Below are 57,671 nucleotides of genomic sequence, written 5' to 3'. Positions count from 1 at the left end.
TTCCTTAAATAAATGTCGATTATTATGATTAAAAACCACTATTTTATTATTCGCCCCAGCCTGATGAAGTAAATCTTCCCAGGAACCTTCAATCGCAGGCGGAACAGTCATTTTTTCCATATTTAAGCCCCACTCTTCTGCAGCAATAACAGTGCCATGATGTGTCCCAAAGCCAACAATATAGACGTCTTCTTCCTTGTTTTGTTCTCTTATTATTTGCCCGACATTAATTGTGCCTTCTTCTTTCATATCTGTAGCTGTTGCATCGCCTACGTGTGTATTATGTGCCCAAACAATAACCTTTGACTCGTCTCCAAAATAATTGCGAAGTTCATTTATCGTTTCCACCATATGCATATCCCTTATATTCCATGATTCCGAGTCACTTTCTACCATAGTACGATAGTAATGCTCTGCATTTTTTAATACTAAAGCATTTATTTTCATGTTCAATTCATTTTCTTCTTCATCGGCATTATCCATAGCCTGTGTACGGATAGATGTTAATAGTTTGGAAACCTCCTCTACACAGCCTTTAGAATAAAAAGCACTAGAAACGGCATACTTTTCTACGGAACGATTATACGGTTCAAAACAGTTGAATGCCTTTTTCGCAAGAGCTAAATTGGCACCGCGTGGTTCAGTTTCTTTTAAATAATTCATTATTTCTTCTAAAGACTCCCACATACTGTATACATCTATGCCATAAAAACCAATCTTTTGATCAACTTGTTTTTCCTGATTAAACTTCTTTAACCAACCAATTAAATTCGCTATATCTTCATTTGCCCACATCCAAGTTGGCCATCGTTTAAATGCAGATTGTAAAACGTCCCGCACTCCATTCTGTTCCGTATGATAGCCTTTCACATAGCGATTAATCTGTTGACAGGATGGCCAATCCCCTTCAACCGCTATAACGGAAAACCCCTTTTCCTGAATAAGCCTCTTAGTAAGCTCGGCTCGAATGGAATAAAATTCGGAAGTACCATGGCTTGCTTCTCCTAGTAGTACGAATTTTGCATCGTCTACCTCATCTAATATCGTTTCTAAATCATGAGCGGACTGGTAAGGTTTTGCATGCTTTTGAATCGCCTTGAACATCTGTTGACTCATTGTTAAACTCCTTCACCACTTATTTTTTAAGTCAGTTTTTATACTCTGCTCGATACGAGTTTTCGCCAGCATGGACAGACAGCAAAGTATCCGCATATCCTACTAAGCGATTCACCAGCTCTTCACAAATTGCATAAAGAAGAGAATGCACCTCGGGCTTATGAAGTGCTGGGTCATCAAATATGATGGTCGTATTAATGAAAATTTCCCGATTACCCATTAAATCATAATGAACAATTGCTTTTCCCGCCGCTCCACGTGAAACAGGATCCTTATAACTGGGTAAAAATACATACCACTCTTCAGCTGTTGCAGATCGGAAGTTTTTTGAAAAAGACAATCCCTCTATTTCTCGTTTTATTAGTTGTTTTAACTCAGGACTAATCGCTTGAACAATGTTATCACTCACCACTGTTACCCCTTACTTTGTCGTTATTGAATGGCATCTTGTGCATTTAAAAGGTGTTTTAATAGTTCTTGAGCATGGTGTAGGTCCATTCTTTGATGTTCATCTCTAACCATGTCATTTTGTTGGAAATCATTTATTAACTGTTGGGCCTGCATGATGTGTAGGTGTGCCCGTTGAAAATCTTGAGGGTTATCATTACCTTGTGCTTGCACAATTGCTTTTTCCGCGCTTCTCACGGCTTCCATTACACCCTCAAAGGACATATCATTTTCCATTATTTCACCTGCTTCTTGATTATTTTTTTGTTTATCATAAATTTTGTTTAAGGGGATCATGTTATACAGCTAAAAAAAATATACTTTTCGAATTTTTTAGTAGTACAAGTCTTACCTTATGAATAAAAATTTGTAGACAAGTTCTTTTCGTAAGGAGTGTTTTCGTTGAGCGTATTTTTTAGTTATATATTATTAGGACTCTCACTAGCTATTCCAATAGGTCCAGTAAATGCTGCCCAATTAGATAAGGGGATGAAGAATGGTTTCTTCCATTCTTGGTTTGTTGGCCTAGGGGCGGTCACAGCTGATGGGATTTACATGTTAGCTGTTTATTTAGGAATGGTTCACATTGTTGATACGCCATTCATTAAAACATTTTTATGGTTATTTGGGGCCTTTGTTCTTATTTATACAGGTATTGAAAGTATGGCAAGCTCTAGCAAACTAAAGGCAAATGATAAAAGACAGGCGGAGCCTTTGCATAAATCTTTTATTACTGGATTTTTAATGTCTATTTCCAATCCATTAACGATCCTTTTTTGGTTAGGAATTTATGGTTCCGTCCTTGCAAAGACTGTAGCTACAAATAGTACAAACCAACTCATTTTGTACAGTATTGCCATTTTTATAGGTTTACTGACTTGGGACTTGTTTATGGCTACTGCTTCTAGTGGTTTCCGACGTGTATTAAAGGGAAACACACTTACTTTCTTATCTAGATTATCAGGAATATCCTTAATAGGATTTGGAATTTATTTCGGATATGAAGGTTTTAAACTTTTATTAGGATAATCAAGAGAAATTGCCTCTTGATTATCCTTTTTTTGCTTCTTGCTTTTTCCACTTTTTTGACATGATAAAAGTAACGATAACAATTAAACAGACAAACCCTATACTAATAAAGAAACCAGGCCGATTAGATGAACTTATAAGTGTTCCACTAATTCCAGCAAGAACTAAAGTCATCCCTAATACGTATTTAATTTTCCCGAACGCATTTGGACTGTTTAATTTATGTCCCGACGTTAAAATAAAAAGCCAGTTATACAGAAGCATTAACCCTGCTCCAGTAGTGATATATTCATAAATTTTTTCAGGTAATACTAAGGCCATTATGATGGAACCAATTAAAACAATTATTAATAAAACAAGAGAGGCAAAAGGAATCTTAAGTTTTCCTTTTTTAGCAAAAACTTTTGGAGCATCCCCATCCTCTGCTAAGGAACCTAATATAGTTGTAACACCATAAAGTGCAGCAACCATCGTTGAGAAACCAGCTATAATTAACGCGCCATTAAATACGTGCGGCATAATGGAAAGATTATATTCTTCTAGAACAGTAACAAAAGGACTATCATCGGTATTAAATCCGTCCCAAGGAATTAATAGTAATGCTAAGCCTATTGATAAAACATAAATAATGACTAGAACGATAAGCATAATGCTGCCTGCCTTAGGAGCATCCTTAGGATTTTTCAGCTCTGTTGCCATTAAACCCATTACTTCTATTCCGCCAAAAGCATAAAATGCAAAAATTAAAGAAGACCAAAATCCTAAAAATCCCTTAGGGAACCATTCTCCTATACTGTTTGGAACTGCAAGATTCTTCGACGTGTCGATCCAACCAAAAACGAAAGCAGCAGCGATAGCTATAAACATAACAATGGCTGCAATTTTTATTACAGCGAAAATATTTTCCAATTTACTTAACTTTTTCGCTCCAGCTAGCAAAACAACTAAACCAAGGACCCCATATCCTGTTGCGAATATCCACATCGGTATATTTGGAAACCAAAACCTCGTAAATATGGACAAGGCTGTTAACTGACTACCCATAATTAGCATTTCAGAACTCCAATAAACCCATCCGACTGAAAAGCCGGCCCAGTGTCCTAAAGCCTTTTTAGCATATGTACGAAAGGCTCCTTTTTGTGGATCGTTTGCTGTCATCCGCGCAAGGGCATCAAATACTAAATAGGTGGTTAAGCCTGCTAATACAAATCCAATTAGAATAGATGGCCCTCCAAGTTTTATTCCGAAACTAGAGCCGAGGAAAAAGCCTGTCCCAATTGTACAGCCTACTCCAAAAAGGGATAGCTGCCACCATTTCATACTTCCCTTATTATTAGTATTGGTTTTTGATTGACTCATTTATATCCCCCCTTCATCCTTTACATGTTTTACATTCCCCCATAAAACAAATTTCATAAAATATTTATGAAAAAAAATGGCTATTAAACCCGAAAAATTGATAATAGTGCCGAAAAACGTTATAATTTTGATTTTGAGGAGCTTTTTTTATAGAAAAAAATAACACTAAAGGAATTTAGTTATAAATAGCTATTTTAAGTAGCATGTGTTCATTTGTGGAATACTATCTAGTACCAAATTAATGAAGGTGAGGATTTTAATGAATAATGATAATCGTACATACTGCTCAATCGTCATATTTGGGGCAACAGGTGATTTAGCCAACCGAAAATTGTTCCCTTCCATATATAGCCTTTACAAAAAAGGAAAATTGAATGAAAATTTTTCTGTTATTGGTGTTGCAAGACGCGAATTAGATAATGAAGCATTTCGCAATAATGTAAGAACGTCCATTCAAGAGTCCAAAATTGAACTGGTTGATAATGTGGAGACATTTTTGTCCCATTTTCATTACGTATCTTTTGATGTTACCGATAAACAACATTACCAAGATTTAAATATGCTTCTACATGATTTAGAAGGACAATTTAACATTCCTGGTAACAGAATGTTTTATATGGCAATGGCTCCTGAATTTTTTGGTACAATTGCTTCTTACTTAAAATCTGAAGGAGTTACAAATGATCAAGGTTGGAACCGTTTAATTATTGAGAAACCATTCGGTCATGATCTTCCATCCGCTCAAAAATTAAATAATGATATTCGAGAGGCCTTTCAAGAGGATGAAATTTACCGTATTGATCATTACCTTGGAAAAGCAATGGTTCAAAACATTGAGGTCATCCGTTTTGCGAATGCCATTTTCGAACCATTATGGAACAATAGATATATTTCTAATATCCAGATTACCTCTAGTGAATCCCTCGGAGTAGAAGACCGTGGAGGTTACTATGATCAGGCTGGTGCATTAAGAGACATGGTTCAAAACCACATGCTACAAATGGTTTCACTTTTAGCAATGGAACCACCAATTAGTTTAACAACAGAAGAAATCAGAAGTGAAAAAATCAAAGTTTTACGAGCAATTAAACGAATGACAGTTGATGAAGTAGATCAATATTTTGTTCGAGGACAATATGATGAAGGCAATATATATGGAAAGGATGTACCTGCCTACCGCTCAGAAAATAAAGTAGATCCTCAATCTAATACAGAAACATTTGTTGCCGGGAAGCTTTCCATCAATAATTTCCGTTGGGCAGGTGTACCTATTTATATACGTACAGGGAAAAGAATGACGGAAAAATCGACAAAAGTTGTTATTCAGTTTAAAGAATTACCGATGAATTTATACTACAAGTCCGAAGACAATATGCACCCAAATCTTTTGATCATTCATATACAACCCGATGAGGGTATTTCCATTGTTTTAAATGGGAAAAAGCTTAATATTCCAGGGGAGACTACTCCGGTTAAATTAGATTACTGTAACAACTGTTTAGATGAATCAAATAACCCCGAAGCATATGAAAAGCTACTATATGATGCCATTTTAGGGGATTCCACTAATTTTACACATTGGGATGAAGTAGCATTATCATGGCAATTTGTTGATACTATTTATAAAGCATGGGAAAATAATAAAGTAAGTGATTTTCCAAATTACCGGTCTGGAACAATGGGGCCAAAGGTAGCTGATGATCTACTTGCGGAGGATGGTTTCCATTGGTGGCCTATTCTTGATGACAGTGATTATTCAATATAGTGGAAAGGGGATTAAATACCTTGAAGAAAATGTATGATATATCCGTTCCTATTTACGAAGGAATGCCTGTTTACAAAAACAAGCCAGAAAAACAACCACAATTTAGTAAGGTAACAAATGCACACGTCACAGAATCTACGATAAAGATAGATGCACATACCGGAACTCATATAGATGCACCATTACATATGATAAATGATGGTGAGACATTTGAATCCCTTGATTTAAATAGCTTAGTTGGGGAAGCCAAAGTATTTGACCTCACGAAAGTGACAGGCGGAATCACAGCTAAGGATCTAGAAGATTTAGCCATTCAAAAAGGGGATTTTGTTTTATTTAAAACGAAAAATTCCTTTGATGAAGGATTTAATTTTGAATTTATTTATTTGGCTGAAAGTGGAGCCAAATTACTTAGTGATATAGGCGTTCGAGGAGTCGGTATTGATGCGTTAGGAGTGGAGCGTGCACAAGAAGGTCATCCTACTCATAAAACCTTATTTGCTAATAATGTTATTGTTATTGAAGGTCTAACTTTTAAAGACGTGGAAGCAGGAACCTATCATATGGTTGCGGCACCATTAAAACTTATTGGAACAGATGCATCCCCAGCACGAGTATTGTTATTTGATCTGTAAGAACGAAAGCGCAAGCGCCTTGTTCACCCCCGACAGGCATAAGACAAGACCTGCCGTGGCGGTTTTGCCACAGAAGGGATTGACTTATCCCTGTCGGGGGTAGGTGCTGGATCTAGACTTGGCTCCTCCGTGCAGCCAACTTATCCAAAAGTCCACAATTTTATAATTTCCTAAGCAAGAACAAAAGCGCAAGCGCCTTGCTCACCCCCGACAGGCATAAGGCAAGACCTGCCGTGGAGGTTTTTGCCACAGAAGGGATTGACTTATGTCCCGAGGGGGTAGGTGCTGGAGCTAGACTTGGCTCCTCCGTGTAGCCAACTTATCCAAAAGTCCACAATTTTATAATTTCCTAAGCAATGAAAAAACGGGTCAGACAAAAATGTCTGACCCGATTTTTTAATACCACTTCGTATGGAATGTACCTTCTTTATCAACTCGTTGATACGTATGAGCACCGAAATAATCCCGTTGTGCTTGAATTAAGTTGGCAGGCAATGTTTCCGTACGATAGCTGTCGTAGTAAGCAAGAGCAGCAGAAAACGAAGGAACCGGAATACCATGCTGGACAGCAATAGATATTATTTTTCGAAGACCACTCTGGTAGGAGTCCACAATATTTGTAAAATAATCGTCCAATAATAGGTTATCAAGATTTGCGTTCCGATCATATGCATCCTTAATATTTTGTAAGAAAGCGGCACGGATAATACATCCGCCTCTCCAAAGCATCGCAATTGATCCAAAATCCAAATTCCAATCATACTCATCTGATGCTGCTTTTAACTGTGTAAAGCCTTGTGCATAGGAGCATATTTTACTCATAAATAACGCCTGTCTAACCGCTTCAATTAATTCTTCTTTACTTATGTTTATTTCAGGTTTTGTAGTTGGTCCACTAAGGAATTTACTTGCCTGGATTCTCTCTTCTTTTCTAGCTGAAATAAACCTCGCAAAAACTGATTCCGTTATAATTGGCAAGGAAACGCCTAAGTCTAGTGCACTTGTACTTGTCCACTTTCCAGTTCCTTTTTGTCCAGCAGTATCAAGTATGACATCAACGAGTGGCTTTCCAGTTTCTTCATCCTTCTTAGTGAAAATATCTGCTGTTATTTCTATTAAATAACTGTCCAGTTCTCCTTTGTTCCATTCGGCGAACACTTCATGTAATTCTTCCGCACTCAACTCTAAAGTGTGTTTTAAAAAGAAATAAGCTTCACTAATCAACTGCATATCGCCATATTCAATGCCGTTATGAACCATTTTTACATAGTGACCAGCACCATCTGGACCTATGTATGAACAGCAAGCTTCTCCGTTTACTTTTGCGGAAATATCTTTTAACATCCCTTCGACTTTATCAAAAGCATCCTTTTGTCCACCAGGCATAATAGAAGGTCCTTTTAAAGCTCCTTCTTCACCACCCGAAACACCTGCCCCAATAAAGTTGATGCCTCGTTCTGCAAGACGTTTATTTCTCATTCTTGTATCTTCAAAATGTGTATTACCGCCATCAATAATAATATCGTCCTTATCCAAATAAGGGAGTAAAGAATCAATGGCTTTATCTGTAATAGCACCTGCATTAACCATTAACATTATCTTTCTTGGCTTTTCTAGAGATGTGACAAACTCTTCTATGTTGCTTGTCCCAACTAAATTTTTCTCCTTATTTTCCTCTAGTATTTCGTTTATTTTTTCTGCCGAAATGTCATATACGGACACAGAATAACCTTTGCTCTCAAAATTAAGAGCAACACTCTTTCCCATGACTCCAACACCAACAACACCAATATGTTGTTTTGACATGCTGTATCAGTCCTTCCTATGTATTGTACTATTGTTTATTTTATACTATCCTTAAATATAAGTTAAGTAAGACTGTATATTCACGGTAACCATGTTTCATATATAAAAGGAAAGCCTACATATAGACTTTCCTTTTATAAACAATTATCGAATGGATAAATAGGTAGATAAAATTTCTTCGACTCTTTGCTGTTCCCCATTTTCAATCGAAATTTTGTAATGATCACCGTCTAATTCGGCTGAAATATTTGTTACTCCTTGTTTTTCCAAATAGTTTTTAATATCGTCTACATGTTCATTTTGGGTAACTAACGTCTTGTTCCCAACGTATTCATCATTTACATAAACATTATATTGATCATGAGCATTTTTTATCGGATCTTCCTCTTCATTTCGAGCTACAAGACCTTCCATACGATTAATATCTCCCATAAAAGTTAACACCTCCAAATTTATTTTTAGTATGGTTTTAATCCTTCTTTTTTATCACTTAAAAATCGTTTTTGAGAAAGGCTAACCTACGTTCTAAACTTGATTTACCTGTTATATATATAGGTAGAACATTTTACAATATTTTGTTAATCTATAATTATAAAAATCTATCAATAATTAATAAAATTTACACAATATTTCCACAATCTTGAATTATGTGTTAAAATATAGTCCTACTTAGTGTTCTTTACATATTTTTTCTAGTAATTGTTATAACTCTCAAAGATTTTAGTAGTTTACATAATTTCTAAAACCTTTGAGATGTATAAAAATTAAATATATTTAAGGGGGAAACATTTCATGAAAAAAATCATTACTTTAGCATTTATTTCCATGATCGCACTTGTACTTGCTGCATGTGGTGGCGGAGATGCAAAAATTGCAATCGGTCCTGCTGGTAGTGGTACACAAGCTGCAGCTTTATCAATCCTTGAGGGTGCAGGTTTTGAAGAAGGGGATTATGAAGCGTTTGAAGAAGGATTTGGAGATGCAAAAGACAAGCTTCAGGATGGAAACGTTGATGTTTCATTTGGCTTACTAGGATTACCTTCTGGTAGTGTAAACGACCTGGAAGCTGCTACTGGAGACGCTGCACTAGTTAGCCTAACTGATGAAGAGGTTGCTTATGTAGAGGAGAACCTTGGATACTTTGGTTATACAATTCCAGCTGGTTCTTATGATTTCCTAGAAGAGGATATTCAAACTGTAACTGCATATGCTATTCTTGTTGGTAGCACAGATACAATTGATAATGAGTTGGCTTATGAATTAGCGCGTGTTTCTTTAGAATACGCTGAAGAAAATACACATGCTCAATCCGCACATATGACATTGGAAAATGCACTTAGTGGTTTACCTGGTCTTCCTATCCACCCAGGCGCTAAGCAATACTATGAAGAGCAAGGTCTAACAGTTGATGCTGAAGTTGCAGAAGTAAGTGCAACAGCAGATAGCCGTAAAGACGAGTTCGTATTAGGAACTGGTAGCTCTGGTGGTACTTACTATCCATTAGGTGGAGAAATGGCTGGCCTTTGGAGCAAGTATATTGATGGCGTACAAGTTACATCAAAAGAAACTGGAGCTTCTGTAGAGAACTTAGCTAGTATTGGTAAAGGTGAACTAGACCTTGGTATGACAGTTCACGTTCCAGCTCTTAACGCTTTCAAAGGTGAAGGTGAATTTGAAGGTTCTAAAGTTGAAAACTTTGCTTTCATCGGTCACATTTACCCAGAAGTAATGCAAATCATTACTCGTGAAGAGTTTGGAATCAAAACATTAGCAGATCTTAAATAATCTTGGTGAAGTAAATAAAACATTTTACGGGGGCCAGACACAGTGTGTCCGGCTCCTTTTTTCCGATTTAAACGAAGGTGGTGAAGCGCATGACAAAAGATAAAAACAATGGTGTTGTTGATACTGATGCTACTGTTGATGAGGTGAAGGCCTCTGAGGAAGACCTTTTAGAAAAGTATGATAAAGAAAGTAGTTACCGCAAGAGCATTGGTAAATGGAAGTGGGTCGTCTCCTTCATTGGAATTTATTTAACACTGTTCCATTTATACACTGGGTACTTTGGAACTTTTCAATCCCAAATCCAAGGTGCTATTCATGTTGGTACTGCACTAGGTTTAATTTTCTTACTTTATCCAGCGAAAAAGGGATTACATAAAAATGGAATTCCTTGGTATGACGTAGTTTTGGCGTCTTCTTCGCTTTTCATTGGTTACTATAATATTACAATGATTGGTAGCAAACTGAATAATCGTATTATTTTTGACTTCCCAACTTTTGAGGTTGTCTTTTCTATTTTAGGTGTTCTACTTTTATTAGAGGCTACGAGAAGATGTGTTGGCTTACCAATTGTCATAGTAGCTATGGCGGCAATCTTATATGCACTATTTGGCAACCTTATCCCAACTTCCGTATTTTCTCATCCAGGATTCTCTATTAAAGATGTGTTTACTAACTTATGGTATGATACGCAGGGTGTTTTTGGTGTACCAGTTCAAGTATCATCTAAGTTCATATTCCTCTTCTTATTGTTTGGGGTACTTTTAGTCAATTCTGGTATTGGTAAATTCTTTAATGACTTAGCGTTTGCATTTACAGGACGCTTTACTGGTGGTACAGCAAAAGCAGCTGTTACAGCAAGTGCTTTACAAGGAATGGTATCAGGAAGCTCCATTGCGAACACGGTAGCTTCTGGATCGTTTACTATTCCAATGATGAAAAAGGCAAAATTTAAACCTGAATTTGCTGCAGCAGCTGAAGCTTCTGCATCAACAGGTGGACAATTAATGCCTCCCATTATGGGTGCAGCAGCTTTTATCATGATTGAATACACAGGGACAACTTATACAACCATTATGTTGGCTGCACTAATCCCAGCATTATTATATTTTTCTGGTATTTTTATTGGGGCCCACTTCGAAGCCAAAAAACTTGGGATATTCGGGCTTCCTAAAGAAGAACTACCTAGTAAAAGAGAATTATTAAAGACAAAAGGCTACATGCTTTTACCTCTAGTTGCTATTTTAGTAACACTATTTATCGGCTTCACTGCACAAAGAGCAGCTATCCTTGGTATTTTTGTAGCATTTCTTGTAAGTCTAGTTAGTAAAGAAACAAGAATGTCATTCAAAAAAGTTCTGTATGTATTAGAACAAGGGGCTAGAGTGGCGCTACCAGTTATTGCTGCGGTTGCGACTGCCGGAATTATTGTTGGTATCGTCGGTATGACTGGTTTAGGCGGAAAATTTGCAACCGGGATTATTGCTTTATCACAAGGCATTTTACCACTAGCGTTGTTCTTTACGATGATTGCATGTATTATACTCGGAATGGGACTACCAACAACTGCTAACTATGTTGTAACAGCAACCGTTGCCGCACCTGCTCTAATTAATGGATTTGGCTTAGAGGTGCTAGCCGTTCACTTGTTTGTGTTCTATTTCGGTATTATTGCCGATATTACCCCACCTGTTTGTTTAGCGGCCTATGCGGGCGCAGGGATTGCGAGAGCAAATCCATTTAAGACAGGACTTACGGCTGTAAAACTTGCTATAGCAGCCTTTATTATTCCATACATTTTTGTATTCAATCCAGTATTAGTTTTAGCTGGGGATAATGTTACATTCTTGAACGTGACCATAGCCATCATTACAGCTCTAATCGGTATGGTTGGTGTCAGCAGTGCAATGATTGGATATTTCTCTAGAAGAACTATTCTATGGGAAAGGTTAACCCTTTTCGTAGCAGGAATATTGTTAATCTATCCGGACCCATTGTACAGCGCTATTGGTCTTGGGCTAATCGGATTAGTTTGGTTTATCCAGTCTAGACGACCAAAGGATGGACCAAGTAAACCTGGCGGTGAACCAGCACTTGCCTAAAAAAGAGCACCTTCTTTTGAAGGTGCTCTTTTTACGGGATAATCACTACAGCAATTTTTGTCGAACTGTTCAATATGAATTATAATCAATCTAAAGAATAGAAAAGCAGGTGGATAAAATGCAAAACAAATTAATTAAACGATTAATGACTTATGCAAAAGTAGATACGCAATCAAATGCTAACAACGAAACATGCCCATCAACTCCTGGGCAATTAACTTTAGCACACATGTTAGTTGATGAACTGAAGGAAATTGGCATGACAGATGTAACAATCGATGAAAACAGCTATGTGATGGCAACGCTCCCTTCGAATTCGGAAAAAGACGTTCCTACTATTGGATTTTTAGCGCATGTTGATACGGCTACTGATTTTACCGGCAAAAATGTCAGACCACAAATTGTTGAAAAATATGATGGACAGGACATTACTTTAAATGAACGATTAAACATCGTGTTATCTCCTTCTGAATACCCTGAACTAGCCAATTATATAGGACATACGCTAATAACAACTGATGGGACAACGTTACTTGGTGCGGATAACAAAGCAGGAATTGCTGAAATTATGACGGCAATGGAATATTTAATCCAACATCCTGAACTGAAACATGGTAAAGTTCGAGTCGCCTTTACTCCTGATGAAGAAATCGGTAGAGGACCGCATAAATTTGATGTTGAGGCGTTTGACGCTAAGTTCGCTTACACAATTGACGGTGGACCATTAGGGGAATTACAATATGAAAGCTTTAATGCCGCTGCAGCAAAAGTAACTATTAAAGGTAATAATGTTCATCCAGGTACAGCAAAAGGAAAAATGGTCAACTCCGCTAAAATAGGAATGGAGTTACATAGCAAATTGCCTGTAGCGGAAGCACCTGAATATACAGAAGACTACGAAGGCTTTTACCATCTTATATCTTTTCATGGCGATGTGGAAAAAACAGAATTGAACTATATTATTAGAGACCATGATAAAAATAAATTTAACAATAAAAAAGATAAATTGGAAACAATTATTAAAAAATTGCGAGAAACCTATGGACAAGATAACATTTTATTTGAATTGAAAGATCAGTACTATAATATGGGCGAAAAAATAAAACCCGAAAAAGAAATTATCGAAGTAGCGAACGAGGCTATGGTAAATTTAGATATTAAACCGGACATAAAGCCTATTCGTGGGGGAACAGATGGTTCACAACTATCCTTTATGGGATTGCCAACACCAAATATTTTTACTGGTGGCGAAAACTTTCATGGGAAGTATGAATATATTTCTGTAGAAAATATGGAAAAAGCAACGAACGTAATTGTAGAAATTATTAAGTTAATGGAAAGTAAAAAATAACATCCTTTACGAAAAGAGCCACAATAATTAAGCGATGATGTTCAAGCTAACCTAATTTGAACGGCACCTCCAAATTTTTAAACGTTTCAAGATTTGGAGGTGCTTTTCTTTTGGTAATGCAAATGCACTGTGTTCATAGTTAAAAACTGATAAAATAGACGTATAAAATCTTTGTTCCAATAGAATGATAGTAACAAAAGATAAAAAGGACTGTAATGAGATGCTAAATCGCCAATCTATTAAAAACATGTTCCCTGATACCATATACAGGAGAGGACTTAGTTATTACAACCAAGCACGTGTACAGCAATTAACTCATAATGAGCACCAAAATGTTTGGAATGCAAAAGTCATGGGAACACATGTCTATGACGTAGAAGTAGAAATACTAGATAACGAGCTATCATACGTTTGTGACTGTCCTGCCCATGATCAATATGGCTTCTGCAAGCACTCTGTAGCTGTCCTTTTAGAAATGCTTGAAATGTTAGTAGAGGATGCTGATAAAGAACAGCTTGAAAGTCATTTAAGACAAATAGAACAACATGAAAACAAGTATCAGCAGGGTGAAGAATTATTATCCTCTTCGTTTACTTCTGAAATTATTAATTTGTTTTCGAACGAAATTTCTGTTCCGAAAAAAACAAATTCGACTGGCTCATCTTCACTTCTTGGAAAACCATTAAAAGTAGAATTCCATATTAAACATATGCCAAAGCCATGGGATACTTCTTTACTTTCCATTGAAATGAAAATTGGTATAGACAGAGTTTATGTTGTGAAAAAATTAAAGGAATTGCTTGATCATATTGAGCGTCAAGAAGAGTTATATTTTACACAAAAATTTGTTTATGACCCAAATATACATTTCTTTGAACAGGGTGATCTGGAAGTCATTCAACTTTTACTAAACATATATAAGAGTGAAAACTTTTATCACCAGCGAAACAGATGGTTAGCTACCTCATCTAATGATAAAGGTATGACAATCCCTCCATATTTTGCTGACCAATTACTCTCTTTCATACAATATAGAAATTGCTCCTTTGAATATGGGGATAATATGTATCCACAAATAGAATGGAAAGAACAGAAGCTACCATTTAACTTTGAACTAAAAGAAAATAAAGATCACTTTGTTCTTGATTTAGATAACTGGGGTAGTACATCCTATTTAGAAGAGTATGGCTATTTACTTTTGGAGCACCAAATATATAAACTAAATCCAGCACAGGCAGCGATAATAAAAGGCCTTGATCGTGTGATATGGGAAGATTCCAGTCAGTATTTACCTATACAACGGGAGCAACTTGATTCTTTCTTATCCTATGTACTACCCAAATTTAAAAAAGTTGGGGAAATAAAAATTCAAGATAAGATAGCTGAGGAAATTATAGAACCATCCCTTGATGGGAAACTGTATTTGTACATGGATGAGGGACGGTTACTGGCAAATTTAGAGTATCACTATGACGACATCATTATCTATCCATTTCATACCGATACAGTAGAGAATGTAGGGAACTCGAAAGTCTTAGTTCGGGATATCGAGCAAGAACAAGAAATCATGCACCTAATGGAGCATTCCTTCTTTAAATTTAATGGGGAACAGTTATATATAGAAGATGAAGAAGCCATGTTTGATTTTATGTACGAATTTTTACCTCGTTTTGATGAAAAATTAAATGTCTTCATGACAAATCAGGTTAGAAATTTATTATTAGAGGAATCCAAATATCCTTCTATTCAAGTGGAGCTGGATGCTAGGCAAAACTTTTTAGAAGTAAATTTTGATCTAGCCGACATAGATAATGAGGAAGTTAGTAATATATTAAGCTCTATTGTGGAGAAAAAACGATTTTATCGTTTACCTAATGGTGTCTTTGTTCCTTTAGAGGAGCAATCTTTCCACCATATCGGGCAAATGTTGACTGAATTACAACTAAAAACAGATGCCGTACAGGACGGAAGGGTAAAGTTACCGGCATTTCGAAGTCTACAGGTAGAAGAACTATTATCTATACAAGATAGAACGAAATATAACGAAGCCTTTCGAAAATTAATAGATGACATTAAACATCCTGAGCAACAGGAATATCCGTTACCTGAAAATTTACAAGCAGAAATGCGGAGTTACCAAAAGGTCGGATTTCAATGGTTGAAAGCTTTAAACCATTATCGTTTTGGAGGCATTTTAGCTGATGATATGGGGCTAGGTAAAACATTGCAAACAATTGCTTTGTTGTTATCTGATGTTGAAGCTAACAGTAGAACTAATCGTAATCCAGCTATCGTTATTTCACCAGCATCCCTAGTCTATAACTGGAAGAGTGAGTTTAGTAAATTTGCTCCTTCTTTATCCGTTCGAATCATTAGTGGTACAAAAATTGAACGGGAACAGCTTTTACAAGACATATCGGATGTTGACGTCATTATCACTTCCTATCCCTTAGTACGTCAAGATGTAAAATTATATTCATCACTAGAATTTTCGACTTGTATTTTGGATGAAGCCCAAGCAATAAAAAATGATACGACTAAGACAGCCAAAGCAGTAAAATCTATACGTGCCGGTAATCGCTTTGCACTAAGCGGAACACCAATTGAAAATTCACTTGATGAACTTTGGTCTTTATTTGATGCTATTCTGCCTGGTTATTTTCCAAACAAAAAAGGATTCAATAGCATCCCACAAGACCAAATTTCTCGCATGAGTCGTCCTTTTATATTAAGAAGATTAAAAAAGGACGTTTTAAAAGAGCTTCCTGATAAAATAGAAACCGTTCATACTTCCGAACTAACAAAAGAACAAAAACAACTTTATGTAGGCTATTTAGAAAAAATACAAAATGAAGCATCCGAAGCAATTGCAAGTGAAGGTTTCCAAAAAAGCCGTATAAAAATACTTGCTGGGTTAACTCGTTTACGTCAGTTATGCTGTCATCCATCGCTTTTTATTGAAAATTACGAAGGAGAATCCGGAAAACTTAATCAGCTTCTCGATATGATTGATTATGCCATTGCAAATAAACAAAGGATTCTTATCTTTTCACAATTTGCTAGCATGCTAAAAATTATCAATGAAAAACTAGCTTTAGAAGGATACCATTGTTTTTACTTAGATGGACAAACGCCATCTCAAAAAAGAGTAGAAATGGCTGAACGTTTTAATCAAGGTGAAAATGACATTTTTCTCATTTCTTTAAAAGCAGGAGGAACAGGACTGAACTTAACAGGTGCAGACACCGTTATCTTATATGACCTTTGGTGGAATCCAGCCGTAGAAGAACAGGCCGCTGGTAGGGCACATCGAATGGGACAGAAAAAAGTTGTACAAGTGTATCGCCTTATATCGGAAGGAACGATAGAAGAAAAAATCTATTCCCTACAGCAAAAGAAAAGGGAGCTTATTGAAAACATTATACAGCCAGGTGAAACAATGTTTTCAAGTCTTTCTGAAAACGAAATTATGGAGCTACTTAGTGTGTAGAGAATAGATGGAGAAAGGAGATTTTTTATGAAAAAACTTCTATTTATAGAAACAGGTATGGGTATTGATGTTCATGGGCAAAACGTTACAAAAGCAGCTGTAAGAGCTGTTCAAAATGCCATTCATTTTAATTCGATGCCCGGGATTAGAGAAATGTTGCCAGACAATGACTTACAAAACATGTGCGTAAATGTTAAGCTCGCAATGCCAGTAGACAAAGAAGAGCTTGATTATGAAACAGTAAAAAAAGAAATACCATATGGGACAGTGACCATCGACGTGATGGATGGTGGAATGGCTACTACGAGTGGAATCGTCCTAAAAGATAAAGAAGATAAAAACGATTTAATGTATATTGTTGTAGCTTCCGTTGAAGTTGGCTATTAGTTATTTTTAAAAATAGAGCGTGTGAAAATTCACATGCTCTATTTTTTACTTAACAACGACATACATAATATAGAATCCCTAGGGAACGTTAAGTGACAGATTAATTAGTACAAAGGAGGATTTTTTAATGGACAATACACATGATTTTGTAGAAAAGATTCATGATAAGCAGGCAAAGGATAAAGAAAATAAACAGAAACAAGGCAAAGGAAATCCAAGTGAAAAGCTACCATCTCATGCTCATCGCAAAGAGTAACAAGTCCGCCATGATATTCATCATGGCTTTTTTCTTTTGAGTACCTTAAGCTTATCCTATTACAAAACTACATATAGTAAATAATTCCATCTTATAATACAATAGGCTCATAGGGGGAATTATTCTATGTTAAAGCAGTTTAAAGAGATATATATACTCGTTTACTTTTTAGTTTCACTTTTATTTATGGAAGCGCTTTTTCGAGCCTTAACAGCAAAGAGTGTCTTTTCTGAAGGCTTGCTAATTTCTTTTATTTTTGCCACCTCTATTGCAATGACTTTTTACTTTCTATATTCTTTATTTCGTGGAAAAGGACGCTATTTAATCTCTATTATACTCCTCATTGTTGCTGGTCTCGTGTTCTCATCTCAGCTCATATATTTTAATTTTTTCAGAACGTTTTACACATTATATTCTGCAGGAAATGCCACGCAAGTTTTTGAATTTTGGAAAGATATATGGACTATTTTACTTCAGCAATTCTTTTGGATTATCTTATTTTTCTTACCTGCTAGTCTCTTTATCATTTTCGGAAAGAAAATATTATCCTTTACAAAGATAAGCCTATTTGCAAAAGGGATGATAGTTTCATTGATTATTCTAGTTCACCTTATTGGTATTGCAAGTGTACATATTAATGGTAAAGATCAGCATTCGCCTTACGATCTTTATTATAAAAGCAGCTTTCCTATCATGGCTGCAGAGAAACTAGGATTGTTTACCATGATGAGACTGGATCTACAAAGACTTCTTACTGGATGGTCACCTGTACTAGAAGCATCTAATCCTTATCTACCAACAACCAAACCAGTTGAAGTGGATGGAAATGACGGCGACGATACGGATGGCGATTCCGGTGAAAACCCAGATTCAGAGCCAGATCCGAAAGAACCTGAGGCAGAAGTAGTCGAATATAATACGATTAACATAGATTTTGATCAACTTATTGCAAATGAAGATGATGCTGTAATGGAAGATATGCATGAGTATTTTAAAAATGTTCCTCCAACAGCTAAAAATGAATACACCGGTAAATATGAAGGCTATAATCTAGTTTTTATTACCGCTGAAGGTTTTTCACCTTTTGCGGTTCATGAAGATGTTACACCAACCTTACATAAGTTAGTTCACGAAGGGTATTACTTCACCAATTTTTACACACCCCTTTGGGAAGTAAGTACAACAGATGGAGAGTATGTTGCAACACAGGGATTAATTCCAAAAAGCGGTGTTTGGAGCTTTGAAGAATCAGCAAATAATTACCTCCCATTTGTTATGGGAAATCAATTGAAAAAGCTAGGGTATAAAACAAATGCCTACCATAACCATTCCTATGCATATTATCGAAGAGACATATCCCACCCTAACATGGGATATGAATACAAGGGGATAGGAAATGGATTGAACGTTAAACAAATCTGGCCAGCATCCGATTTAGAAATGATGGAAGTCTCCATTCCAGAATATATTAATGAAGAACCGTTCCATGCTTATTACATGACTGTTAGTGGCCATATGCAATATTCTTTTGATGGGAATAACATGGCTAGAAAAAATCAAGAACACGTTCAGGATTTACCATACTCAGAGCAAGCCAAAGCATATATTGCAACTCAAGTAGAACTAGACAAAGCACTTGAGCATTTACTTGATAAACTAGAAGAGGCAGGAGTAGCGGACAAAACACTTATTGCATTAAGCACTGACCATTATCCATATGGATTAGAGGATGAAACAATTAATGAGCTTGCTGGTCATGAAGTGGAACACAATTTTGAACTTTATAAAAATCCATTCATTCTCTATACTAAAAACATGGAACCTTTGACGATTGATAAACCTAGTTCAAGTCTAGATATTATCCCAACCCTTTCTAATCTATTAGGATTAGAATACGATTCAAGACTGTTAATGGGTACTGACATCTTTTCAGATGCAGATCCATTAGTAGTATTTCATAACAAAAGCTTTATTACAGATAAAGGGAAGTACAATTCCATAACAAAGGAATTTACAGCCTTTCCTGGTCAAGTGGTTGACGATAACTATCTTGACTGGATGAATGCCATCGTTAATAGTAAATTTTATTACTCTACTAAGATTTTAGAAACCGATTATTATAGAAAAATATTAGAAGAATAAAAGGAAAGGCAGAACGGATTTTGTTCCGTTCTGCCTTTGTTAGTTCGTGTTCTAATAAAAATCTATTAACCAATTACGCGCAAAATCTATGAGGGGACGTTGTTTCATTAACTTACAAGATGCCTTCCCAACAGTACCTTCTATGACACTATAATTTTTTTCGAAATCTTTACCTAGATCCTCAAAGGGCTCATCATCATATACTATTTCTTCGTACATCTTCCAAACACGTTCATTGTTTTCTAACATGGCAGTTCCTTTTTTCACTTTAACCCTATTCGGGATAGCATGTTCGGCCAAATGTAAAGATGTATTACTATCGTGAGTAACTCCAAGTAATAGAATATGCCCATCAAGCTCATAAATTTTACCTAGAGGTGAGTTGATTCCAAAACCAGCTTCCAACGGTTGTTCAGATAAAATATATGGAGCGTACTTCCCCCAACCTACAAAGGAATAGATGGGATGTGAGCTACGCATAACATGAGGATATGCTCGAAACGTCTCTACAATTTTCCCCATTCCTCTTGTTGGTGTTACTCGTGGATCAAAAGCTGGCATCTCCTCCCTTATTATTGGCCACCATTCCTTTGGTACAGGAGGTTTTTGCCATCCAGATGGGTCTGAGTTATCTGCGGTTTGGCTTGGCATAATAATTGTCCCTTCCTTACCAACGGCATCTATTAATGCTTGTATAACAGCTACTGGACCTCCACAAACCCATCCAAAAGCACTAAGAGAGGAATGCACTATAACTATCATTCCTTTTTCTATCCCCAATTTCTCAAATTCTTCCTGCATACTTGTTCGCGTATTAGGTAATTTCAAATCTTTTGTAACATCTAATTCACTCATATGTCTCCCCATCCTTTTTACTTAGTAAAAATGCGGTGAAGTATATAAAAACTTTAATCATTAACACATACTTCTCTTTTTATTTATCCTATCATACACTCCTTTTATTATTTACACATTCATTAGAAAAACTTGGCTTGTCGCCAAGTCCTTATGGTGAAAGCTTATACTTTAATCCTTTAACAAAGTTAAACTTTCTTAAAGTATAAAAAGAACAGCTTTTCTATTTACTTAAAAAGCTGTTCTTTTGGGGAGTGTTATTAATAAGGTTGTTGTTCTTTTAGCTGTTTAGTTACTTTACGACAGTAACTTTAGTTGAAAAAATACACTGAACCTGTTAAGTGCTTAAATACCGCTTCTGTATAATACTTCGCTTTCCACCTCAGGTCTCCTCGTAGAAAATCCTGCTGAGTGGGCTTTAGACACGTGCTGTCCCGTGGGAGCTTAATTTAAAAAAAGAAACAAAATGATAACCATTGAAACGGTTGTAATTCCTATTCCGATAAGGACATAAACCATATAATGATAAATTTCTTTTAATAGTTTCAACTACTTACTCCTATTCTTATCCTTTATTGGACAATTCTTTTGGCACCTACATAGATGTTTTTCCAGTAGCTCATTTCCATTGATTGAACTCTCACACCCTTGGAAGTAGCTGAAATAAACTTTTTATTTCCTATATAGATTCCAACAAAAGAAACAGTCTTTCCATTCGTTTTATAAAAGACAAGATCTCCATATTTTAAGTTGTTTAGTTTTACACTTTTTCCGACTTTATATTGATCAGCAGAGGTTCTAGGAATCTTTACTTTTACACTCTTGGAAAATACATATTGCGTATACCCAGAAGCGTCAAAGCCCTTAGGTGACGTCCCGCCATATTTGAAAGGGACACCATTTATTTTTTTTGCATAGTTAACTACTACATCCCCTTTTGATACAGAACCTGCATTTGCCTCCATACTAAACAGACCGGAAAAACACACGATAATAACAGTAATAATCATAACCAAAAATGATTTTTTTCTAATAGATTGACTAACCATACAATTACCAACTTTCTATTAATTAGGTTTATTTCTATTTTATTGTAGCTAATCTTACTCTTTCAGAAGTTTCTTAAAGGTTAAAAATAGTTACAGAATCGTTAAAGAAGGGAGAAAAAAAGAAACCTCCTAAAATGAAGATTTCTTTCAACTCAATATGTCAACCATCATCTCTAAAAAGACCCTGGCTCAGATGATATTTTCCATCCGTTATTCGTTTTTTCAAATATGATTTGGACAATCTTGTAGGCTAAACTGTTTCCTAATGGTACGCGAATATAAAACTCTTTCTCTAAACCATTATCCTTACTATATTCTATTGTAGCTCTATCATAGTTAGACATCGAGCCAATATCAGCATTGGGATAAGCTAGCTTCCCCTTAGACTCTATCATATTTACTCGTTTCATAAAAGATTGAATAGAGTCACTAGTGTATAATTCACCCATATATTCGGAAAGTTCTTCATTCGTATCTAAGTCACTGCCCAAATAACGATAATCCATATTATTATAGGTAAATGTATCAATTATCCCGGTAGGCATTTTGCCACCACTCATCACATAATTGTATGTGAGAAAAGCTTCTCTTACAGAACTTAATACCATTTCTTCTTCTACACTCTTATAAGAGGACGTCTGGGTTCCAACCTTCATACTTGTAATCATTTTTTCAATGCTTTCCTGCTCATTTACAAGGTTGTGTTCTCCTCTATTAATGTAATAATTTAAATGGTCCGTTTCCTCGACTAATTCCAAGGATTTACCATCTGATGGAATTTCCTTGTAATCGACTTCAATAGAGAACAATAACTGTTTACTATTATCCTTACTATGAATAAAAGAAACAGTGTAGGAAAAGTCATTACGTATTTGTTCTTCTATTTCTAAATATGGAAGTAAATCACTTGGAATTTCTAGCATGACGTTCGCATTTTTTATATCATAAGGAATCATCGTGCGATTTTCAGCTAACACCTGTTCTTCTATCTTGATCTTTAGATCGGTAAACTCCTCATAAGATGGAATAGTTGTTTTTAATAATAAGCCTCTATTTATTGCCCAAAGAGCAAGTTCTGGCTCTCTCGCATTTAAGTATCCCTCTGCTAAGTAATACCAATAATAACTAGCATCAGGTATCTCCTCTATTCTCTTCTTATAATAATCAGACACCTTAGTAAAGTAGGATGGATAGTTTTCTACATCCTCTATAAAATCGGAGTTCCCCCATTTTAAAACTTGAACATCATACACATCGGCAAAATTTTTATTCCAAATAGCAAGTCGAGGGACTGGTTGTTCTTCCAAATATATAATTTCGATCTCTGAGTAGTTAACCTTACTAATTAAGTTTAATTCATTATTTTCCCATGAACTTACTTCTAACATATTCCCTGCTGAGACTCCTATTTGCCATCCCAATAATACCTCGTTTTTACCATCACCGGTCACATCAACAATATTCGCCCAGCTAATATCATAGCCTGAGCCTTTTTTTGAGTATACTTTTTGCCATTCATTATCCGTCTGCTTTTTCAAAATGAAATATCCCGCTTGGGCTGCATTACTTTTTGCGTGATAAATAACAACTAGTTCATCTATGTTATCCCCATCTATGTCACCAGCAACAACACCTGTAGCCCCTACTGGACCATTTGGTTGTGCTAATTCTGTACCATTTGGCAAGTATTTTTTTGCAAGCAATGTTTTATCTTCATCTACTTCAGTTGTTGCATGAACATACTTAGGTGCTTGAATTAACGTGCTCGGCTCAGGTAAAAGCCCACATCCAGTACTTATCATGGTTAAACTAATTAACAGATTAAAAATAAGGAAGTGTTTTTTCCTCACATTTTCAACCTACTCTCTTCTAAAAATATTTTATAAAGGTAACACAATTTCTACTAAAGTCCCCTTACTTGCTTCACTTGTTATTTTAAAAGTACCTTGATGTGCTTTTATTATTTCTTCGCAAATTGCTAACCCAAGCCCACTCCCAGATCCTGGTGTTTGTCCTTTGTAAAATTTCTCTTTCACAAATGGCAGATCCTTATCTGAAATTCCTATGCCTGTATCCTCTAATTGAATAATCGCATTATTTTCTTCTCTTTTAAGGCGACAGACAATTCTGCCTCCCATCGGTGTAAACTTCAATGCGTTATCGAATATATTTATAAATACTTGTTTTAAGCGATTCTTATCCAATTTACTATGTAGTATGCTTTCATCTAAATCAGCAATTATTTTTACATTTTGTCTCTTCGCTCTTGGTTCCATCTGAAAAATAACTTGTTTTATTAGCAAGTGTAAAACAACCGTGTCATATGTGAAGGATAATTTACCGCTAGTTAAACTAGACAAATCCAATAAATCATTAAGCATTTCGTTCAAACGATCACTTTCATTAGTGATAATTTCAAGTCCTTCTTTAAAAACTTCTTCATCAGTAAGCGTTTGTAAGGTGACTGCCCATCCTTTTACGGAAGTTAAGGGGGTTCTTAAATCATGGCTAATAGATGCTATGAATTCATTTTTTAGCTGTTCATGCCTTTCCACTTCCTTCGTCATAAAGTTTAGTGTGTCGGCCAGCTTTCCTATTTCATCTTCATTTACTTTTTCAATTCTAGTTTGAAAATTACCCGCTGCTATTCTTTCAGCCGCCCTAGTAATAGTGGTTATAGGTTTCGTAATCGAATTTGTTAAAAATAAACTTAGTGCTGCAGCTAAACAAATAACAATTCCTCCTACAATTAGGAGGAGAATAGAATTTTGAATTAATATATCGTTCGTTTGCTTCATACTCGTTGTTAACCTAATGACTCCGTAAGTTGTATTACCAGATTTTAAAGGGTAGGAAACAGACAGGAGTTTCTCATCCATTTTTTTACTAGTTAAAAAGCCATTTTTTCCATTTACCGCTAATTTCACGTCATTCAAAGAAAGAATATTTTTTTGATTACTAGAGTAGTTTTCCGCCAGTATATTCCCTTTTGTATCAATAAGTTGTACTTGTGCGTTTACGGTAAAATTATACTGAGATAGTAACTGTTCAGCTTTATTTTCTAATTCTCCTTCAATTAAATCCCGCTCATAAAAGGAAGAGAAAATAGCACCCTGATCCCTTAAAGTCTGTTTTACTCCACCTGTATAATAGACCATTAATGCAGAAATAATGACCGCTTCAAAAACGGCAACAGAGAATATAATTAACAATAAATAACTCCAAACAATTCTTCTCTTAATTCCTTTTTTCATGTTGCTCACTCTCCCTGAAAACAGTAACCATAACCCCAAACTGTCTTCAGAAAGGTAGGCTGTGATGGGTCATCTTCTATTTTTTCTCTTAGTCTACGAATGTGAACATCTACTGTTTTAGGATCACCAAAGTAGTTTAATCCCCAAATTTCATCTAGCAGCTCATCTCTCGTAATAGGTTCATTTACTTTTTCAAAAAAGAACTTCATTAAATAAAATTCTCTAGCTGTTAATTTGAGTAATTGCTTATTTTTAAATACCCGCTGCGTCTTCATTTGAAGTACAAAAGGACCTATATTTATTTCGTTACTTTTTGACATATCGGGTTCAGGATTAGTTCGTCTTAAAACGGACCGGATACGTGCCACCAATTCTAGAGGATTAAAAGGTTTAACAATATAGTCATCGGCTCCTAACTCTAGCCCCATAATTTTTTCCATATCTTGACCTTTAGCGGAGACTATAATAATGGGCAAATTAGGATAATCTACTCTAATCCTCGAACAAATTTCAAAACCGTCCATATCTGGCAGCATTAAATCCAGAACTACTAATGAAGGTGTATTTTCTTTAATAATCTGTAAAGCTTCTCTACCATCTCCCGCTTCAAGTACTTCAAAATTAGATCGTACCAAATTAAAAATTACGAGTTTACGTATCGGTTCCTCATCTTCTACTACTAATATTTTTCCTTCATCCATTTCCTTCAACCTCACGATTTAAAATTTCACATCTACTTTCAATATTACACATTCATACTATTTATGGAATAAAAAGTTAATCTTGACTGTTTCATCTAGTAGAAAGATTAAACCAAAACCGATCGATTCTTAAGCTGGTAGCATGTAATTGGCCCCTATTAAGGACTCGCCTGCTTTTTCTTTTTCCATATAACATTTTAAAATCTTTAGTGCTCGATGCTGGGTTGTTTTTACCTTACTTTCTGTCCATCCTAAGCACTTTGACGCTTCTGCTATGGGAAGCTCATTTAAATAACGAAGAATAATTACTTTTCTTTGATCGACTGTGCAATAATCCAAACATCGATATATCCAGCAAAGTTCTTCTTTTTGAATGGTCAGTTCCTCGGGTTGAGGCTGGTAATCCCTTAATTCATTTTCAAAATAATAATAGTCGTATTGATAATTTTTCCGTTTGCCTTGTTTTCTAAAGTGATCAATTACTATATTTCTCGCAATCGTAAATAACCACGTTTTTTCATTATTTACTTTTTGGCAATCATCTTGAGCTTTAAGCACTCGCAAAAAGACATCTTGTACTAAATCCTCCGCTTGTTCCTTGTTTACTCCCATATACATTAAAAACTTAAAAAGGTCTTTGTTGTACTGTTTATATAAATCGTCTATAGATCTTTCCATTTTGCTCGCTCCATTTATTTTTTTATTTTCATCAAAAATGATAAGGATTCATTTGTTCATTCATAGCGTCTAGCTCATAATCTTCTTTATCCAAATAAGATAATAAGTTTGGTAAATAGTCTATAGTAGTTTTTTTATCGTGGAGTAAGATAACAACTGGTTTTTCAATAGATGAAAATGATTTCAATTCATGTATGACCTTTTGCACATATTCTCCTTTTTTGTATTTCCAGTCTTCACTATCAATCGTCCAATCCCATACTATAAATCCATTTAATACACACTCGTCTAATTGAGAGGATGTTAAATGAGGAGAAGAACCATAAGGCGTTCTTATTAAATTACTACTTATCCCCGTAATACTTTTAAGCGTAACTTGTGTCTGTTTCATTTCAGAAATTACACTATTTTTTGATTCATAGAATTTCTGTTTATTATGGGAAACTCCATGTAGACCAGGCACATGTCCATCTCTAATTATTGCTTTCGTTGCATCTGGGTACTTTCTCATGTTAGGCTCCAGCATAAAAAATGTAGCTTTTGCCTGATAGCTTTTTAACACTTCCAGTAATTCATCGGTGTTATTTGATGGCCCGTCATCAAATGTAATATAAACGGTTTTTTGCTTATAGCTTTTATTGTTAACCTTGTTTTCAACAGGAATTTCTTTATCTAATTTTTTCTTTACGGATTGTTTAGCTTCATAATTAATCTTTTTAAGTTCTCTAATTTCTTGATCTAGTTGAAAATATTCTTTCTGTAACTCAACTTCATTAAAAACACTATCTTCTGTTATCATAGCTTTTGTTTTGGAAACTAGAATAATATTGAAAATAAATAGAAGTGTTGCTAAACAAAAAAATATGAAAAAAGCTTTGATTATTATCTCATCATGTTTACGTACCATCACGAAATCCCTTTCCTCTTTATGTTAGTAAAATCATAAACCTTTCTAGCAAGAAAAGGGTTATAAAAAAGTAACAGTTTTTATGATACTCCGTAACCTTTTTGTAACTTTATGATTAAAATAAAAAAACCTCACCTAAAGTTACATTAGGTAAGGATTTAAAGGTAATTACATTTTATTGACGATTTATTCACTACCTTCTACTCGATAAACGCTTTTAATTTTTTCAATAGCAGCTAAACCTTCCAACTCTTTCAAAACACCTTCTACACTTTTTTTAGAAGAGTTATGCGTTACCATTATTAATTCTGCTTTATTTTCGGAATGGTGTGGCTTTTGAATAACTTGCTCTATACTTACATGATGAGTAGCAAGACTTTTTGTAATTTGTGCTAAAACACCACTTTCATCATTTACAATAAGTCGAACAAAATATTTAGACCATATTTCTTCTTCCGTTTTTAATTTTTTTTCTTTATATGGTGCAACCATGCCTCTTCCATTTACACCTAACTTCATATTTTTTACTACCGTAACAAGATCGGAAACAACTGCATTTGCTGTAGGTAACTCACCCGCACCTGGACCATAAAACATCGTTTCACCAACCGCTTCTCCATAAACATAAACAGCGTTAAACACACCATTAACCGATGCAAGTGGATGCGTTTTTTCAATCATTGTTGGTTGGACACTAACCTCTATTAACTCATCGTCTTGTTTAGCAATCCCTATTAGTTTTATCGTATAGCCTAATCGATCACCATATTTCATATCATCTAACGATACATCGGTAATCCCTTGGCAATTTACTTCCTCCAGGTTCATTCCGACATGAAAGCCAAGGGTACTTAAAATAGACATTTTTCTAGCTGCATCTAAGCCCCCAACATCAGCCGCCGGATCAGCTTCCGCATAACCTAATTCTTGCGCTTCCTTTAATGCTTTCTCGTATGACTGACCTTCCTGGCTCATTTTAGTCAAAATATAATTAGAAGTCCCATTTACAATGCCCATCATTTTAGTAATGCGGTCAGAGGAAAAGCCTTCAACAAGTGCCCTTAGGATTGGGATTCCTCCTGCAACACTAGCTTCATAAAATAAGTCACAGCCTTTACCAGCAGCTTTTTGAAGTAACTCTGCCCCATGAACAGCCATCAAGTCTTTATTTGCTGTTATAACATGCTTTCCATGTTCTAATGCCTCTAATACATATTCCTTCGTTTGATCAATTCCACCCATAACCTCTACAATGACATCAATTTTAGGATCTTGTAAAAGACTATATGGGTCATCTGTTAAAAGATCAGAATCCACATCAAAATTTCTTCTTTTCGATGGATCTTGAACTAATATTTTCACTACTTCTATTTGTACACCTGTTTGATGGAGCAAGTCTGCTTGATGCCCCTCAATTAAGCGTAACACCCCTGTTCCAACCGTCCCCATACCCATTAGACCTACTTTTACCTTTTTGTCTAACAAAACCTTCACCCTTTCCTCTAACCAACACACAACACAACGCGTGTCTTTTATCCGTGTACCTTTGTATTTGTATAGAGGACATTATAATGTGTTAGAGACAATAATTCAATGATATTAACTAAAAAAGTTCAAATTGATTGAACTTTACGTTTCTTAGCTGAAAGCATTAATGATATGTTTATTGGATAAAAAAACACAAACGCCCTAGTTTAGGAGGTTGTGTTTTTGTGATTAAATCAAGCTATAGTTATAACATGCCACTGCTTCCACTTGCTTAAAACCTTCTTGAATATATAGTGATTTCGCTCGTTCGTTATCTGCATTTACACAAAGAATCGTCCTTTTAAAGTCCTTTTCATTAGCGATGTGCAAAGAGGCCCTTAATAATATTCTTCCTAAACCTTTACCTTGATACTCAGGAATAACAGCAACTGGGCCAATATTCATAATAGGCTCACCTTCAAATTCGTCTTTACTTCCCTTTACCACTCCGACCGGTTGTTGATTATGATAAAGGATAAGTAAACCACCTTCTAAATACTCATCGTCCTTTGTCATCTCCGTAACCATGTCAGGTGTAATTGGTGTTTCACTTCCTTTAAGGGTTGCAAAGCTTGCATTTCTCACTTCACACCACGCTTGTTCATCTTTACCAGGTTGGAAAGTTTTTATTTCGTAATCTATCGGCAAGTGATACGCGGGTACTTCTAACTCATCTCTAACAAGAAGGAAAGAATAGCGCTCAATTTGAAAATCTAAAGCTTCTATGGAGTGTTTTAACTCTTTATTTTCCTCTGGTACAAAAACAAAGATATTTTCGAGTCCATCAACATGTCCTAAAATACTCTCCATTAGTATTTGGTAGATTTCTTTGTTTTCTGTTTCGGAATGAAATATTCTAAAACGACCTTTTTTCCCGCTTCTGTTGTACGCATCAATAATGAGGGAAACAGTCCCTATTATATTTCCACTATCATTCGTTACAATATAGGTAGGGTTTTCTTCATTTGGTTCAAAATCTCGAAGATCTTCATCATATAAATACGATTCATCTATTTCTCCTTTATATTTTTTACAATACTGAATAAACGCCTCTACCTTTTCACTTGTTAGTGCTTCTATCTTCATCCTTATCACCCTTTTTCAATCTCTATTAGAAAAAGCTAATATCTAATGTATTCTACAAAAGATATTAGCCTTTCCTTTTTTTATGCTGTTTTTTTCTTTCTTCTCGTTAGAGCCATCATCACTATCCCCACGCTTAATAAGACCAATCCTATACTTAATAAGTTATAGACATTTGTAGATGTATTAGGTAACGTAGGCGACTCTTCTTTATCTTCTATCGGGCCTTCTTCCTTAGGATTATCCACAGGTGGCTCCTCTTCTTTTGGTTCTTCTACAGGTACATCATTGTTATTTAAAATTTCATAAATCGTAAAAGTACTAAACTTATTAATTTTAAACTTAATTCCTATTGGATTGTTGTTTACATCATAAACAATTTCACTATCGGCAATTACTTTTTCATCGGCATGTTCAATGAAAACGCGTAACATTTCAGGATCTGTTACTTCATCTAAAATTTCCTCCAATGGGAACGTTACTTCTGTCTCAAAACCTCTATAGTTTGTTTCAATTTCAATAGGTGTTCCAAGTACATTTACTTTCTTTCCAGCTGCACTTTCTAAAACAGCTTCTTCAATGGAGACAGCTTGCCTAACCTGTTGCTTTTCATTTTCCTCCGTTATAGGTACAAGGCGGAAAAAAAGATCTAAATTATTTTCACTCATTTTTAACAGCTGTTCTTTGCTTAAAACTAGTTGAGCGTAAGTATTTTCAACTTTAATAAATTCTACATCATGTTCATTAGCAAAAGCTGTAATAGCACTTCTATCAATTTCTATTGCAAATTCACTTGCTACATCACTAGGATTAACAGGAAATTGAATGGTTGCGATACCATTAATTACATTAGTCAAAACCGCTTCAACTATTTCGTCTGTCACAATGATTTTATCAATTTTACCTATTACATCGCTGTTATTTATTACATTAATTCTTTCAATAGTTAATGTCGTATTTCCTACATTAATTTGACGTGCAGAATTAACATCTACTTTTTTCTCGATTCCTGCTGCTTTTATAACGAGAAGGAAAGTTCTTGTTTTTGTCACATTACCTTTTGAAACAGTTGCTGTTATCGTGACACTTTTATCATTCTGTTGTCTGTTAACAGTTGTGGTAATTTGCTGCTTTCTTACGTCACTTGAATCGATTTTAACAACTCCAGAATCATTTGATGTCCAGACAACATCCGTTTCATGATTATCCGTGCGTAAAAGATAAACATTGGATGTAACACTTTCCCACGTATCATTCACCCCGTTATTTTTCTGGAAACCAATTTTCAAATTACGTAATGTATCATCCACTTCTTGTTCAAAAGTGAGTAAGCGGAAAGTTTTCTCTTCACTAGTAACGTCATTAACTGTTTGCGTCACTAGATAATCTACACCTTGCTCTAAATTCGCAAAAACATATTTTCCTTGATCATTCGCTATACCCGTACTAATAGTGTTTCCGTCTTTATCTAGTAATGTAACAGTTGCACCAGGGATAAGGTTACTTACCTCAACTGTTTTATTTACATTATCCATCTTATCCTCAGCAATTGCTGGTTTACTAGGTCCTACCGTCACTTTATTAGAAAGATTACTTTCTACTTCGTTCACAGTTTGGGTCACCTGATAGTCTAACCCTACTGTAACACCTGTAAAGATAGCTTCTCCTGATAGGTTTGCTGTTGTAGAAGCAACCAATTTACCATCTTTATCATAAAGATTAATAGTTGCTCCTGGGGTTGAGCCATTGACTGAAATAGTATTTTCTCCATCAGCACTTCCTATTGCAATGATTGATTTAGGTTTTATGACTAATATTCTAGATTTTGCATCAGCATTATTACCCGCTTTATCACTTACGTTATACGTAATCGTATAATTACCAGGCACATCAGTATGGACAGGTATACCTGTAACTAGAATCTTATTTGAAACATCACCATCAATGTTATCCACTGCTGTTGCTGAATCGTCTATATAGTTATTGCCTTCTACTAATTGAACTTCTTGACTACCTTTTAAAGAAATGATTGGTTTTGTAGTATCCACTGTGAATGATACTGTGTCTGATCCAACAACACCTCTATCTGAAATGGTTACTTCAGCAGTATAATGTCCATCGTTTAAAAGAATGGAACTAGTAGATGTCCATTGATTATTTTCAACTATGCCGGGATAAGTAGTTCCATTAATTTCAATTGTAATGGATGATCCATTTGGGGCATTAGTAGAACCCTTAATCACTTGTAAATTGTTTAAATGAGACATATTAGTTGGACTTTCTATTAGGACAGCCGGTGCTTCAATAACGGTTACCTCTACTAAATCACTTTCCACTTTACCTTGTGTTTTTGCAGTAACAGAAAGAATATCCTCTTTTACGATTGTCACATCCTCGGGTATTTCAACTGACCATTTACCCTCACCATCTGCTATACCTGATCCAATTACATTTTCATCGCGCTTTATAGTGATTTGTGCATTTGCTTCAGAAGTACCGCTTATCACTTTTTCGCCAATAATAAGTACTGGTTTCGTCGGAATAGGAGCTTCTGTTTTACCTTGTTCTTCGACTATAATTATCCATTCCCGGACAGTACCATCTTGAGCTGTAATCTTATATTTTACAGGGTTTGTAAAATTGTTTGCGTTTTGGCCACTTTCTTGTAAAACTTGATCAACCTCTGCCCCTTGTGCATTATCAGATAAAACAAAAGTTGCTATTAACTGATCTAACGCTGTTCCATTTTCTACCTCAATAAATACCGTTCCATCAATGCTGTTAATTTCTGCTGGTTTCGTTTGTTCTCCAAAACTAAAAGACTCTATATTAGCAGAGTTGCTCAGTACATTTATCGTTCCTGTTGGAGCTTGAACATTATTATTATTATCTACATCATCTGGAAATTGACCAAATGTACCTGTAAACAGATACGCTCCAACCTGATTACCATTATAGTCCGGATTAGAATTAACGCTCCATTCTATTGGGACCTCAGTAGTTTGACCATTATCTAAACTGACTTCTACAGTCATTCCTAATGTCAATTTTGCTTCTTCTACACTAGTTCCATGAGGGACCGACTTTATTACAGGATTTGCACTTTCAATACTCTTTGTCTTTATTGGTATATCTTCTAGTAATACAGGAGTACTATCAGGATAAATTTTTGCACCACCTATAGGATTACTTAATTCTATAGTTTTTGTACTTGACGGTACTTTGATTACCTTCTCGGTTTCTCCATCTCCAAACTTAACGGTTCCAGAGTCTATCGTAGTCCCATTTTCATCTTTAGCTACCCATGTTGCGGACGCTGTACCATCACTTCCTCCTGAACGTTTAATCGTAACGTCATACTGTTCTCTTGTATCAAATTCAATTTGCCCAGGTTGAACGGCTCTATCATTTAAACTGCCTGCTTTTATAAAGACGTTTGAATCATATTGATCATCAAAACCATCTGCAATTGCTAGTTTGATTGTGTTTGATACACCTGGATTAACACCTACTGAAACAGACATTACAACTGTAAGACCGTCCATTTCCGTATTAAGAGCTCCACCTTCGTTGTTTATAAAATACTCTTCATTTTTCGCATCTATACCGTATGGATTACCACCATTAACAGTATTTATTGAAACTGGTGTATTTGAATCAGGGAGTAAAGCTACATTTTCTCCATTTACAAAAAAAGCAAAAATATCATTAAAGTCACTATTTGCGTATTCATTATATTCTTCAGATGAAAAAACATATTGAAACGATATGTAGTTCCCACTTGGTACAAATGTAAATTCTAATGTTGCTGCATCATAGGTTCTAAATCCTGCTAAATTAGTTAGACTTGAATCACCCGAACTATTATATCTAGTAGTTTTATCACTTTCTATGTTAGGTCCTATCACATCTTTAGCATTCCCTGTACTCAAGATTATGCCATTTTCAAAACCTACTATATCATTACCCCCACCAAAGATGCCAAAAGCATTTGTATTTCCCGTTAACTTAATTTCACTTGCAATAACACCACTACCTAGAATCTCGTTTACTAACTCTTCTTTTGTTTGAGCTATATCGACTCCCAGCCCTCCACTTGCTGATGATATGGTAGGGAAAAATAACAGATTAGTAGCTATTGAAGTGAAAATCAGTGTAAAAAGTACTACGTGCGTTATAAGTTTTTTTATTCTCTTTCTTATATACAAAATAAAATCCCCCTCTAGAATCACAAGAACTGCATTCTTTATCTTTTTTTTGGCTACTGGACTAAAATTTCTACTTACTTTTTTTTACAAATTTCGACGCATATTGACCTAATGTCTTCCTAATTATAAAGTAATAGATAATAAGCATTCTATATAAAAAACGTTAACTAAAGTAAAGTTTTCTTAACCTACCAAAAAGAGGGTATATCTATGATCAAAGGAAAATACTATTTTGTCCTTTTTCTTCTATCTATGCTTTTTATTAACTATCAAGGGCTAGAAGTTGAGGCAACAGAAAAACAATTGATAAATGAAGGATATTTAGATCTTAGCAATAGTGACTTAGATCAGGTTCTTCTACTAGAAGGACAATGGGAGTTTTATTGGAAGCAACTACTTGTTCCCGAAGATTTTAAGACTACCAATGAACAGGAAAAAACCAATTATATTGAAGCCCCAGATGTTTGGGTGGATGCAGATTATACCGGAAGTCTTCCCCTTTCCAATTCAGGGTTTGGCACTTATCGACTCGTTATTCATATAAACGAAGAAGACTCTAATGAACTTTTATCTGTTTATATTCCTTCTGTAGCCTCAGCCTATAAGCTTTGGGTAAATGGGGAGCTTCTTGCTAAAAATGGAGAAGTCGGCACAAACCGGGAGAGCATGAAACCTAAATCTTTTTCTAAAACAGCCTCATTTGTACCTCATTCGAGTGAAATTGAAATAGTTATGCAAGTTTCTAATTTTTCGCAGCGTAAAGGCGGAATGTGGTCTCCATTAAAATTTGGATCGCATGACGCTATTAATAAAAATAGAGAAATGAATGTAATTCGAGATATCATTATTGCAAGCGCCTTATTTGCTCTTAGTTTTTACCTTATTTCACACTACTTTTTTCGTTCTACTTCCAAGCTTCCCTTATTTTTAGGGGTGTTTTGCTTCTTTGTTTCATTGCGTACTCTCTTTGTAGGTGAGCTATTATTTATGTATTTATTTCCCTCTTTTTCATGGGAATTGAGCGTTAAAATAGAGTATCTTACTATTTACTTTAGCTTCATGGTACTTTTCCTCTTTTTATATTATTTATTTCCAAGAGAAGTTAATAAAAGAATCATCTATTTATCTGTTGCCATATGTTTACTATTTAGTCTCACAACACTCTTTCCTGCATATATATACACTCACTTTCTTTATACTTTTGAGACCTGCTCCATCGTTATTTTTATCTATTGTATTTATATAGTTGGACTTGCTGTTATAAGAAAGAGAGAAGGTGCTATTTTAAACTTTTTATCGGTATGCTTTTTTGTTATTGCGGTGATACATGATATCTTTTACTATAACTTGAAGATTAATAATAGTGTGGATCTTGTACCAATTGCTGCCGGTGTGTTTCTTCTTGCGCAGACACTTATAGTTGCTAAAAATAGTTCCAACGCATTTGCGGAAGTAGAAAAACTTTCTCAAGAAATAAAGGAAACCAATACACTGTTAGAACAAAAAGTTGCAGACCGTACTTATGAGCTTCAAGAAAGAAACAAGCAGTTACATCATATTGAACAAACACGGAAAGAATTCTTTTCCTCTGTTGCACACGAAATAGGTACACCGATGCAATCTTTACAAGGTTACGTTCAACTATTAGAAAACAAGGTCCAATCCGAAGAAGAAAAAAGTTATGTAAATATTGTTGGGGAAAAGGCAAAGTTAATTAATCGGTTATCTAAGGACTTACTTGATCTGGCAAAAATGGATGAAGGACAGTTTGACTTTATGTTAGAAGAAGTAGATGCCGTCCATTTGCTAGAACACTTATATAACCGCTTCGAGCATGACATAGTAAATGAAAAAATGAACCTCGATTTGCAATGGGGTAGTTTACCAAAGGAGCATGACCTTCTCCTTCAAATTGATATTTTACGGATCGAACAAGTATTTTCAAATATTATTCATAATGCGACCAAGTTTACTCCTGAGGGAGGAACTATTACAATTGTAGGAGAGTATGAAGAAAATCCTAGTTCCTATCATGAAAATGGTATATTCCGTATACTAATTTGTGATAATGGAATTGGTATAGAGAAGGATATACTACCAAATATTTTTACCCGTTTTATCAAAGGAAAGAATTCGTTGAATAAAAAACAAGGTTCTGGCTTAGGCTTAGCCATTTGTTACGAAATCATTAAAAAGCATGATGGTACAATTTCGGTACAAAGTAAAGTTGGGGTAGGAAGTCAGTTTTCTATAACATTACCAGTGACATTGGTTGAGAAGGAGAATCCAAAATGAGCTTAACTATTTTAATAGTAGAAGATGATTATGATATTCAACACTTTCTATCTACCGCTTTATCCAGCTACGGATTTCATCCAATTATTGTTTCACACGGGATGGGTGCCTTACACGCTTTCGAATTAAACCAGCCAGATTTAATACTGTTAGATGTTCAACTTCCTGATTTAAATGGGTTTGATGTTTGTGAAAGCATTCGGAAGGTTTCTAATGTACCAATTATATTTGTAAGTTGTTTAGATGATGGTTCAGATATTATTCGAGGATTAGAATTGGGTGGCGATGATTATGTGACAAAACCTTTTGATTTGCAGCAGCTTATTGCCCGCATAAAGTCTAATCTAAGGCGAGCACCTGTTTTTAACCGGCAAAATGATACTACTAGTCAACCAATGAACCTCGATACCGAAAGTTTAAAAATTGGTCCCTTGCATCTTAACTTTTACTTACAAAGAGTCACTTTCAATAATCAAAACATTGATCTCTCGAATAAAGAATTTTTAATTCTATCTATCCTTGCTCAACATCCTGATAAAATATTTAGTGCACACGAACTTTATACACTTATTTGGGGAACAGACAGTCTTGGGGAGACAAGAACGTTAAAGGTTCATATTAGTAACTTAAGAAAAAAACTAGAACTGCATACCGGAGTATCTACATATATTCAAACGGTCAGAGGGCTTGGTTATCAGTTTTGTATAAAATAAATATAATTAGATGAAAAAGAGAAGCTTTTGATAAAAATGGAAGCTTCTCTTTTTCATTACCTAAACTTGCTGCACTTCTCTTTTCAATATCCTTCATAACTTTTATAAATATTTTTTCCTATAAGCTTATAATATAGACAATTTATAACGTCTAACTAAATAGAGCAAGTTACTCTATTAACAGGAGGAGGTAAACCATGAAAATAGTTAACATTACTTTCGTGCTAATGGCTATTTTTCTTTTATCGGGATGTATACATTCGACTAAAACGGAAATGAATTCACTTAAAACACGCATAACAGCATTGGAAGAAGAGAATTCCCTAATTGACGAAGAACGTTCTTTACTCAAATCAGACAACAAGCTTTTAGAGAAGGAAAATGAAACGTTACTTAAAAAACTTGAAAAAATAGAGCAGGAGCGAATTGATCAATTAACTAAAATAACAGGACTGGTCAATATACGAGATATAGATAACACGATTGTCGTAGATTTACGATATGCAACAGAAAACAACTTTGTAGAGAAAAAAGTGTATCCTGTTGCCATCTGTTTACTTCAAAAAGATACTGCCCTCAAGTTAAAGCATGCGAATGATTTAGCTAAAAAGGATGGATACCGGATAAAAGTATGGGATGGATATCGGCCACTTTACGTACAAGAGATATTCTGGGAAAACACACCAGACCCTAGATATGTAAGTGATCCAAGTAAAGGTACCGACCACAATCGTGGAGTAGCAGTTGATATTACCTTAGTAGACGAATTAGGCAAAGAGTTGGAAATGCCTACTGGCTTTGATGAATTTACAGAGAGATCCTGGAGAAATCATCAAGGCAATACAGATGAAGCGCAAAAAAACATGGAATATTTAACAAAAATCATGCAAGAAAGTGGATTTTCATCTATTAGCACGGAATGGTGGCATTATCGTGACACTAATGAAAAAGATTACCCGTTTCAGAACGTAGATTTAGAGTATTTCGTACCAAAAACGTTTTAACTCAAAAAAGGAAGCTCTCTTTATAAGCATTAAGAGGGCTTCCGTAATATCAAAAAACTTTTATACCAACTATTCTTTATTCAATAGCGCTTTAATTCCTGCAATATTAATCCCCTGATTAATAAGGTGTTTGATTTCCTTTAATCTATTAATATCTTTTACCGAGTATACACGGTGATTGCTTTCGTTTCTATCAGGTTTAATTAGTTCCTGATTCTCATAATATCGAATTTGTCTTGCGGTTAATTTCGTTAAATCCTTTACTACACTCATAGGAAACTTAGGTAAATGGTCAGGAATGTTGTTGTTCATGCCTTCCCTCCCCTCAATCAATACATACATTACCTTATTTTGGCTATATGTGTATACACATCGTTTAAATGAGAATAACCTAATTGTTTTACACCACGAATTCCTTCTGACCATAAATTTGCGGTTGCTATCGCATCATGCAAAGCATGGTGTCTTTGTTGATTAAATATCCCAAAATGATCACAGTATTCATCGAGCGTGAATAGTTTTAACTCCGGTTCAATAATTTTGGTTAGGAAGGATGTATCAATAATTCTATTTTGAAAATCTGTTTTAAGCGCTAGCCAATTGGCATGTTTCATAAATTGTTTTTCATGACTTGAATGATGTGCAACGAGCGTATCACTTTTTACAAATTGGTAAAATTCTTTTAAAACATTTTGAATAGGTGGAGCAGCTAATAATTCTGCTTTCGTGATACCGGTTAATTTTTCAATTTCCTTTGAAGGGCCTTCATCACTATAAATTGCAGAGTAGAAAGTATCTTCTGCCAAAATTTGATCTCCCCGCATTTTAACAGCACCAATTGTTAACATACGGTCCCCTTTATATGGATAAAATCCGGTGGTTTCAATATCAAAAACAACCACCTTTAACTCCTCAAAAGGTATATTTAGTACGTCATTCTTTTTAATTTCGCGTTGTAAGCTTCTTATATAGGCAATTTGCTGTGGATCCAATGAGGTATAGGAATTGGAGGTTAGTCGTCCTGATATTTGTCTAACAAATTGCATCATCTGATTCATAACCATGCTGAACACTCATTTTCAATTATTTTTTTTGTGTCAGAAAAAAGATCATATCCTTTTTTCATTAATAATTTTAGCTCCTTCTTATTCTGCTTCGTCAACTTATCTAAAGGTATAAGATGGACTTGTTGATAGCTTCTTACATCTTGCTGAAAGTTAAGACGAAATTGAAGAAGTTGAATAAAGTATTTCTCAAAGCTATAAATAGATGGATATTTTTCCTTTATTTTATTAAATCTAGCAATTGTAGAAGAATCTGTGACACTTTCTTTGAGAGCTAACAACCGTAGGGAATTTACATACGGAAAGAAAGTCGTTTGTTTCAATTGAATTTTACCTGACTGTTCACCAGAGGATTCTGGAAGTAATTGACCTAAAACCCCCACACCCTTTTTGATAAAATCCACATTTTCTACTAAACGCAAATATAATCTTGGTTCATTGTTTATTATCGTAAATGCCAGTTTTTTTATTTCATTAATAAAGTTGTTGTCACCAACCAAAACTCTAGAATCAATAAACGTTGAAAAATGACGCAGTGATGTCCAACTAGCTTCCTCTAACCAATCAGAAATTTGTTGTTTCCAATCGGCAATAGACTGACACCATAATGGATTAGATGCCATTACCTTACCTTCACAGGTCTCATAACCAACCATTTCTAAGGCAACCGCTATTTCACTTCCTAATTTTAAAAAATATTCTTCACAGTCAGCATTTCCATCAAATATAATGCCGTGATCTTGGTCGCTCCATACAGACTGCTCAAATCTTCCAGCACTCCCCATTAAAAAGAAGGCAAAGGGAGCGGGAGAACTCCCCCACTCTCTTTGCACCTTTTTCATTGCTACTTCTACCGTTTTCCTTATTACTTCATCATGCAAGGTATTTAAATTGTAATGATTAGTTGAAACGTGCTTTATACTTTCCTGTCGCCAATGGCTAATATCTGTATAGTTATTCAAAATAATTCGACCCCCTGTTTCAACTAATCATATCACCTTTTATGCACCTTTTTGATCATTCGGATGAGGGATGTTTTCTGGATAGCCATAACCTCCGTGTTCACTTAAATCAAGACCAACAATTTCTTCTTCTTCGGTTACACGAATGCCGCCCATTACTTTATCCATTACTTTTAATATAACGAATGCCACTACAAACGCGTATAAACCACTAGTTACAACACCAAGAGCTTGCACTCCTAATTGAGTGAATCCACCACCATAAAACAATCCTGCTTGACCGGTAAATGCGAATTCAGGTACTGTGAATAAACCGTTTGCTAGTGTACCCCAGACACCTACTGTTCCGTGAACAGATAAGGCGAAAATAGGATCATCAATTTTGGCTTTATCAAACATTTTCATGCTGAATACGACAATGAATCCACCAATTGCACCTATTACAACTGCAGCCCAAGGATTGACGAAGCCAGCGGGTGCTGTAATAGCAACTAGGCCTGCCAAAGCACCATTTAATGTAGTAGGAACATCAGCTTTACCAGTTAAAACCCAAGCAACAAACATTGCCACTATAGCACCAGCTGCTGCTGCTAATTGTGTATTAAGGATAGCAAAACCAAAGAACGCCCCTTCAACTGCAAAAGTACTCGCACCATTAAACCCAAACCAACCTACCCAAAGTAATAGCACACCTAATGCCGTAAATACTTGGTTGTGACCTGCAAGATCATTAGAAGAACCGTCTTTATTATATTTACCAATACGTGGCTTTAAGACCAATGTAGCAGCTAATGCAGCCATTGCACCTGTTAAGTGAACAACTGTTGAACCAGCAAAGTCTTGTTTTCCATGGTCAGCTAACCAACCACCACCCCAAATCCAGTGTGCTACAACCGGATAAATAACAGCTGAGAATAGGATTGCAAAAATAACATAGGATGATAACTTCGCACGTTCAGCAAAACCTCCAAACGCAATGGTCATAGCGACTAAAGCAAACATCATTTGGAACATAAAATCGACAGCTGGAGATAATCCTTCTCCACTAAATGATGCATCACCATAAAAGAAATTCGATAAACCGATAAACCAGTTACCATCACCATAAATAAAACCATAACCAACTGCCCAAAAAACTAAAGACCCAATTCCTGCTGTAAAGATTGTTTTACCAGCTATATGACCGGCATTCTTCATTCTAGTTGAACCAGCTTCAAGTAAAATAAATCCTCCTAGCATTAGAAAAACTAAAAATGTACCAATAACCACCCATAAATTATCCATTAAAGCAATTTCCATTAAAACCTTCTCCCCTCACATGTTAATTTATTTAACATTTGTTGTTAGTAAATAACTTACCATGCTCTGAATATTCAAACAATTAACTTGTGAGATAATCTAACAAAGTATTTATTATGGGTAATTGTTGAAAGCGATACCATTGCTAAAACCATTAGTATCCAAGGGTTTAAAAGAATTTTATAGTGGTTTAGGTCTTTCAAACCAAACTGAAAAGGTACTGTTTCAACTATCAGTTAATAACTATAAAGCAGAGTAGTTATTCTAGAACAAACTAGGCTAGTTATTAATGTTTTTTTACACTTTGAAATTATTAAATTTTTCTATTGCTATTTTTCTAATAAGCTGATACCATGAATGTGCATTAAATGGAAAGCTAAATATGAAATATATCTGAGTCTTTCCAAGCAGATAATTTTTGACCACTCCCGAAAAAGAGTTTAAGGCCATACGGACAGCCGGGTCAAACGCCGATTGGCAACTTAAGTTGCCTTATTGATTGAGTTAAAAGCTCAAATTTTATAAGTTGGTTACTTTACAACCAGTGCATATGCACACAACTTGTGAAACGATCAATAAGAGTGATAAAAGTAATTATTTGCTATATAGACTCTGATCCGATATGATATATTGTAATATTTTAAAGCTTTCAAATGTCCTGTGACTTTTAGGAATTATGTACATATGACTTAGTCACTATGGAGAAATTATGCTTTTTAATATTGATGATTATATCTAAAGCATGTGTTGTGCGCAGTTATGCGTTTTACACCTGCTTTTTTTGTTGCTTTTTTTGAGGAATACGTTCTGCATCATTTTCAAATTTTAATAGTTAGGAGATAGGAATATGGGAAAAGCATTAGTTATTGGTTGTGGTGGAGTAGCTTCTGTAGCTATTCACAAATGTGTTCAAAATAGTGAGGTATTCGAGGAAATTTGTATTGCAAGTCGTACAAAATCAAAATGTGATGCATTGAAGGCAAAACTAGATGGTGGAAAAACAAAGATCACTACTGCACAGGTTGATGCTAACAATGTGGATGAGTTAATTGCTTTAATAGAAGAGGTTAAACCAGACATCGTTATGAACTTAGCTTTACCTTATCAGGATTTAACAATTATGGATGCTTGTCTTGCAACAAAAACTCATTATATGGATACAGCAAACTATGAGCCAGAAGATACAGCAAAGTTTGAATATAAATGGCAGTGGGACTACCGCGAACGTTTTGAAAAAGCCGGTATTACAGCTCTTTTAGGTAGTGGCTTTGATCCAGGCGTAACAGGTGTATTTTCAGCTTATGCCCTTAAACATCACTTTGATGAAATTGAATACATTGACATCCTTGACTGTAACGCAGGTGACCACGGTTATCCTTTTGCGACAAACTTTAACCCTGAAATCAATATTCGTGAAGTATCTGCAAACGGAAGATATTGGGAAAATGGTGAATGGATAGAAACGAAACCAATGGAAATTAAACGTGTGTATAACTTCCCAGAAGTTGGTGAGAAAGATATGTATCTGTTATACCATGAAGAGCTTGAATCCCTTGCTGTAAACATTCCTGGTATTAAACGTATCCGTTTCTTCATGACATTTGGACAAAGTTATCTCACTCATTTAAAAGCTCTTGAAAATGTAGGGATGACTTCTATTGAACCTATTGAATTCGAAGGAAAACAAATTATTCCGCTTCAGTTTTTGAAAGCTGTATTACCAGATCCTGCTTCTCTAGGACCACGCACAAAGGGTAAGACAAACATTGGTTGTATCTTTAAAGGGAAAAAGGACGGAAAAGAAAAAACATATTATGTTTATAATGTTTGTGATCACGAAGAGTGCTATAAAGAAGTTGGCTCTCAGGCAGTGTCGTACACAACAGGTGTTCCTGCAATGATTGGTGCTGCGATGATTATGACAGGAAAATGGAATAAGCCGGGAGTTTACAATATTGAAGAATTTAATCCAGATCCGTTCATGGAAGCATTAAACAAATGGGGTTTACCTTGGAAAGAAGACTTTAGTCCAGAGCTTGTAGATAAAGAGCCTATTAAACAAACGGAGTACTCTCGTTAAGATGAAATTTGAAGAGTTACCAACGCCGTGTTACGTAGTCGATGAAGGTCTTCTGGAAAAAAACTTAAAGATTCTAAACGGGGTAATGAAACGTACTGGATGTAAAATTGTATTAGCTCAAAAGGCATTTTCTATGTACTCTATGTATCCTCTTATTGGAGAATACTTAGATGGTACAACAGCAAGTGGTTTATTTGAAGCACGTTTAGGTTATGAGGAAATGGGCAAAGAAAATCATGTCTTTGCCCCTGCCTACCGCGAGGATGAAATAGACGAGATCATTTCGATTTGTGATCATGTTATCTTTAATTCCTTTTCACAGCTAGATAAATTTAAACATAAGGTTCTTCAAGCTGGTAAAAAGGTTGGCCTACGCATCAACCCGGAATGCTCAACACAAATTGGTCATGAAATTTATGACCCGTGTGCACCAGGTTCACGATTCGGTGTAACAAAAGATCATTTCCGTTCAGAATTGTTAGAAGGTGTTTCAGGACTACACTTCCATACACTTTGCCAACAAAATGCTGATGATCTAGAAACAACTTTAAATGCTATCGAAGAAAAATTTGGTGAATGGCTACCTCAAATGGAGTGGATTAACTTTGGTGGTGGTCACCACATTACTAGAGTAGATTATGATATTCCTTTATTGGAAGACTGCATTAAGAGAATGCAGGATAAATACGGTTTAGAAGTATATTTAGAGCCAGGTGAAGCAGTTGCACTTAATGCTGGATATTTGGTGACAACTGTACTTGATACGCATCAAAACGGAATGGAGATTGCAATTCTTGATACCTCTGCATCTTGTCATATGCCAGATGTTTTGGAAATGCCATATCGCCCACCGCTTTTTGGATCAGGTGAAGTAGGAGAAAAACCATTCACATACCGACTAGGTGGACAAACCTGTTTGGCGGGGGATGTAATAGGTGATTACTCCTTTGAACAGCCATTAAAAAGTGGAGATCGACTAGTATTTGGAGATATGGCGATCTATTCTATGGTGAAAAACACGACTTTTAATGGGATGGCATTACCAGCCATTGCTGTTCAAAAGAAAGACGGCGATTGCCAAATTGTTCATCAATTTGGATACCAAGACTTTAAGATGAGACTTTCATAAAATAGAACACAATATATGCTAGATTAACATCAAAAAGGCCTCAGCAATATGCTGAGGCCTTTTTGATGTTTTTAGTACATAAGGAATTCTCTTTCGTTGGCTTTTTTAAATAATGACTTATGACTATTCAATGAGAAAGTCAGACTAAGCACAGGTAAAATTTACAGACTCCTGAGGGACAGCACGTGTCTGAAGAGCCCGCAGCGGTGCTTTTCCGCGAGGAGGATGAGGCCGTGTCCTAAAGTGCGCGACTTATTCTACCGAAGCGATTGTATAGCGCATACCAGATTTAATCCATCTTAAATTACGTCGCAATTTAGTAGAAAGTAGCAAAAAAATTAAAAGAATTTTTTTATATACAGAATCCCTTTATCGCAGTTTCTAATGCCAATTTTGTTAAGAGTCATCCTTAATCTAGTACATTTTCTATGTTTAATAGTCACTATTAGTAGGAATACATTAATATAACTACTTAAAGGAGGAATTAGACATGAAAAACAATTCTAAAATTCTTGCAACGACTGTTACTGTAGGTTTAATTTTAGGAATCACTGGTTTTTCAGCTAGTGCCGCCACAGAAACGGTAGATGAAGGTGAAACTCTTTGGGGAATTGCACAAGAATATGATGATTTAACTACAGATGAGTTAATCGAATTAAATAGTGATTTAGATCCTACTGCCATACCTGTTGGTACAGAAATTATGCTTGATGCAAATAACACCAACAACAATAGTGAGGACATGGTAACACACACTGTGCAACCTGGTAATACGCTATTAGAAATTGCTAGTGTATATGATGGTGTAACATTAGAAGATATTTACACGTTAAATGAGGGAATAGACCCTTACAATCTGACAATCGGATCAGAAGTTGTTGTAGTTGACTACACGGGCGAATCTAACAATTCTTCTACTGGTGATCAACTCGTCTATCACACTGTTCAGCCAGGAAACACTTTCAACAAAATTGCTGCTGTCTATGATAACGTAACAGTAGATGAATTAATAGAGGCAAACCCTAATGTAAATATGTACTCCCTAGAAATCGGTTCTGAAATTGCGATTCCCCTCGATTAATAATTTTCATGTAAAAATCCTGCATCAATAAGGTGCAGGATTTTTTCTGTTGGAATTTCTTTTTATTCAAAACTTTTATTTTTATCAGGAGCATCAACTAGAGTATTGCTTTTTTCACTTAGACCTAGCGTCTGCTCTGTTGAAGTTTTAATTTCTTGTAAAAAGGTTGGGTTGTCCACTAATGATATGCCATATGAAGGAATCATTTCTTTTATTTTCGGCTCCCATTCGTTCATATGTTGTGGGAAACATTTTTCTAAAACCTCTAGCATAACGTGAACTGCAGTTGATGCCCCCGGAGAAGCACCGAGTAATGCCGCAATGGAACCATCAGCTGCACTTACAACTTCCGTACCGAATTGCAGTGTTCCTTTACCTCCAGCTTCCGTATCTTTAATAACTTGTACACGTTGTCCGGCTACTACAATATCCCAATCCTCGCTTTTTGCATTCGGGATAAACTCACGCAACTCTTCCATACGCTTTTCCTTTGATAACATAACTTGCTGAATTAGGTATTTTGTTAACGGCATGTTTTTAGCACCTGCTGCCAACATGGTAAAAACATTATATGGTTTTACTGAAGTCAGTAAATCAAGCAAAGAACCTGTTTTTAAAAACCTTGGAGAGAAACCTGCAAATGGTCCAAATAGCAATGATTTTTTATTATCAATATATCTTGTATCCAGATGAGGAACAGACATTGGTGGTGCACCAACCTTAGCTTTACCATATACTTTTGCCTCGTGCTGGGCTACAACATCGGGATTATTACAAACCATAAATAATCCACTTACAGGGAACCCTCCGATATTTTTTCGTTCAGGAATACCGGATTTTTGCAGTAAATGTAAGCTTCCCCCGCCACTTCCGATAAAGACGAATTTTGCAGTATGGCGTTCAACAGTACCGCTATCAGCATTTCGGACCTTCACTTCCCATAAACCATCACTAGTCCGTTTTATATTCTTAACACTATGTTTGTAATTTAATTCGACATTTTTACTATTTAAATGCTCAAAAAGCATCCGTGTTAAAGCACCAAAGTTAACATCTGTTCCAGAGTCTATTTTTGTTGCTGCTATAGGCTCATCAGATACGCGGTCTTTCATGATAAGTGGAATCCACTCCATCAGTTTTTCCGGATCATCCGAAAAGTTCATCCCTTTGAACAAAGGATTAGTTGACAGCGCTTCAAAACGTTTTTTCAAAAATGCTACATTATTTTCCCCTTGTACGAGACTCATGTGAGGTAATGGCATGATAAAGTCCTGAGGATTACTTATCAGCTTGCTATTCACAAGATAAGTCCAGAATTGCAAAGAGACCTGAAACTGTTCATTTACTTTTATAGCTTTGCTAATATCTATCGTTCCATCCGGTCTTTCGTTAGTGTAGTTAAGCTCACACAAAGCAGCATGCCCCGTTCCGGCATTATTCCACTCATTAGAACTTTCCTCCCCTGCTTTTGGGAGCTGCTCAAACACTTTGATTTCCCAGTCCGGTACTAACTCTTTCAGTAATGATCCCAAAGTCGCGCTCATGACTCCGGCACCTATTAAGATAACGTCTGTTTTTTTCTGTATGTTGCTCATTATAAACCTTCCTTATCTCCTATATTTGCATAAAGCAAGGCGCCATCTATGAACACACCTTTTCTATCATAATTATAACTATATCATAGAATCCTCTTAATTTTTTTTATTCAGAAAATCTATCACAACTAATAATTATAAACTATTTTTCACTCGTAAAAAAGGGAGAAGTTCAGCCATTAAGACCTTAACATAAAAAGAAGCTTTCCTATTATTCTTCAAAACTGTTTACGGAAGATAAAGTTAATATCTATATTGATTAACCAGATTCAATCCATATAGAAAAATACTGACTTATTAACGTTTTAAAAAAGTCCTAAAATTGATGTGGGCTGAGAACATGCGAAGCTAAGGTGCCATAAAATGAGTAGGAAATTACTCAACTTACATGGAGGTAAAAAATGAACAATATATATCGGAATGGAATGAATTCATAGGGATTACAAAATGGACCAATAGAAGTTATTTCAATCGAGCCGTATGTGTACCATGAATACTAGTGCGATTGAGAAAACCATTGCTGAACTAAAGGGACTTTTAGCAAATCCGGAGACTTATGAAGAAATTCGGGAGCAAGCTGAAGTTGATATGAAAAAACTTAGCAATTGGCTTGAATATTACGATTGGCTCAACAGACTCATTGACAGTTTTGAGACAAAGGAAATATTCAATTTCATACCAATTGAGCAGAAAAAGGATCCAGAATAGTAGTATTAGCCAAATTTCCTTTCTGTTTATGTAAGCAAAAACAAAAAAACACATGGGGGACAGTGTCTGCTTGCAGTAGACACCGTCCCCCTTATCTTTACCTACCTTTTCACTTTTATCTTATTTTGAAATTAATTTTGCTGTTTATATGGTTTTAACAAAAATTCAGATTGACTTTTAAACAAATTCATTTAAGAAGATGCACTTCATCCCCAACATAAATATCACCTGTTTTAATGACTGAAGCATAAACACCAAAATTATTGTTTCTTTCTTTTATAAGCTTTTGATGCAAACTTGAATCTCGTTTTGCATTATTAGGATCAACCGTAATAATCATACATCTTTTACAATGCCCTACTAACTCGATTTCTACTTCTTTCCCTATTTTTATCCGTTTACCGATCCATTGTTCTTCCATAAACGGTATCTTTTCTTTTAATGAAAGAAAAAGATTAGGACGAAAACGTCTGAAATCGATTTCGTCTTTACCCCACATTTTTTCCAATTTATCTAAGGAAGCATCGGTTGCAAGTAGAATGTGTTCGACTGCAATTGGTCCAATAGGCACATGTGAAGGTGTATATTGAACAGTAGAAATTTTTCTTTTCGATTTGTTTTCCATTTCTCTAATTAATTCATCATCTTTCCAGTCATATACCTTCCCCTCAGGTGTTGTTACTTCCACTTTGGGATATTCTTCAATTAAGTCTTCTCCTACAAATCTAGCTTTATATCTAACCATTTCTGGAAATTGTGTTATCGTTAAGAAATTTCCTTTTTTTGTTTCATCTAAATAAGCATGACTACGATCCCCATATAAACCGTATTCCATTATTTTGGATTTATGTACAAATTCTCCGTCAAAAGATTTTACAGGATGTCGAATAATTTCCTTAATATGACCCACTAACATATTTTTCACTCCTATACTAACCATCTTTATCCATCTATTAGTGTAACAGAAAGGATTTTTCAAATCTTGTGGATGATGAAATCAAACCTTAAAAGTCATTTATGTATTAAAATGCCTTAGTAATGCTTTATATGTTGAAGGTAGGAGAGAATATGCCAGACTTAAAAAATCAAATCATACTTATTAATGGAGCTAATCGTGGACAAGGAAAAGCAATTGCTCAACACCTTGCCTCATTAGGGGCTAGTAGGAATTGGTGCTCGGAATTATGATAAGGCTAAAGCTGTGGCTAGGAGGTAAAGGACGTATAGGACAACCGATTAAAATTGCTCAAGCTGTAGCATTTCTTGCCTCAGATGAAAGCTCTTAATGCACAGGCACAGTAATTATAGTTGATGGTGGAATGACTTTGGGTACTACAGTCGAGTAAGGATATTTTTAAAGAGCATCTTATCAGCCACCACTTTTTTACCCAAAAAGGAAGCGTTCCGGAAATGTTCCTGCTCCTTTTTCTTCCTCTTTTTCCTCCCTCTATTTATGGTACGGTTCACCCCTATTAATCCGAAATGCTCGATAAATCTGCTCTAACAAAACTAGCCGCATTAACTGATGTGGGAAAGTCATTTTAGAAAAAGATAATGCCATATCACTACGAAACATTACTTCTTCACTTAACCCTAGTGATCCACCAATAACAAAAGCTATTTTACTTTTCCCGTATGTTGCAAGTTCGTCCAATTTCGATGCTAATTGTTCGGATGTTAACTGTTTTCCTCTTATTTCTAGCGTAATCACAAAAGTATCTGGGGATAACTTTTCCAAAATGCGTTGACCTTCTTTGTTCTTTACGTCTATTTCTTCTGCGGGACTTAAGTTTTCCGGGGCTTTTTCATCTGGAAGTTCCACAATATCAATCTTCGCATATGGGCCGAGCCGCTTCATATATTCTTGTATACCCTCTTTTAAATACTTTTCCTTTAGCTTTCCTATTGAAATAATAGTAATTTTCATATGAATAACTCCTTACTAATCTCTACAGCAATTTTATCAAAAACTTGTCAACAAATCTTCGCACTACAACAACGTTCTATTTATCCACAAAAGTATACACATGACCTGTGCAAAAGTGAATATGCACAGGTTTTACACGACAAATCTATAGTTATACACAAAGTTATCCACATATGCACATATGTTTGTACTTTATTTTGTATCAGAATCTATGTTCGCCACCATATATGCCGATTCTCCACCACAATATTCACAGTTTGTTGATAACTTCTCATTTTCTGTGGATTTCTCAACAATTGGTGCTGTTTCATACTCATCAATCACTTTTTCCATCGCTATATCCACATGTTTCTCACATACATACTGTTTCATATTTTCTATCACCCTCTCTTTCATATAAGTAAAGCGGAGATAAATGAATATCCCCGCTAGTACTAAAAATCCTGTGCTGATAATGTCATGGTCGTTTGTCTCTTATTTCCGTCTCGATAGTAAATGACCGTCATCTGTTCTCCAGGTTGTTTATTTTGGTAGAGGTGTTTACGCAAATCAATAACATCCCCAATAGGTTGATCATCTAGTTGAACAATGACATCATATATTTCTAGACCAGCTTGCCCTGCTGGTGACATAGCTTCTATATTTTCTAAGAATACGCCTTCTGTTACGTTATTTGGTAAATTCAATGACACGGACCAGTTATGGCTTGGAATTTCAGATAATGATCTAGGGGTTACACCCATATATGGTCTTGTAATTTTTCCATCGTCCTCTAAATCATCAATTATCGGCTTAGCAGTATCTATCGGAATAGAGAACCCTATTCCTTCTACAGCGTGCTGAGCTATTTTCATTGAATTTATTCCAATTAGTTGTCCACGCATATTGATTAAGGCTCCACCTGAATTTCCTGGATTAATAGCAGCGTCTGTTTGTATAACTTCTGAATGCCAATCTGCCATACCATCTCGGTCTAAATCTTGTGGTACAATCCGTTCTTTACCACTAATTATACCTTGGGTAACAGAGCCAGAAAATTGCAGGCCTAACGGGCTACCAATTGCAATTACAGGCTCTCCAACCTTTAGATTTTCAGAGTGCCCTAATTCAATTGCTTTATCAACATGATCTGCATCAATACGTAGAACAGCTAAATCGTTAAAAGGGTCACTCCCTAATAGTTGTGCTGGTACTCTTTCACCATCTGTAAGGGACACTTCTAACTCTGTAGCTCCTTCTATTACATGGTGGTTAGAAACAACATATGCATACTGATTATCCATTTTATATATGACTCCTGAACCAGTCCCAGCATCTTCATCTTGTTGAATCCAGAAATCAGATCCTCTAACATTAACCACGCCAACAACTGCATCTGAAACCATTTCTACCACATCTGTTACCTGTGTTTGAATGTTTACATTCACAGTTTGCGTTGGTAAAGGACTGTCATTACCTTGTTGGGTCAGCTCGTTTTGATTCTGCATTTCATATGGCAAAAGATTGGCCTTTATTAAAGAGGGTAAAGCTAAAAAAACAATTAATGCTCCAATAATAACGCCAACAGCCGTGGGCAAAAACCAACTTCTCTTTTTGGGGTTTGCTTGAGGTTGCATATGGTCATCATAGTAGCCCATAGTTTTTTCACCTGGCCTTTCAACCTAGATTTCCAAAAGATAAAGGATGAGAGAATCATTACTTTAAACATAATTATTTTATACAGTTTACAAAATAATAAACCTAACTAACTTTATAAATTGGTGTTGGCATGGATGGGTCTGTATCATGGATTTCGATATTCTTATCCATATGAAAACCTCGTTCATCCAATATTTGTGTAACTGACATACGTGCTAGCTCTTTCATGTTGTTATCTTTGCTTAAATGTGCCAAATAAATTCTTTTTGTTTGGTTTCCAATTATATCTGTTAATGCAATAGCACTATCTTCATTGGACACATGGCCTAAATCACCCAAAATACGCCTTTTTACGTTCCAAGGATATCTCCCCATTCGGAGCATCTCAATATCATGGTTCGCTTCAAATATATAAGCGTCTGCGTTTTCAACTGTTTTTTTAATTCGCTCCGATACATAACCCGTATCCGTAACGAGTGCAACTTTTTTCCCTGCATGATGAAACACGTAAAACATAGGTTCCGCAGCGTCATGAGAAACACCAAATGATTCTACTTCCATATCACCAAACGTTTTCGTTGTTTCCATCTGAAAAATAAATTTTTGGTCGAGCTTTATTTCCCCAATATTTTTCTGCATCGCTTCCCATGTTTTCTCATTCGCGTATATAGGTAGGTTGTATCTTCTTGCTAAGATACCTAATCCCTTTACATGATCGCTATGTTCATGGGTTACTAATATCCCATCCAATGCACTTGGCTCTATATTTACTTCATAAAACAATTTCTCTAACTGTTTACCACTTAGTCCTGCATCTACAAGTAACTTCTGTTTATCTGTACCGATATAAAAGGCATTTCCACTACTTCCTGATGCTAAGACACTAAAATGTAATGTCACGACTCCTCACTCCCAATAGTGCTTCTGACTTTCTCGATACTTTGCTGTATTTCAGTAATAAATTCATCTTCATCTTTTGAAATAATCTGACCTTCCATCGCATTAATAAAATGGGTTTGATTATTATTTACAATCACTTTCCAGGTTGGAACGAATACTTGTACCCCATTATCGAACGGGAAAAATGTATGATATCCTAACTCCATACTGGAAATGTGGTCCCCAGAAAAAATCTTGTTATTTTCTAACAAAACTTCTACCGCTTCAATAGGTTTACTAACATCTGTTTCTTCACTTTGAAGGGTGATCTCTTCTAGCATGGTTTGTCCATAAGAAACCATTTCATTTTCTTCATTTAGTTGAATATAAAGCATTCCGCCCTTGTTATAGTAAATTGGTTGGCCGTTATGCTGCTGGAAAAATAACATGATGTTTTTTTCCTCGTCCCAGCCCCAGAAAACATATTTATCACTGTATAAAATATTTTCTGTTACCTTTCTCGTAACTTCTTCTACAGTTATGTCCTCACTTAAGACTATAGGTTCATTAAAGTCCGCTATAATCATATCCCCAGCATTCATCACAGTTTGATTTTTTATTGTTTGTAATTCCTCCTCTGTAAAAGAATGCCAACTAGCAGAAATATAAGTTGCCTTCTTAGAGGATTCAGGAATATTTTCTATATTAATGTTCTTTTCTTCTAGCTCTTCTCTAATAGAAGTGGTCTCCGGATTAAAAAGTTCTCCTGGTTCACTTTCTTTTGCTAACACTTGCGTTATTAAATAAATGTCTAGGATCAGGAAGCATATAATGAATATTGTTTTAATTTGTCCCCATTGCAATTTATACGCCTCCTTGCTCACTAGGATTTTCTATTAAAATCCATTTACCAGAAACTTTCATATACCAATTTGGCTGTAAAGAAATAATGTCTGGCGTTTCTTCTTGAACAATCTTATAGCCAATGCGTATATCTTCAATTGAATTCAAAGGATACTTCAAAGAGTTTTGTTCAATAAAGGTTATCAATGTAGAACCTGACATTAATTTTGGTTTTTCATAATCAGGAAAAGAGTGCGAGAGCTCAACTAATGGTCTATTATAATTTGTTAACTCTTGATTTTGCCAGATCTGCTCCATTGTGCCAAGCTTCCCCATCACAGGATATCCTTTTACAACCCATTGATAATGAACCACTGCATTGATCGTATCTATATCCAATAGCATAAATTCATCTGTCCAGCCATCATGATTGTTAACGAAAGAAATACTTTTGGATAACAGCTCTTCCCTTTCAAATTGCTTATTTTCAGTAGAAATGGGATTAACAAATTCCATATACTTTTGATTCGCTAAAATAGATGTTTCCAGTTTTCTACTTCCGTCTGTATAGTAGCCAATGTTTTTTACTGCTGTTGGATCACGGAAAAGATTATTAATTAGTGGCCAGTCGGATATAGTATTCGTTGTAAACGTTCGGTTTTGAAGCGTAACTTCTTCTTCAGGTAAATAAACTGTATTTCCATTACTTAAGGAAAACGATATGAGAGAATTTAAACTGCCGCCCTCAATAAAAGCAGATAGTTTCTGGTATGCATTTGTTTCTTGAATATCCGCACCTAATGTTTGATCATGTACTGTGGATAAGAACAGTACATCTAACCCCTGCGTCTCAGACCTTAGTTGAAATTGAATCCGATTAAAACTACTGTCCGGAAAAACTATATTTTCGTCTATATCAAACAAAAGTGGTAAGACTTCATAAGGCAATTCTACAGGAAATATCACTTCTACACTTGGTTCATCAATTTCGATGCTCTGTTGTTGTAAATTACCGAACTGCCTAATCGACCATTGCTGCATTTCTTTATATAAGCTGCTTTCCGTTTCCTTTTCCTTTAAACCATAATGTGCTCCGTTATTATGAAAGACGATGTTTGTCGGTTTTATAATATCTTTTGCACTTTGCTTTTCTCCATTAATGGATGTTTCACGTAAAACCGTTGAATTTTCCAACTCATCATACTGGGATGAGAAGTTCCATACACCAATTGTTAAAATTAGGCTGATCGAAACTAAAATGACTAGTACAGCCGTTTTAATAGTTTCTAAATTCATGAAACATCACCCCGCTTTTTGTGCATCAATGGAAGAGTTAGAAATATAGTTGTACCTTTTCCTTCTTCACTTTCCGCCCATATTTCTCCATTATGAGCTTCAATCATTTCCTTCGCTATGGCTAGACCTAAACCTGTTCCACCAAGTTTGCGAGAACGTGCCTTGTCCACACGGTAAAAACGGTTAAATATTTTATCTATTTGATCAATAGGAATTCCTACTCCTTGGTCTGAAACGGTAATAAGAAGCATTTTGTTTTTAACTTTTGTCCCAAGCTTAATAACTCCACCTTCAGGGGAATACTTAACAGCATTAGAAATAACGTTATCTAATACTTGTATAATTTTGTCTTTATCAATCCACACCCACAAAGTTTGCGCTAATAAATCTCGTTTGAATTGTAAATGTTCATATTTATTCATCTCAAATCGATCAATAACATGGTGGAAGAACTTAGTGAAGTCTACCTTTTCTTTGTGCAAATAGTAATCTTTATTATCCATTTTAGATAGCTGTAACAGATCGTTTACGAGACGAATCATCCGCTCCGTTTCCGTTTGGGTAACAGCTAGAAACTTCGGAGCTATTTCAGGATCCTTCCATGTCTCTCCATCAGCTAAAGCTTCTAAATAACTTCTCATTGACGTTAATGGCGTTCTTAATTCATGAGAAACGTTTGCAACAAATTCTCTTCGTTCCCGTTCTATTTTTTCTTCCTCGGTTACATCACTTAGAACAGTTATGAATCCATTCATCATTTCATTTTCATCCTGAATGACAGAAAAGCTAGCTTTCACTAACAAATGCTGTTCTTCATCACTATAATCAATAATGATGGAACCCGTTTGAGGAACGTCCTCAATTGTTTCTATTTGATCCGTTATTCCTAGTAGCTCTAGCAAAGACTTTCCTTTTATTTGTTCAAATGTTTTACCTATTATTTTCTTTGCTGGATCATTCATCAAAATTATAGATCCATTGTGATCAGTTGCAATTACGCCATCGTTCATATTTGATAATACAGAAGTAAGCTTTCTTCTTTCACCCTCTGTTGTAGCGTACGACTGCTTTAACTTGTCATTTAAATGGTTAAATGACATGGCAAGCTGTCCTATTTCATCCATTCCATATACGTCTACTTTTTTGGAGAAATCTCCCCCCGCCATGACATGTGCTTGTTTACGCATCGCGGATATAGGCTTGGTTATTGTGCGAGCAACTAAGATTCCAAGTAAGGCTGAAATAGATATAGCTAGGAGTGTTCCATTTAAAAAGATAGAACTGATTTCCTCTAATTGGTCATAAACACCTTCTATACTAGCTTCCAGATAAATAGCACCTACAACTTCTTTCTTCTGATTAACAAAGATGGGTACCATTTTAACAAGTGTTCGATGTCCGATTCGAGGGTTATAAACAATTGCAGGCTTATATTCTGTTCCAAAAATAAGCATTCTTTCTATTTCTGGTCTGTTCGTTAATTTTCCAACAACTTCTTTGTTAAATTGGTTGGTCGTTCCAATAATTCGGCCTTGAGCATCTATTACTTGAAGCTCTGTTATATCGTCTATATCATAATCAGCTAGTACGGATTGAATATCATGTTGAAGAGATCTATCTTCTTCTGTTCTTGTTTTAGTAAAAGTTTGTTGTAATTGATAGGTTAAAAGCTCTACACGGTCGTTAATAGACTCGATAAAGTTTTCTCTAAGCTTCGTCTCTAAATTGTTCGCAAAATAAGCCCCTATTACTTGAATAGCAATAAGGAGCAGTAAAATATAAATAAGAATTATCTTTAAACGAATGGACTGAAAAAATTTAACCTTTTTTTCCATTAAGCATTACTCCTGATCAGGATTACGTAAATAATAGCCAACGCCTCTTCTCGTTACGATCCACTTCGGATTACTAGGGTTTTCTTCTATTTTTTCACGAAGTCTACGTACAGTAACATCTACCGTTCTTACATCCCCATAATAGTCATAACCCCATACCGTTTCTAATAAGTGCTCTCTAGTCATAACTTGTCCGATATGCCTTGCTAGATAATGAAGCAATTCAAACTCTCGATGCGTTAATTCAATTTCTAGGCCATCCCGGGATACATTGTAAGCATCAGGATGTATAACTAATTTCCCAATTCTAATATCTTGATTTTCACTCTGGTTTTTATCATCACCTTTTTGATGACGACGCAAATTTGCTTTAACCCTAGCAATAAGTTCTCGATTACTAAATGGCTTTGTTACATAATCATCGGCCCCTAACTCAAGGCCTAACACTTTATCTATTTCTGAATCCTTAGCTGTTAACATAATGATAGGCATACTATAGAAGTTTCTTATTTCTCGGCAGACTTCCATTCCATCTTTTTGCGGAAGCATGATGTCCAAAAGGATTAGATCCGGTTTTTCTTGATGAACTAACTTGATTGCTTCATCTCCATCATATCCACACACAACGTGGTATCCTTCTTTTTCTAAATTAAACTGCAAAATATCCGCAATTGGTTTCTCATCATCTACAACCAATATCTTATGATTCATTCGTCAACACTTCCCTTTTGGAATAATAATATCCATCACTTCATTTTATCGTATTTTACTAATATTGTCTTTTCAATCAGTTGATATGAAATGTAATCTTAATATTAGTACGATACCTATATCTAACTTTCACAGGTAAATGTTTTGTTTCATAGCTTACCGCAATTGACTTTAAGGAAAAAGCCTCTAGCTTAACCTAAAGCTAGAGGCTTTTTTATTGTATTTAATAATGGGAAAGTGGGTTTGTAAGTGAGCCATTTAAGTACATTTCAAAATGTAAATGTATTCCCGTAGAATAACCAGTTGCTCCCATTAAACCAATGGCTTGTCCTTTTTTAACTGTTTGACCTGGTGAAACATAAATAGCAGATAGATGACTATATGTAGTCTTAAATCCATTTTGATGGTCTATTTCAATTCTATTGCCATAACCATTACTACGAAATCCAGAAGAAGTAACAACACCAGTATCCGCAGCATAAATAGTTTTATTACTTACTCCTGCAATATCAATTCCTTTATGGTAGCTACCCCAACGAGGGCCCATATAACTGGTTATCGTACCACCTGCAGTAGGCCAATGAAAACTACCTGTACCTCTTGATGGGATTACCTTTGTTCCTTGAATAATTATCTTGCTCACTGGTTCTTCTGTAATTTCCTGATTAATTATTTTACGTTCT

The 57,671-nt window shown here is 35.5% G+C and carries 48 protein-coding genes (2 of these 48 running past the window's edge); 17 read left to right on the top strand and 31 right to left on the bottom strand.

The features are described 5' to 3' along the window. The 3 genes in view from HNQ94_RS14685 to HNQ94_RS14675 are tightly spaced (at most 31 nt apart) and all read right to left on the bottom strand, a layout consistent with a single transcriptional unit that may run on beyond the window. A protein-coding gene (locus HNQ94_RS14685; protein WP_174497022.1) for an erythromycin esterase family protein crosses the window boundary here: on the bottom strand, positions 1–1,116 show its 5' portion. Its footprint begins 159 nt before the window's first position; 1,116 of the gene's 1,275 nt are visible here — the first part of the coding sequence; its start codon is at positions 1,114–1,116; its stop codon lies beyond the left edge, outside the window. A gap of 31 nt (positions 1,117–1,147) precedes the next feature. Beyond that, entirely contained in the window at positions 1,148–1,525 is a 378-nt protein-coding gene (locus tag HNQ94_RS14680; RefSeq protein WP_174497023.1) for a hypothetical protein, read from the bottom strand. A 23-nt stretch (positions 1,526–1,548) separates the two neighbouring features. After that, entirely contained in the window at positions 1,549–1,800 is a 252-nt protein-coding gene (locus HNQ94_RS14675; protein WP_174497024.1) for a hypothetical protein, read from the bottom strand. Positions 1,801–1,965: 165 nt separating this feature from the next. Here HNQ94_RS14675 and HNQ94_RS14670 point away from each other — a divergent pair, with 165 nt between their 5' ends. Continuing rightward, a complete protein-coding gene (locus HNQ94_RS14670; RefSeq protein WP_174497025.1) occupies positions 1,966–2,592 on the top strand; it encodes a LysE family transporter in 627 nt (208 codons plus the stop codon). Positions 2,593–2,613: 21 nt separating this feature from the next. Here the strand turns inward: HNQ94_RS14670 and HNQ94_RS14665 are convergent, their stop codons facing one another. Further along, the gene (locus tag HNQ94_RS14665; protein WP_174497026.1) at positions 2,614–3,951 is read right to left on the bottom strand and encodes an amino acid permease; all 1,338 of its coding nucleotides are present in this window, start codon (positions 3,949–3,951) and stop codon (positions 2,614–2,616) included. A gap of 259 nt (positions 3,952–4,210) precedes the next feature. Here HNQ94_RS14665 and zwf point away from each other — a divergent pair, with 259 nt between their 5' ends. Beyond that, positions 4,211–5,716 (top strand): glucose-6-phosphate dehydrogenase, encoded by a 1,506-nt coding sequence (gene zwf / locus HNQ94_RS14660; RefSeq protein WP_174497027.1) that lies wholly within the window; start codon positions 4,211–4,213, stop codon positions 5,714–5,716. Between the two features lie 29 nt (positions 5,717–5,745). Further along, positions 5,746–6,351 (top strand): cyclase family protein, encoded by a 606-nt coding sequence (locus HNQ94_RS14655; protein ID WP_174497118.1) that lies wholly within the window; start codon positions 5,746–5,748, stop codon positions 6,349–6,351. A gap of 396 nt (positions 6,352–6,747) precedes the next feature. Here HNQ94_RS14655 and gnd read toward each other — a convergent pair whose 3' ends face one another. Continuing rightward, positions 6,748–8,157 carry an NADP-dependent phosphogluconate dehydrogenase gene (gnd, locus tag HNQ94_RS14650; protein WP_174497028.1) on the bottom strand — a complete coding sequence of 470 codons (1,410 nt, stop codon included), beginning with the start codon at positions 8,155–8,157 and terminating at the stop codon, positions 6,748–6,750. Between the two features lie 144 nt (positions 8,158–8,301). Next, positions 8,302–8,589 carry a hypothetical protein gene (locus tag HNQ94_RS14645; RefSeq protein WP_174497029.1) on the bottom strand — a complete coding sequence of 96 codons (288 nt, stop codon included), beginning with the start codon at positions 8,587–8,589 and terminating at the stop codon, positions 8,302–8,304. A gap of 360 nt (positions 8,590–8,949) precedes the next feature. Here HNQ94_RS14645 and HNQ94_RS14640 point away from each other — a divergent pair, with 360 nt between their 5' ends. From HNQ94_RS14640 to HNQ94_RS14610, 7 genes are all read left to right on the top strand, one after another. Continuing rightward, the gene (locus HNQ94_RS14640; RefSeq protein WP_174497030.1) at positions 8,950–9,942 is read left to right on the top strand and encodes a TAXI family TRAP transporter solute-binding subunit; all 993 of its coding nucleotides are present in this window, start codon (positions 8,950–8,952) and stop codon (positions 9,940–9,942) included. An 89-nt stretch (positions 9,943–10,031) separates the two neighbouring features. Beyond that, a complete protein-coding gene (locus HNQ94_RS14635) occupies positions 10,032–12,041 on the top strand; it encodes a TRAP transporter permease (RefSeq protein ID WP_174497031.1) in 2,010 nt (669 codons plus the stop codon). Between the two features lie 118 nt (positions 12,042–12,159). Further along, positions 12,160–13,392 carry a peptidase T gene (pepT, locus tag HNQ94_RS14630; protein ID WP_174497032.1) on the top strand — a complete coding sequence of 411 codons (1,233 nt, stop codon included), beginning with the start codon at positions 12,160–12,162 and terminating at the stop codon, positions 13,390–13,392. Between the two features lie 220 nt (positions 13,393–13,612). Further along, complete coding sequence (locus HNQ94_RS14625) at positions 13,613–16,882, top strand: DEAD/DEAH box helicase (RefSeq protein ID WP_174497033.1); 3,270 nt, start codon at positions 13,613–13,615, stop codon at positions 16,880–16,882. A 27-nt stretch (positions 16,883–16,909) separates the two neighbouring features. After that, positions 16,910–17,269, top strand: a complete 360-nt coding sequence (locus HNQ94_RS14620) for a Lin0512 family protein (protein WP_174497034.1) — start codon at positions 16,910–16,912, stop codon at positions 17,267–17,269. Between the two features lie 127 nt (positions 17,270–17,396). Then, positions 17,397–17,525 (top strand): DUF4023 domain-containing protein, encoded by a 129-nt coding sequence (locus HNQ94_RS14615; protein WP_174497035.1) that lies wholly within the window; start codon positions 17,397–17,399, stop codon positions 17,523–17,525. Between the two features lie 126 nt (positions 17,526–17,651). Next, positions 17,652–19,667 carry an LTA synthase family protein gene (locus HNQ94_RS14610; RefSeq protein WP_174497036.1) on the top strand — a complete coding sequence of 672 codons (2,016 nt, stop codon included), beginning with the start codon at positions 17,652–17,654 and terminating at the stop codon, positions 19,665–19,667. A gap of 51 nt (positions 19,668–19,718) precedes the next feature. On the opposite strand, the gene HNQ94_RS14605 is transcribed toward HNQ94_RS14610, so the two are convergent. The 10 genes from HNQ94_RS14605 to HNQ94_RS14560 all read right to left on the bottom strand — a co-directional run bounded on the left by HNQ94_RS14605 (position 19,719) and on the right by HNQ94_RS14560 (position 33,929). Further along, a complete protein-coding gene (locus HNQ94_RS14605) occupies positions 19,719–20,522 on the bottom strand; it encodes an AAC(3) family N-acetyltransferase (protein ID WP_174497037.1) in 804 nt (267 codons plus the stop codon). 572 nt (positions 20,523–21,094) lie between these two features. Beyond that, entirely contained in the window at positions 21,095–21,571 is a 477-nt protein-coding gene (locus HNQ94_RS14600) for a C40 family peptidase (protein WP_174497038.1), read from the bottom strand. Between the two features lie 173 nt (positions 21,572–21,744). Beyond that, on the bottom strand, positions 21,745–23,421 hold the full coding sequence (locus HNQ94_RS19755; RefSeq protein ID WP_174497039.1) for a DL-endopeptidase inhibitor IseA family protein: 1,677 nt from the start codon (positions 23,419–23,421) through the stop codon (positions 21,745–21,747). Between the two features lie 30 nt (positions 23,422–23,451). Beyond that, positions 23,452–24,825, bottom strand: a complete 1,374-nt coding sequence (locus HNQ94_RS14590; protein ID WP_174497040.1) for a sensor histidine kinase — start codon at positions 24,823–24,825, stop codon at positions 23,452–23,454. A 5-nt stretch (positions 24,826–24,830) separates the two neighbouring features. Next, complete coding sequence (locus HNQ94_RS14585) at positions 24,831–25,526, bottom strand: response regulator transcription factor (RefSeq protein WP_174497041.1); 696 nt, start codon at positions 25,524–25,526, stop codon at positions 24,831–24,833. 129 nt (positions 25,527–25,655) lie between these two features. After that, positions 25,656–26,204, bottom strand: a complete 549-nt coding sequence (locus HNQ94_RS14580; RefSeq protein WP_174497042.1) for a sigma-70 family RNA polymerase sigma factor — start codon at positions 26,202–26,204, stop codon at positions 25,656–25,658. Positions 26,205–26,235: 31 nt separating this feature from the next. Next, positions 26,236–27,111 (bottom strand): polysaccharide deacetylase family protein, encoded by an 876-nt coding sequence (locus tag HNQ94_RS14575; RefSeq protein WP_246200038.1) that lies wholly within the window; start codon positions 27,109–27,111, stop codon positions 26,236–26,238. Positions 27,112–27,297: 186 nt separating this feature from the next. After that, positions 27,298–28,596 carry a homoserine dehydrogenase gene (locus tag HNQ94_RS14570; protein ID WP_174497044.1) on the bottom strand — a complete coding sequence of 433 codons (1,299 nt, stop codon included), beginning with the start codon at positions 28,594–28,596 and terminating at the stop codon, positions 27,298–27,300. A 231-nt stretch (positions 28,597–28,827) separates the two neighbouring features. Continuing rightward, a complete protein-coding gene (locus tag HNQ94_RS14565) occupies positions 28,828–29,724 on the bottom strand; it encodes a GNAT family N-acetyltransferase (protein WP_174497045.1) in 897 nt (298 codons plus the stop codon). A gap of 80 nt (positions 29,725–29,804) precedes the next feature. Beyond that, positions 29,805–33,929 carry a choice-of-anchor L domain-containing protein gene (locus HNQ94_RS14560; protein ID WP_174497046.1) on the bottom strand — a complete coding sequence of 1,375 codons (4,125 nt, stop codon included), beginning with the start codon at positions 33,927–33,929 and terminating at the stop codon, positions 29,805–29,807. A gap of 210 nt (positions 33,930–34,139) precedes the next feature. On the opposite strand from HNQ94_RS14560, the gene HNQ94_RS14555 reads away from it, so the two are divergent. From HNQ94_RS14555 to ddpX, 3 genes are all read left to right on the top strand, one after another. After that, positions 34,140–36,224: a sensor histidine kinase gene (locus tag HNQ94_RS14555; protein WP_174497047.1), complete on the top strand. Its 2,085-nt coding sequence runs from the start codon at positions 34,140–34,142 to the stop codon at positions 36,222–36,224. Beyond that, a complete protein-coding gene (locus HNQ94_RS14550; RefSeq protein WP_174497048.1) occupies positions 36,221–36,937 on the top strand; it encodes a response regulator transcription factor in 717 nt (238 codons plus the stop codon). The genes HNQ94_RS14555 and HNQ94_RS14550 overlap by 4 nt, the downstream gene beginning before the upstream one ends. Positions 36,938–37,134: 197 nt before the next feature. After that, the gene (ddpX, locus tag HNQ94_RS14545; protein WP_174497049.1) at positions 37,135–37,941 is read left to right on the top strand and encodes a D-alanyl-D-alanine dipeptidase; all 807 of its coding nucleotides are present in this window, start codon (positions 37,135–37,137) and stop codon (positions 37,939–37,941) included. Between the two features lie 69 nt (positions 37,942–38,010). Here ddpX and HNQ94_RS14540 read toward each other — a convergent pair whose 3' ends face one another. From HNQ94_RS14540 to HNQ94_RS14525, 4 genes are read right to left on the bottom strand one after another with little or no spacing between them, the layout of a single operon-like run. Next, positions 38,011–38,253 (bottom strand): MerR family transcriptional regulator, encoded by a 243-nt coding sequence (locus tag HNQ94_RS14540; protein ID WP_174497050.1) that lies wholly within the window; start codon positions 38,251–38,253, stop codon positions 38,011–38,013. Positions 38,254–38,282: 29 nt separating this feature from the next. Beyond that, positions 38,283–39,005, bottom strand: coding sequence for an exonuclease domain-containing protein (locus tag HNQ94_RS14535; protein ID WP_174497051.1), 723 nt, complete (start codon positions 39,003–39,005; stop codon positions 38,283–38,285). Continuing rightward, entirely contained in the window at positions 38,996–39,967 is a 972-nt protein-coding gene (locus HNQ94_RS14530; RefSeq protein ID WP_221452585.1) for a DUF294 nucleotidyltransferase-like domain-containing protein, read from the bottom strand. Before HNQ94_RS14530 ends, HNQ94_RS14535 begins: the two co-directional genes overlap by 10 nt. Positions 39,968–40,006: 39 nt before the next feature. Next, the gene (locus HNQ94_RS14525; protein ID WP_174497052.1) at positions 40,007–41,266 is read right to left on the bottom strand and encodes an ammonium transporter; all 1,260 of its coding nucleotides are present in this window, start codon (positions 41,264–41,266) and stop codon (positions 40,007–40,009) included. 847 nt (positions 41,267–42,113) lie between these two features. On the opposite strand from HNQ94_RS14525, the gene HNQ94_RS14520 reads away from it, so the two are divergent. The 3 genes from HNQ94_RS14520 (at position 42,114) to HNQ94_RS14510 (ending at position 45,556) form a co-directional block, all read left to right on the top strand. After that, positions 42,114–43,346 (top strand): saccharopine dehydrogenase family protein, encoded by a 1,233-nt coding sequence (locus tag HNQ94_RS14520; RefSeq protein WP_174497053.1) that lies wholly within the window; start codon positions 42,114–42,116, stop codon positions 43,344–43,346. Position 43,347: 1 nt separating this feature from the next. Next, entirely contained in the window at positions 43,348–44,475 is a 1,128-nt protein-coding gene (gene nspC / locus HNQ94_RS14515; RefSeq protein WP_174497054.1) for a carboxynorspermidine decarboxylase, read from the top strand. Between the two features lie 490 nt (positions 44,476–44,965). Next, a complete protein-coding gene (locus HNQ94_RS14510; protein WP_174497055.1) occupies positions 44,966–45,556 on the top strand; it encodes a LysM peptidoglycan-binding domain-containing protein in 591 nt (196 codons plus the stop codon). Positions 45,557–45,618: 62 nt separating this feature from the next. Here HNQ94_RS14510 and HNQ94_RS14505 read toward each other — a convergent pair whose 3' ends face one another. Continuing rightward, entirely contained in the window at positions 45,619–47,151 is a 1,533-nt protein-coding gene (locus tag HNQ94_RS14505; protein WP_174497056.1) for a malate:quinone oxidoreductase, read from the bottom strand. 489 nt (positions 47,152–47,640) lie between these two features. Here HNQ94_RS14505 and HNQ94_RS14500 point away from each other — a divergent pair, with 489 nt between their 5' ends. Continuing rightward, on the top strand, positions 47,641–47,859 hold the full coding sequence (locus tag HNQ94_RS14500) for a hypothetical protein (RefSeq protein WP_174497057.1): 219 nt from the start codon (positions 47,641–47,643) through the stop codon (positions 47,857–47,859). Between the two features lie 187 nt (positions 47,860–48,046). Here HNQ94_RS14500 and HNQ94_RS14495 read toward each other — a convergent pair whose 3' ends face one another. From HNQ94_RS14495 to HNQ94_RS14445, 10 genes are all read right to left on the bottom strand, one after another. Beyond that, positions 48,047–48,775: an MOSC domain-containing protein gene (locus HNQ94_RS14495; protein ID WP_174497058.1), complete on the bottom strand. Its 729-nt coding sequence runs from the start codon at positions 48,773–48,775 to the stop codon at positions 48,047–48,049. A 531-nt stretch (positions 48,776–49,306) separates the two neighbouring features. Then, complete coding sequence (rlmH, locus tag HNQ94_RS14485) at positions 49,307–49,786, bottom strand: 23S rRNA (pseudouridine(1915)-N(3))-methyltransferase RlmH (protein WP_174497059.1); 480 nt, start codon at positions 49,784–49,786, stop codon at positions 49,307–49,309. A gap of 192 nt (positions 49,787–49,978) precedes the next feature. Then, positions 49,979–50,158: a CxxH/CxxC protein gene (locus HNQ94_RS14480; protein WP_174497060.1), complete on the bottom strand. Its 180-nt coding sequence runs from the start codon at positions 50,156–50,158 to the stop codon at positions 49,979–49,981. A gap of 62 nt (positions 50,159–50,220) precedes the next feature. Next, a complete protein-coding gene (locus tag HNQ94_RS14475; RefSeq protein ID WP_174497061.1) occupies positions 50,221–51,423 on the bottom strand; it encodes a S1C family serine protease in 1,203 nt (400 codons plus the stop codon). Between the two features lie 103 nt (positions 51,424–51,526). Then, the gene (locus HNQ94_RS14470) at positions 51,527–52,324 is read right to left on the bottom strand and encodes an MBL fold metallo-hydrolase (RefSeq protein WP_174497062.1); all 798 of its coding nucleotides are present in this window, start codon (positions 52,322–52,324) and stop codon (positions 51,527–51,529) included. Continuing rightward, positions 52,321–53,166 (bottom strand): two-component system regulatory protein YycI, encoded by an 846-nt coding sequence (locus HNQ94_RS14465; RefSeq protein ID WP_174497063.1) that lies wholly within the window; start codon positions 53,164–53,166, stop codon positions 52,321–52,323. The genes HNQ94_RS14470 and HNQ94_RS14465 overlap by 4 nt, the downstream gene beginning before the upstream one ends. Before the next feature lies 1 nt (position 53,167). Continuing rightward, positions 53,168–54,442 carry a YycH family regulatory protein gene (locus HNQ94_RS14460; protein WP_174497064.1) on the bottom strand — a complete coding sequence of 425 codons (1,275 nt, stop codon included), beginning with the start codon at positions 54,440–54,442 and terminating at the stop codon, positions 53,168–53,170. Beyond that, positions 54,439–56,277: a cell wall metabolism sensor histidine kinase WalK gene (walK, locus tag HNQ94_RS14455; RefSeq protein WP_174497065.1), complete on the bottom strand. Its 1,839-nt coding sequence runs from the start codon at positions 56,275–56,277 to the stop codon at positions 54,439–54,441. Before walK ends, HNQ94_RS14460 begins: the two co-directional genes overlap by 4 nt. Positions 56,278–56,283: 6 nt before the next feature. Next, entirely contained in the window at positions 56,284–56,988 is a 705-nt protein-coding gene (yycF, locus tag HNQ94_RS14450; protein WP_174497066.1) for a response regulator YycF, read from the bottom strand. Positions 56,989–57,211: 223 nt separating this feature from the next. Next, positions 57,212–57,671, bottom strand: the 3' portion of a protein-coding gene (locus HNQ94_RS14445) for a M23 family metallopeptidase (RefSeq protein WP_174497067.1). The gene runs 1,091 nt beyond the window's last position; the window shows 460 of its 1,551 coding nt (coding positions 1,092–1,551); the start codon falls outside the window, past its right edge; its stop codon occupies positions 57,212–57,214.

The organism is Salirhabdus euzebyi (assembly GCF_014207435.1).
Lineage (GTDB): Bacteria > Bacillota > Bacilli > Bacillales > Alkalibacillaceae > Salirhabdus > Salirhabdus euzebyi.
This window is presented reverse-complemented; position numbering and strand designations above follow the sequence as displayed.

Excerpts from the sequence above, each read along its gene's own strand:
- HNQ94_RS14600 (WP_174497038.1), bottom strand. The coding sequence starts at position 21,571 with ATGGTTAGTCAATCTATTAGAAAAAAATCATTTTTGGTTATGATTATT.
- walK (WP_174497065.1), bottom strand. The coding sequence starts at position 56,277 with ATGGAAAAAAAGGTTAAATTTTTTCAGTCCATTCGTTTAAAGATAATT.
- yycF (WP_174497066.1), bottom strand. The coding sequence starts at position 56,988 with ATGAATCATAAGATATTGGTTGTAGATGATGAGAAACCAATTGCGGAT.
- HNQ94_RS14500 (WP_174497057.1), top strand. The coding sequence starts at position 47,641 with ATGAATACTAGTGCGATTGAGAAAACCATTGCTGAACTAAAGGGACTT.
- HNQ94_RS14525 (WP_174497052.1), bottom strand. The coding sequence starts at position 41,266 with ATGGAAATTGCTTTAATGGATAATTTATGGGTGGTTATTGGTACATTT.
- HNQ94_RS14555 (WP_174497047.1), top strand. The coding sequence starts at position 34,140 with ATGATCAAAGGAAAATACTATTTTGTCCTTTTTCTTCTATCTATGCTT.
- HNQ94_RS14565 (WP_174497045.1), bottom strand. The coding sequence starts at position 29,724 with ATGAAGATAGAAGCACTAACAAGTGAAAAGGTAGAGGCGTTTATTCAG.
- HNQ94_RS14510 (WP_174497055.1), top strand. The coding sequence starts at position 44,966 with ATGAAAAACAATTCTAAAATTCTTGCAACGACTGTTACTGTAGGTTTA.
- HNQ94_RS14475 (WP_174497061.1), bottom strand. The coding sequence starts at position 51,423 with ATGGGCTACTATGATGACCATATGCAACCTCAAGCAAACCCCAAAAAG.
- zwf (WP_174497027.1), top strand. The coding sequence starts at position 4,211 with ATGAATAATGATAATCGTACATACTGCTCAATCGTCATATTTGGGGCA.
- HNQ94_RS14520 (WP_174497053.1), top strand. The coding sequence starts at position 42,114 with ATGGGAAAAGCATTAGTTATTGGTTGTGGTGGAGTAGCTTCTGTAGCT.
- HNQ94_RS14585 (WP_174497041.1), bottom strand. The coding sequence starts at position 25,526 with ATGGATGAAGGAAAAATATTAGTAGTAGAAGATGAGGAACCGATACGT.
- HNQ94_RS14640 (WP_174497030.1), top strand. The coding sequence starts at position 8,950 with ATGAAAAAAATCATTACTTTAGCATTTATTTCCATGATCGCACTTGTA.
- HNQ94_RS14645 (WP_174497029.1), bottom strand. The coding sequence starts at position 8,589 with ATGGGAGATATTAATCGTATGGAAGGTCTTGTAGCTCGAAATGAAGAG.
- HNQ94_RS14495 (WP_174497058.1), bottom strand. The coding sequence starts at position 48,775 with ATGTTAGTGGGTCATATTAAGGAAATTATTCGACATCCTGTAAAATCT.
- HNQ94_RS14635 (WP_174497031.1), top strand. The coding sequence starts at position 10,032 with ATGACAAAAGATAAAAACAATGGTGTTGTTGATACTGATGCTACTGTT.
- nspC (WP_174497054.1), top strand. The coding sequence starts at position 43,348 with ATGAAATTTGAAGAGTTACCAACGCCGTGTTACGTAGTCGATGAAGGT.
- HNQ94_RS14675 (WP_174497024.1), bottom strand. The coding sequence starts at position 1,800 with ATGGAAAATGATATGTCCTTTGAGGGTGTAATGGAAGCCGTGAGAAGC.
- ddpX (WP_174497049.1), top strand. The coding sequence starts at position 37,135 with ATGAAAATAGTTAACATTACTTTCGTGCTAATGGCTATTTTTCTTTTA.
- HNQ94_RS14665 (WP_174497026.1), bottom strand. The coding sequence starts at position 3,951 with ATGAGTCAATCAAAAACCAATACTAATAATAAGGGAAGTATGAAATGG.
- HNQ94_RS14460 (WP_174497064.1), bottom strand. The coding sequence starts at position 54,442 with ATGAATTTAGAAACTATTAAAACGGCTGTACTAGTCATTTTAGTTTCG.
- HNQ94_RS14535 (WP_174497051.1), bottom strand. The coding sequence starts at position 39,005 with ATGGTTATGAATCAGATGATGCAATTTGTTAGACAAATATCAGGACGA.
- HNQ94_RS14615 (WP_174497035.1), top strand. The coding sequence starts at position 17,397 with ATGGACAATACACATGATTTTGTAGAAAAGATTCATGATAAGCAGGCA.
- HNQ94_RS14540 (WP_174497050.1), bottom strand. The coding sequence starts at position 38,253 with ATGAACAACAACATTCCTGACCATTTACCTAAGTTTCCTATGAGTGTA.
- HNQ94_RS14580 (WP_174497042.1), bottom strand. The coding sequence starts at position 26,204 with ATGGAAAGATCTATAGACGATTTATATAAACAGTACAACAAAGACCTT.
- HNQ94_RS14625 (WP_174497033.1), top strand. The coding sequence starts at position 13,613 with ATGCTAAATCGCCAATCTATTAAAAACATGTTCCCTGATACCATATAC.
- gnd (WP_174497028.1), bottom strand. The coding sequence starts at position 8,157 with ATGTCAAAACAACATATTGGTGTTGTTGGTGTTGGAGTCATGGGAAAG.
- rlmH (WP_174497059.1), bottom strand. The coding sequence starts at position 49,786 with ATGAAAATTACTATTATTTCAATAGGAAAGCTAAAGGAAAAGTATTTA.
- HNQ94_RS14550 (WP_174497048.1), top strand. The coding sequence starts at position 36,221 with ATGAGCTTAACTATTTTAATAGTAGAAGATGATTATGATATTCAACAC.
- HNQ94_RS14655 (WP_174497118.1), top strand. The coding sequence starts at position 5,746 with ATGTATGATATATCCGTTCCTATTTACGAAGGAATGCCTGTTTACAAA.
- HNQ94_RS14505 (WP_174497056.1), bottom strand. The coding sequence starts at position 47,151 with ATGAGCAACATACAGAAAAAAACAGACGTTATCTTAATAGGTGCCGGA.
- HNQ94_RS14605 (WP_174497037.1), bottom strand. The coding sequence starts at position 20,522 with ATGAGTGAATTAGATGTTACAAAAGATTTGAAATTACCTAATACGCGA.
- HNQ94_RS14590 (WP_174497040.1), bottom strand. The coding sequence starts at position 24,825 with ATGAAAAAAGGAATTAAGAGAAGAATTGTTTGGAGTTATTTATTGTTA.
- pepT (WP_174497032.1), top strand. The coding sequence starts at position 12,160 with ATGCAAAACAAATTAATTAAACGATTAATGACTTATGCAAAAGTAGAT.
- HNQ94_RS14610 (WP_174497036.1), top strand. The coding sequence starts at position 17,652 with ATGTTAAAGCAGTTTAAAGAGATATATATACTCGTTTACTTTTTAGTT.
- HNQ94_RS14620 (WP_174497034.1), top strand. The coding sequence starts at position 16,910 with ATGAAAAAACTTCTATTTATAGAAACAGGTATGGGTATTGATGTTCAT.
- HNQ94_RS14480 (WP_174497060.1), bottom strand. The coding sequence starts at position 50,158 with ATGAAACAGTATGTATGTGAGAAACATGTGGATATAGCGATGGAAAAA.
- HNQ94_RS14575 (WP_246200038.1), bottom strand. The coding sequence starts at position 27,111 with ATGGTACGTAAACATGATGAGATAATAATCAAAGCTTTTTTCATATTT.